Annotated in this window: 55 protein-coding genes (1 of these 55 running past the window's edge); 30 read left to right on the top strand and 25 right to left on the bottom strand. The window is 67.6% G+C overall.

All coding sequences use genetic code 11. From position 1 onward, the window contains the following. On the bottom strand, positions 1 to 833 hold an 833-nt coding region (locus tag VNQ78_RS05830), incomplete at its 3' end, for a sugar-binding protein (protein ID WP_325687551.1). Positions 834 to 1,091: 258 nt separating this feature from the next. Here VNQ78_RS05830 and VNQ78_RS05835 point away from each other — a divergent pair. Continuing rightward, positions 1,092 to 2,045 carry a LysR family transcriptional regulator gene (locus tag VNQ78_RS05835; protein WP_325687553.1) on the top strand — a complete coding sequence of 318 codons (954 nt, stop codon included), beginning with the start codon at positions 1,092 to 1,094 and terminating at the stop codon, positions 2,043 to 2,045. On the opposite strand, the gene VNQ78_RS05840 is transcribed toward VNQ78_RS05835, so the two are convergent. Together VNQ78_RS05840 and efp are read right to left on the bottom strand one after the other, a co-directional pair. Next, a complete protein-coding gene (locus VNQ78_RS05840) occupies positions 2,046 to 2,354 on the bottom strand; it encodes a GNAT family N-acetyltransferase (protein ID WP_325687555.1) in 309 nt (102 codons plus the stop codon). Positions 2,355 to 2,487: 133 nt separating this feature from the next. Continuing rightward, positions 2,488 to 3,051: an elongation factor P gene (efp, locus tag VNQ78_RS05845; protein ID WP_325687557.1), complete on the bottom strand. Its 564-nt coding sequence runs from the start codon at positions 3,049 to 3,051 to the stop codon at positions 2,488 to 2,490. A gap of 346 nt (positions 3,052 to 3,397) precedes the next feature. On the opposite strand from efp, the gene VNQ78_RS05850 reads away from it, so the two are divergent. After that, the gene (locus VNQ78_RS05850; protein ID WP_024842734.1) at positions 3,398 to 3,718 is read left to right on the top strand and encodes a DUF6280 family protein; all 321 of its coding nucleotides are present in this window, start codon (positions 3,398 to 3,400) and stop codon (positions 3,716 to 3,718) included. Positions 3,719 to 3,770: 52 nt separating this feature from the next. On the opposite strand, the gene VNQ78_RS05855 is transcribed toward VNQ78_RS05850, so the two are convergent. Continuing rightward, positions 3,771 to 4,487: an LrgB family protein gene (locus VNQ78_RS05855; protein ID WP_325687559.1), complete on the bottom strand. Its 717-nt coding sequence runs from the start codon at positions 4,485 to 4,487 to the stop codon at positions 3,771 to 3,773. Then, entirely contained in the window at positions 4,484 to 4,837 is a 354-nt protein-coding gene (locus VNQ78_RS05860; RefSeq protein ID WP_325687561.1) for a CidA/LrgA family protein, read from the bottom strand. Before VNQ78_RS05860 ends, VNQ78_RS05855 begins: the two co-directional genes overlap by 4 nt. A gap of 126 nt (positions 4,838 to 4,963) precedes the next feature. Here VNQ78_RS05860 and VNQ78_RS05865 point away from each other — a divergent pair, with 126 nt between their 5' ends. The 7 genes from VNQ78_RS05865 (at position 4,964) to VNQ78_RS05895 (ending at position 12,831) form a co-directional block, all read left to right on the top strand. Continuing rightward, entirely contained in the window at positions 4,964 to 8,410 is a 3,447-nt protein-coding gene (locus VNQ78_RS05865) for a chromosome segregation SMC family protein (protein WP_325687563.1), read from the top strand. Between the two features lie 47 nt (positions 8,411 to 8,457). Continuing rightward, on the top strand, positions 8,458 to 8,913 hold the full coding sequence (locus VNQ78_RS05870) for a YbjN domain-containing protein (RefSeq protein ID WP_325687565.1): 456 nt from the start codon (positions 8,458 to 8,460) through the stop codon (positions 8,911 to 8,913). A gap of 8 nt (positions 8,914 to 8,921) precedes the next feature. Continuing rightward, positions 8,922 to 9,362, top strand: coding sequence for a RidA family protein (locus VNQ78_RS05875; RefSeq protein ID WP_325687567.1), 441 nt, complete (start codon positions 8,922 to 8,924; stop codon positions 9,360 to 9,362). Further along, a complete protein-coding gene (locus VNQ78_RS05880; protein ID WP_325687569.1) occupies positions 9,362 to 10,117 on the top strand; it encodes a glycerophosphodiester phosphodiesterase family protein in 756 nt (251 codons plus the stop codon). Before VNQ78_RS05875 ends, VNQ78_RS05880 begins: the two co-directional genes overlap by 1 nt. Further along, positions 10,114 to 10,860: an SDR family oxidoreductase gene (locus tag VNQ78_RS05885; protein ID WP_325687571.1), complete on the top strand. Its 747-nt coding sequence runs from the start codon at positions 10,114 to 10,116 to the stop codon at positions 10,858 to 10,860. Before VNQ78_RS05880 ends, VNQ78_RS05885 begins: the two co-directional genes overlap by 4 nt. A 31-nt stretch (positions 10,861 to 10,891) precedes the next feature. After that, positions 10,892 to 12,046, top strand: a complete 1,155-nt coding sequence (locus VNQ78_RS05890) for a GNAT family N-acetyltransferase (protein ID WP_325687573.1) — start codon at positions 10,892 to 10,894, stop codon at positions 12,044 to 12,046. A gap of 80 nt (positions 12,047 to 12,126) precedes the next feature. Further along, positions 12,127 to 12,831, top strand: a complete 705-nt coding sequence (locus VNQ78_RS05895; RefSeq protein ID WP_325687575.1) for a hypothetical protein — start codon at positions 12,127 to 12,129, stop codon at positions 12,829 to 12,831. Between the two features lie 2 nt (positions 12,832 to 12,833). Here VNQ78_RS05895 and VNQ78_RS05900 read toward each other — a convergent pair whose 3' ends face one another. Beyond that, positions 12,834 to 13,628 (bottom strand): TIGR02186 family protein, encoded by a 795-nt coding sequence (locus tag VNQ78_RS05900; RefSeq protein WP_325687577.1) that lies wholly within the window; start codon positions 13,626 to 13,628, stop codon positions 12,834 to 12,836. Further along, positions 13,628 to 14,551, bottom strand: coding sequence for a sulfite exporter TauE/SafE family protein (locus VNQ78_RS05905; RefSeq protein WP_325687579.1), 924 nt, complete (start codon positions 14,549 to 14,551; stop codon positions 13,628 to 13,630). Before VNQ78_RS05905 ends, VNQ78_RS05900 begins: the two co-directional genes overlap by 1 nt. A gap of 213 nt (positions 14,552 to 14,764) precedes the next feature. Here VNQ78_RS05905 and surE point away from each other — a divergent pair, with 213 nt between their 5' ends. The 3 genes from surE to VNQ78_RS05920 are packed head-to-tail and all read left to right on the top strand — an operon-like array spanning position 14,765 to position 17,414. After that, positions 14,765 to 15,556, top strand: coding sequence for a 5'/3'-nucleotidase SurE (gene surE / locus VNQ78_RS05910; protein ID WP_325687581.1), 792 nt, complete (start codon positions 14,765 to 14,767; stop codon positions 15,554 to 15,556). Positions 15,557 to 15,563: 7 nt separating this feature from the next. Next, the gene (locus VNQ78_RS05915; protein WP_325687583.1) at positions 15,564 to 16,220 is read left to right on the top strand and encodes a protein-L-isoaspartate(D-aspartate) O-methyltransferase; all 657 of its coding nucleotides are present in this window, start codon (positions 15,564 to 15,566) and stop codon (positions 16,218 to 16,220) included. Positions 16,221 to 16,250: 30 nt separating this feature from the next. Beyond that, complete coding sequence (locus VNQ78_RS05920) at positions 16,251 to 17,414, top strand: LysM peptidoglycan-binding domain-containing protein (protein WP_325687585.1); 1,164 nt, start codon at positions 16,251 to 16,253, stop codon at positions 17,412 to 17,414. 45 nt (positions 17,415 to 17,459) lie between these two features. Here the strand turns inward: VNQ78_RS05920 and VNQ78_RS05925 are convergent, their stop codons facing one another. The 4 genes from VNQ78_RS05925 to VNQ78_RS05940 all read right to left on the bottom strand — a co-directional run bounded on the left by VNQ78_RS05925 (position 17,460) and on the right by VNQ78_RS05940 (position 20,600). After that, entirely contained in the window at positions 17,460 to 17,942 is a 483-nt protein-coding gene (locus tag VNQ78_RS05925) for a hypothetical protein (protein WP_325687587.1), read from the bottom strand. A 32-nt stretch (positions 17,943 to 17,974) separates the two neighbouring features. Continuing rightward, positions 17,975 to 19,372 carry a TolC family outer membrane protein gene (locus VNQ78_RS05930; RefSeq protein ID WP_325687589.1) on the bottom strand — a complete coding sequence of 466 codons (1,398 nt, stop codon included), beginning with the start codon at positions 19,370 to 19,372 and terminating at the stop codon, positions 17,975 to 17,977. A gap of 25 nt (positions 19,373 to 19,397) precedes the next feature. Beyond that, positions 19,398 to 20,051, bottom strand: a complete 654-nt coding sequence (locus tag VNQ78_RS05935; protein ID WP_325687591.1) for a protein-L-isoaspartate O-methyltransferase — start codon at positions 20,049 to 20,051, stop codon at positions 19,398 to 19,400. Between the two features lie 108 nt (positions 20,052 to 20,159). After that, positions 20,160 to 20,600, bottom strand: coding sequence for a PaaI family thioesterase (locus VNQ78_RS05940; RefSeq protein WP_325687593.1), 441 nt, complete (start codon positions 20,598 to 20,600; stop codon positions 20,160 to 20,162). 236 nt (positions 20,601 to 20,836) lie between these two features. Here VNQ78_RS05940 and VNQ78_RS05945 point away from each other — a divergent pair, with 236 nt between their 5' ends. Then, positions 20,837 to 21,670 (top strand): aldo/keto reductase, encoded by an 834-nt coding sequence (locus VNQ78_RS05945; protein WP_325687595.1) that lies wholly within the window; start codon positions 20,837 to 20,839, stop codon positions 21,668 to 21,670. A gap of 90 nt (positions 21,671 to 21,760) precedes the next feature. Continuing rightward, complete coding sequence (locus VNQ78_RS05950; protein WP_325687597.1) at positions 21,761 to 22,204, top strand: RbsD/FucU family protein; 444 nt, start codon at positions 21,761 to 21,763, stop codon at positions 22,202 to 22,204. A 10-nt stretch (positions 22,205 to 22,214) separates the two neighbouring features. Here the strand turns inward: VNQ78_RS05950 and VNQ78_RS05955 are convergent, their stop codons facing one another. The 5 genes from VNQ78_RS05955 to VNQ78_RS05975 all read right to left on the bottom strand — a co-directional run bounded on the left by VNQ78_RS05955 (position 22,215) and on the right by VNQ78_RS05975 (position 28,368). Next, positions 22,215 to 22,631 carry a hypothetical protein gene (locus tag VNQ78_RS05955; RefSeq protein WP_325687599.1) on the bottom strand — a complete coding sequence of 139 codons (417 nt, stop codon included), beginning with the start codon at positions 22,629 to 22,631 and terminating at the stop codon, positions 22,215 to 22,217. Between the two features lie 68 nt (positions 22,632 to 22,699). Next, positions 22,700 to 23,743 (bottom strand): selenide, water dikinase SelD, encoded by a 1,044-nt coding sequence (gene selD / locus VNQ78_RS05960; RefSeq protein ID WP_325687601.1) that lies wholly within the window; start codon positions 23,741 to 23,743, stop codon positions 22,700 to 22,702. Between the two features lies 1 nt (position 23,744). Further along, the gene (locus tag VNQ78_RS05965; protein ID WP_325687603.1) at positions 23,745 to 26,849 is read right to left on the bottom strand and encodes an efflux RND transporter permease subunit; all 3,105 of its coding nucleotides are present in this window, start codon (positions 26,847 to 26,849) and stop codon (positions 23,745 to 23,747) included. After that, positions 26,849 to 28,072, bottom strand: a complete 1,224-nt coding sequence (locus tag VNQ78_RS05970; protein ID WP_325687605.1) for an efflux RND transporter periplasmic adaptor subunit — start codon at positions 28,070 to 28,072, stop codon at positions 26,849 to 26,851. Before VNQ78_RS05970 ends, VNQ78_RS05965 begins: the two co-directional genes overlap by 1 nt. Positions 28,073 to 28,194: 122 nt before the next feature. Further along, positions 28,195 to 28,368 (bottom strand): DUF1674 domain-containing protein, encoded by a 174-nt coding sequence (locus VNQ78_RS05975; protein WP_325687607.1) that lies wholly within the window; start codon positions 28,366 to 28,368, stop codon positions 28,195 to 28,197. 102 nt (positions 28,369 to 28,470) lie between these two features. On the opposite strand from VNQ78_RS05975, the gene VNQ78_RS05980 reads away from it, so the two are divergent. The 9 genes from VNQ78_RS05980 to VNQ78_RS06020 all read left to right on the top strand — a co-directional run bounded on the left by VNQ78_RS05980 (position 28,471) and on the right by VNQ78_RS06020 (position 39,473). After that, on the top strand, positions 28,471 to 29,724 hold the full coding sequence (locus tag VNQ78_RS05980; RefSeq protein ID WP_325687676.1) for an RsmB/NOP family class I SAM-dependent RNA methyltransferase: 1,254 nt from the start codon (positions 28,471 to 28,473) through the stop codon (positions 29,722 to 29,724). A gap of 30 nt (positions 29,725 to 29,754) precedes the next feature. Then, positions 29,755 to 31,401 carry a heparinase II/III family protein gene (locus VNQ78_RS05985; protein ID WP_325687610.1) on the top strand — a complete coding sequence of 549 codons (1,647 nt, stop codon included), beginning with the start codon at positions 29,755 to 29,757 and terminating at the stop codon, positions 31,399 to 31,401. A gap of 37 nt (positions 31,402 to 31,438) precedes the next feature. Beyond that, the gene (purH, locus tag VNQ78_RS05990; protein ID WP_325687612.1) at positions 31,439 to 33,028 is read left to right on the top strand and encodes a bifunctional phosphoribosylaminoimidazolecarboxamide formyltransferase/IMP cyclohydrolase; all 1,590 of its coding nucleotides are present in this window, start codon (positions 31,439 to 31,441) and stop codon (positions 33,026 to 33,028) included. Then, positions 33,028 to 33,795: a signal peptidase II gene (lspA, locus tag VNQ78_RS05995; protein WP_325687614.1), complete on the top strand. Its 768-nt coding sequence runs from the start codon at positions 33,028 to 33,030 to the stop codon at positions 33,793 to 33,795. The genes purH and lspA overlap by 1 nt, the downstream gene beginning before the upstream one ends. A gap of 32 nt (positions 33,796 to 33,827) precedes the next feature. Beyond that, positions 33,828 to 34,400 carry a DUF3035 domain-containing protein gene (locus VNQ78_RS06000; RefSeq protein WP_325687678.1) on the top strand — a complete coding sequence of 191 codons (573 nt, stop codon included), beginning with the start codon at positions 33,828 to 33,830 and terminating at the stop codon, positions 34,398 to 34,400. A 99-nt stretch (positions 34,401 to 34,499) separates the two neighbouring features. Then, positions 34,500 to 35,894, top strand: coding sequence for a pitrilysin family protein (locus tag VNQ78_RS06005; RefSeq protein WP_325687616.1), 1,395 nt, complete (start codon positions 34,500 to 34,502; stop codon positions 35,892 to 35,894). Next, positions 35,891 to 37,204 (top strand): pitrilysin family protein, encoded by a 1,314-nt coding sequence (locus tag VNQ78_RS06010; RefSeq protein ID WP_325687618.1) that lies wholly within the window; start codon positions 35,891 to 35,893, stop codon positions 37,202 to 37,204. The genes VNQ78_RS06005 and VNQ78_RS06010 overlap by 4 nt, the downstream gene beginning before the upstream one ends. Positions 37,205 to 37,247: 43 nt before the next feature. After that, a complete protein-coding gene (gene mutL, locus VNQ78_RS06015) occupies positions 37,248 to 39,053 on the top strand; it encodes a DNA mismatch repair endonuclease MutL (protein ID WP_325687620.1) in 1,806 nt (601 codons plus the stop codon). 48 nt (positions 39,054 to 39,101) lie between these two features. Next, positions 39,102 to 39,473, top strand: coding sequence for a DUF3775 domain-containing protein (locus VNQ78_RS06020; RefSeq protein ID WP_325687622.1), 372 nt, complete (start codon positions 39,102 to 39,104; stop codon positions 39,471 to 39,473). Here the strand turns inward: VNQ78_RS06020 and VNQ78_RS06025 are convergent, their stop codons facing one another. The 5 genes from VNQ78_RS06025 to VNQ78_RS06045 form a co-directional block, all read right to left on the bottom strand. After that, positions 39,474 to 40,649, bottom strand: coding sequence for a PQQ-dependent sugar dehydrogenase (locus tag VNQ78_RS06025; RefSeq protein ID WP_325687624.1), 1,176 nt, complete (start codon positions 40,647 to 40,649; stop codon positions 39,474 to 39,476). A 90-nt stretch (positions 40,650 to 40,739) separates the two neighbouring features. Further along, positions 40,740 to 41,795: a saccharopine dehydrogenase gene (locus tag VNQ78_RS06030; protein WP_325687626.1), complete on the bottom strand. Its 1,056-nt coding sequence runs from the start codon at positions 41,793 to 41,795 to the stop codon at positions 40,740 to 40,742. Positions 41,796 to 41,818: 23 nt separating this feature from the next. Then, entirely contained in the window at positions 41,819 to 42,679 is an 861-nt protein-coding gene (locus tag VNQ78_RS06035) for a C40 family peptidase (protein ID WP_325687628.1), read from the bottom strand. Continuing rightward, entirely contained in the window at positions 42,676 to 44,085 is a 1,410-nt protein-coding gene (locus VNQ78_RS06040) for a leucyl aminopeptidase family protein (protein WP_325687630.1), read from the bottom strand. Before VNQ78_RS06040 ends, VNQ78_RS06035 begins: the two co-directional genes overlap by 4 nt. Before the next feature lie 78 nt (positions 44,086 to 44,163). Next, positions 44,164 to 44,547, bottom strand: coding sequence for a hypothetical protein (locus VNQ78_RS06045; protein WP_325687632.1), 384 nt, complete (start codon positions 44,545 to 44,547; stop codon positions 44,164 to 44,166). Between the two features lie 139 nt (positions 44,548 to 44,686). On the opposite strand from VNQ78_RS06045, the gene VNQ78_RS06050 reads away from it, so the two are divergent. Then, on the top strand, positions 44,687 to 45,337 hold the full coding sequence (locus VNQ78_RS06050) for a carbonic anhydrase (RefSeq protein WP_325687634.1): 651 nt from the start codon (positions 44,687 to 44,689) through the stop codon (positions 45,335 to 45,337). Positions 45,338 to 45,409: 72 nt separating this feature from the next. Continuing rightward, positions 45,410 to 46,657: a kynureninase gene (kynU, locus tag VNQ78_RS06055; RefSeq protein WP_325687636.1), complete on the top strand. Its 1,248-nt coding sequence runs from the start codon at positions 45,410 to 45,412 to the stop codon at positions 46,655 to 46,657. A gap of 12 nt (positions 46,658 to 46,669) precedes the next feature. Here the strand turns inward: kynU and VNQ78_RS06060 are convergent, their stop codons facing one another. The 3 genes from VNQ78_RS06060 to VNQ78_RS06070 are packed head-to-tail and all read right to left on the bottom strand — an operon-like array spanning position 46,670 to position 48,537. Beyond that, on the bottom strand, positions 46,670 to 47,221 hold the full coding sequence (locus VNQ78_RS06060; RefSeq protein ID WP_325687638.1) for a biotin transporter BioY: 552 nt from the start codon (positions 47,219 to 47,221) through the stop codon (positions 46,670 to 46,672). 1 nt (position 47,222) lies between these two features. After that, a complete protein-coding gene (locus VNQ78_RS06065) occupies positions 47,223 to 47,837 on the bottom strand; it encodes an energy-coupling factor transporter transmembrane component T (RefSeq protein ID WP_325687640.1) in 615 nt (204 codons plus the stop codon). Further along, on the bottom strand, positions 47,812 to 48,537 hold the full coding sequence (locus VNQ78_RS06070) for an ABC transporter ATP-binding protein (RefSeq protein WP_325687642.1): 726 nt from the start codon (positions 48,535 to 48,537) through the stop codon (positions 47,812 to 47,814). Before VNQ78_RS06070 ends, VNQ78_RS06065 begins: the two co-directional genes overlap by 26 nt. 90 nt (positions 48,538 to 48,627) lie before the next feature. On the opposite strand from VNQ78_RS06070, the gene VNQ78_RS06075 reads away from it, so the two are divergent. After that, the gene (locus tag VNQ78_RS06075; protein ID WP_325687644.1) at positions 48,628 to 49,560 is read left to right on the top strand and encodes a pirin family protein; all 933 of its coding nucleotides are present in this window, start codon (positions 48,628 to 48,630) and stop codon (positions 49,558 to 49,560) included. Between the two features lie 226 nt (positions 49,561 to 49,786). Here the strand turns inward: VNQ78_RS06075 and VNQ78_RS06080 are convergent, their stop codons facing one another. Beyond that, positions 49,787 to 50,563, bottom strand: coding sequence for a DeoR/GlpR family DNA-binding transcription regulator (locus VNQ78_RS06080; protein WP_325687646.1), 777 nt, complete (start codon positions 50,561 to 50,563; stop codon positions 49,787 to 49,789). Positions 50,564 to 50,764: 201 nt separating this feature from the next. Between VNQ78_RS06080 and glpD the strand changes: the two genes are divergently transcribed. The 4 genes in view from glpD to VNQ78_RS06100 are tightly spaced (at most 14 nt apart) and all read left to right on the top strand, a layout consistent with a single transcriptional unit that may run on beyond the window. Beyond that, the gene (glpD, locus tag VNQ78_RS06085) at positions 50,765 to 52,336 is read left to right on the top strand and encodes a glycerol-3-phosphate dehydrogenase (protein WP_325687648.1); all 1,572 of its coding nucleotides are present in this window, start codon (positions 50,765 to 50,767) and stop codon (positions 52,334 to 52,336) included. A gap of 10 nt (positions 52,337 to 52,346) precedes the next feature. Beyond that, on the top strand, positions 52,347 to 53,432 hold the full coding sequence (locus VNQ78_RS06090) for an ABC transporter ATP-binding protein (RefSeq protein WP_325687650.1): 1,086 nt from the start codon (positions 52,347 to 52,349) through the stop codon (positions 53,430 to 53,432). Between the two features lie 14 nt (positions 53,433 to 53,446). Further along, complete coding sequence (locus tag VNQ78_RS06095) at positions 53,447 to 54,538, top strand: ABC transporter ATP-binding protein (RefSeq protein ID WP_325687652.1); 1,092 nt, start codon at positions 53,447 to 53,449, stop codon at positions 54,536 to 54,538. Then, a protein-coding gene (locus VNQ78_RS06100; protein ID WP_325687680.1) for a sugar ABC transporter permease crosses the window boundary here: on the top strand, positions 54,538 to 55,004 show its 5' portion. 409 nt of this gene lie beyond the right edge of the window; only the first 467 of its 876 coding nucleotides appear in the window; the start codon lies at positions 54,538 to 54,540; its stop codon lies beyond the right edge, outside the window. Before VNQ78_RS06095 ends, VNQ78_RS06100 begins: the two co-directional genes overlap by 1 nt.

Here is a 55,004-nt window from a genome sequence, read left to right on the forward strand (position 1 = left end):
CCCGCCTGAATCGACTTGACCGATTGCAGTTCCGCGTCCTGACCCGAGACGATCGGCATCTTCAGGTCGCCCGAGCCGTAGCCCACGCCTTTCAGCGACGACAGGATCCCGATCGACAGCCCGTCATAGGGCGACAGCACGCCGTTCACCTGCTTGTCGGTGTAGTTGGCCGACAGGATGTTATCCATGCGCGACTGGGCGGTCGCCGGATCCCAGCGCAGCGTGCCGACTTTGTCCATGCCCATCTGGCCCGACGGAATCACGACCGAGCCGTCGTCGATCAGCGGCTGCAGGACCGACATGGCGCCGTCATAGAAGAAGAAAGCGTTGTTGTCGTCCGGGCTGCCGCCGAACAGTTCGACATTCCACGGCTTCACGTCGGGGAAGCGCTCTTTCAGGCCGGCGACGAGGGTATTCGCCTGCTCGACACCCACCTTGAAGTTGTCGAAAGTGGCGTAATAGTCGATGTCTGGCGTGTCGCGGATCAGGCGGTCATAGGCGATGACCTTGATGTCGGCGGCCTTGGCATTGGCCAGCGCGTTCGACAGCGTCGTGCCGTCGATGGCGGCGATCACCAGCACGTTCACGCCCTTGGTGATCATGTTCTCGATCTGCGAGAGCTGGTTCGGAATATCGTCATCGGCATATTGCAGGTCGGTCTGATAGCCGGCTTCCTGGAACTGCTTGACCATGTTGTCGCCGTCGGCGATCCAGCGCGCCGAGGTCTTGGTGGGCATCGAGATGCCGACAAGACCCTCGGCCAGGGCGAAGCCCGGTGCCGAGAGTGCCGCGACCGAAGCGGCGGCGAGTGCAAATTTCCTGAGAATTGACATAGTGCCTCCCGTTGATTGCACGGCAGAAGACGGCGCTCATCGGCGCCTTTTCGGGTCTTCCGGTGCTTCCCCCCGTCAACGCGGATCGTCTGGGCCGATCCCAGCAGCGATCCCCGCAGCAGCGGCGTCAGGCCGCCTGCCTGATCGCAGGCTAGCTTGGCAGGGTCGCGGGCGTCAATTTCGGTTTCTGCGGAATGATATATCCATTATGGTATATCTTAGCGCTAACATTTGGATGAAGTGGCAGCCGGAATGCGCATGGGCAGGGATGCGGGGGACGAGCTCGTCGCGCGCGGGATCAAGCTGAGGCAGCTTGCGCTGCTCGTGGCGATCGACAGAAGCGGGCAGCTCAGCCTTGCGGCGGGGATGATGAACATCACCCAGCCCGCCGCCTCGCGCATGCTTGCCGATCTCGAGCGGATCGTCGGCGTGCAGCTGACGCAGCGTCACAGCCGGGGCGTCAACCTGACCCTCGCGGGCGAGCGGCTTGCCGAGCGGGCGCGGGCGATGCTGCGCGACCTCGACATCGCCGGGCGCGAGGTGCGCGACATCGACCGCGGGCGGGTCGGATCGGTGCATCTGGGTTCGGTCTCCGGGCCGTCGCTGGATCTGGTGGTTCCGATCGTCCGCGGCCTCGAACGGTCCGAGCCGCATCTGCGGGTCCGCGTCGATGTCGCGCCCAGCGACCGGCTGGCCGCTGAACTGCTCTCGGGGCGGCTCGACCTCTATCTCGGCCGGGTGCCGGAGGGGATGGACGCGACCCCTTTCGAGCTGAGCCCGATCGGGCCGGAGCCGCTGTCGCTGATCGTCGGGCCTGATCATCCCCTGGCGGCGGACGGTGTGCGCGACCTGCGCGATTGCCTCGGTTATGACTGGGTGATGCAGCCGAGCGGCAGCATGTTGCGCGGGGCGGTCGAGCGTTACCTGATCGACCGCGGCCTGTCGCTGCCGCCGACGGTGATCTCGACCAGTTCGCTGATGCTGACGCTGGCCTTTGTCCTGCGCTCGCAGGCGGTCGGGGTGATGTCGACCTCTGCCGCACTGCTCTTTGCCGAGGAGGCTCGTGGCGCGCCGGTCGTCCGGCTCGATCTGGCCGGCGACCTCTCGGTCGCGCCCTATTCCATCGTGACCCTGCGCGATCACCAGCCGACCCCGGCGGCCCGGATCTTCCTGAAGATCCTGCGCGACGAATTGCGCCAACGGCGCGGCTAGTCAGATATCGCCGGCGCGCAGGTCGGCCCATTCGGGATGCCGCTCGAACTGCGCGCGGACATAGCTGCAGGCCGGCACGATCAGCAGGCCCTGCTTGCGCGCATCGTCGATCAGCCGCTGGACCAGCGCCGTCGCAGCGCCCGAACCGCGCATGGTGTCGGGCGCATAGGTGTGATCCGCGACGATGATGCCGGGGCCGCCCGACCTCCAGGTCAGCTCGGCCTCGCCCTCCATCCCCGGCAGCGTGGCGACATAGCGCCCGGAGCTGCCATAATTCTCATGTGCAACGCGTATTGTGGTCTGAGACATCTCGTGCTCCGCCTGTTTCCGGTCTGAACGCAGGGAAACGCCATTTCGGTCCATGCGAAATGCGCCGGGGGCGAAGCTGTTCGAATTGTGATGTCGGGGCGTGACGGAACGTCACCCGCCACGCCCGGAGGGATCAGGCCCGCTCGGAATACTCGAAAAGCTCGGTATTGACGACGATCGCCTCGTCCGTGCCGACGAAGGGCGGGATCATGATGCGGATGCCGTTCTCGAGAATCGCCGGCTTGAAGCTTTTCGAGGCGGTCTGGCCGTTCAGCACCGGCTCGGTCTCGACCACCTTGCAGACGACCTTCTGAGGGATGCGGACGGAAAGCGCCTCGTCTCCGTAATATTCGACCGTCGCGGTCATGCCGTCCTGCAGGAAGGGGCGGCGGTCGCCCAGCAGATCAGCGTCAAGCTCGGTCTGCTCGAAGGTCTCGCTGTCCATGAAGACCAGCTTGCCGTCGGATTCATACAGGAATTGCTGGTCCTTGTTGTCCAGCCGGACCTGCTCGACCTTGTCCTCGCTGCGGAAACGCTCGTTCAGCTTGCGGCCGTCGCGCAGGTTCTTCAGCTCGACCTGAGCGAAGGCGCCGCCCTTGCCGGGCTTGACATGGTTGACCTTGACGGCGGCCCAGAGGCCCCCGTCATGCTCCAGCACGAAGCCGGGCTTGATTTCATTGCCGTTGATCTTGGGCATTCCGTGGCCTCGATACGTTGCGGAACTCTGTGATCGCGGTGCTTGAACCGCGCATGGCGGTCCCTATATCCACTGCCATGTTCCGCCGCAATCGGATCGCCATTCCGGCGTTGTCAAGAGTAGGCGGGGTTTTCCGGGTGTCGTGAAAGCTTCAGAAAGCGCAAGCTATGTTTGCATCTGCTTGGGTTTGCACGGAGCGCATGGCTGTCATGTAGGTAAGGGCATACCGAATCAGCAGCGGGATCGGCTAAGCCCGCCTAGCTTCGCCGTTCGCCGGGCGAAGGGTCGATTGGGCAGGGGCCCAGTCGCTTTGATGCGGTACTGCAAGAAAAACAGGATGAAGTAGATGCGCGATTTCGTGGATGGTTCGGCTTTCAATTTCGAACAAGGGCAACGTGCCCGCAAGCTCTTTGCTGCCGTGGTTCTGGCTGCGCTTGATGATGCGATCGCGGATGACAAGAAATATGGCAACGGGCCCGATCAGATTGCACGTTGGGCACGCTCGCGCGACGGGCGCGAGGTTCTGTCCTGCGCCGGGATCGACCCGAACGAGCGTGTGGTGAAGGGCCTGATGGAATTTGTGGCCAAGGGTGTGCGCACCTCGGTCGCGCTGTCGCGCGAGGAGAGCGAGCGCCGCCACGCCGCCGAAGAGGCCGACGCAGCCTGATCCCCGGCGCTGCGGAATGATTTTGGGGCCGCCTTCGGGCGGCCCATTTTTGTTACTGGAAAAGGTGCAGGATCACCGGGGCGATGATCGCGGTCAGCACTGCGTTGAGGCCCATGCCGATCCCGGCGAAGGCGCCAGCCGTCTCGTTCACCTGAAAGGCCCGCGCGGTTCCGATGCCATGCGCCGCGACGCCCAGCGAAAAGCCCCGCGCCCGCCAGTCCCGCACCCCCAGTAGGTTGAGGAGCGGCGTCGCGATGATCGCGCCGAAAATCCCGGTCAGCAGGACAAGGACGGCGGTGATCGTTGGCTCGCCCCCCATGCCTTCGGCGATGCCGATGGCGACCGGGGCCGTCGTCGATTTCGGCGCAAGGCTTGCCAGCATGACCGGGGAAAGCCCGAAGCCCTTCGCGATCAGCAGGACCGACAGGATCGCGGTCAGCGACCCTGCGAACAGCGCGGCAAGCAGCGGCAGGAACGCGCGGCGCAGCCGGTGCAGGTTCTCGTAAAGCGGCATGCCAAGCGCGACGGTCGCCGGGCCCAGCATGAAATGGACGAATTGCGCACCCTCGAAATAGGTGCGGTAGTCGGTTCCCGTCAGCCACAGCAGCCCCGCCAGCAGGATCACCGCGATCAGGACCGGATTGGCCCAGCTTTGCCGCCCCGCCGCGCGAAACAGGCTGTCGCCCAGCCAATAGGCCACCAGCGTCGCAGTCAGCCATAGCAGCGGCGCCCGCGACAGATAGGACCAGATCAGCGCGGCATCATTCATGGCTCGCGCTGTCCCAGCAGCCGGACGATCCCGGTAAAGACCAGCGCCCCGACCGCGATGGCGAGTGCGGTCGACACCATCAGCGCGATTGCGATGGCGAGGCCGTCGCTCTGGAACTCGGCCATATGCGCGACGACGCCGACACCGGCCGGGACGAAGAACAGCGACAGGTTCCCCAGAAGGCCGCGAACCACGGGTTGCAGCATCTCGGCCAGGCGCGGGCGCAGGCCGCAGCAGATCACCAGCAGGACCAGTCCGATCACCGGACCCGGCACCGGCAGGCCGAAGCCGCGTGCGGCGACCTCTCCTGCAAGCTGGAACCCAAGAAGCAGCGCGAGCGCGGGAATCATGGCAGAGACCTCAAAGCTTTGTGGATGCTTTCGCCAAGTTGTCCACATCTTGTGAGCGAGATTGACTTTTGCAGCGTTTTTCGCCAAGGGTAAAGGAAAAACAAGCAGAAATCAGGAACCTTCCCCTTGCGATTTGACCGGCTGCGCCTCAACGGCTTCAAGAGCTTCGTGGACCCGACCGATCTGGTCATCCATGAGGGGCTTACCGGCGTCGTCGGGCCGAATGGCTGCGGCAAGTCGAACCTTCTCGAGGCGCTGCGCTGGGTCATGGGCGAGAACCGTCCCACCGCCATGCGGGGCGAGGGGATGGAGGACGTGATCTTTGCCGGCACCGCGCGCCGCACCGCCCGCGCCCATGCCGAGGTCACGCTGACCATCGACAACAAGGAACGGCTGGCGCCCGCGGGGATGAACGACCACGACGCGCTCGACATCACCCGCCGCATCACCCGCGACGCGGGTTCGGCCTATCGCATCAACGGCAAGGAGGTGCGGGCGCGGGATGTGCAGATGCTGTTCGCCGATGCCTCGACCGGGGCGCATTCGCCCGCGCTGGTGCGTCAGGGCCAGATCTCCGAACTGATCAACGCCAAGCCCAAGGCGCGCCGCCGCGTGCTTGAGGAAGCGGCGGGGATCTCGGGCCTTTACCAGCGCCGGCACGAGGCGGAGCTGAAGCTGAACGCGGCCGAGGCGAACCTGACCCGCGTTGATGACACGCTGGACCAGCTTTCCACGCAGGCCGCCTCTCTGGCCCGTCAGGCGCGCGCCGCCTCGAAATACCGCGAGATCGGCGCGGCTTTGCGTCAGGCCGAGGGGCTGCTGCTCTATCGCCGCTGGGACGAGGCCGAGCAGGCAAAGCAGCAGACGGCAGGCTTGCTGGCCGAGGCGATCCGCCTTGCCGCCGAGGCCGAGGCGGCTGCGAGGCGCGCCATTGCCGCGCGCGAGGAGGCCGAGGCGAGCCTTCCTTCGCTGCGCGAGGAGGAGCAGGTCGCCGCCGCCATCCTGTCCCGCGCCACCGTCGAACGCGAGGCGCTGGACGAGGCCGAGGCCCGCGCGACGCAGGCCATCCGCACCCTTCTGGCCCGCATTGCCCAGCTTGACCGCGATATCGAGCGCGAGGCCGCGCTGAACCACGACGCGGGTGAGGTGATCGCGCGGCTGGAATGGGAACGGCGCGAGCTTGAGAAGCTGGGACAGGGCCAAGAGGAGCGGCTTTTGGTCGCCGCCGGTGTCGCCGAGGAAGCCGCCGAAGCCCTGCACGAGGTCGAGGCCAAGCTGGCCGAGTTGACCGATCACAGCGCAAGGCTGGCCGCGCGCCATCAATCGGCCGAACGGCTGGCCCATGACCTGCGCCAGATGCTCGACCGCGCGTCCGGCGCTGCCGCCAAGGCCGAGGCAGCCGCCGGGGAAGCCGCCGAGGCAGGCATCGTCGCCGAGGCCGCCCGCGATGCCGCCGAGGCGGCGCAGGATGCCGCGCATGAGCGGGTGGAGATTTCCGAGGAAGCCCTTGCGCTGGCCGAGGAGGCGCGCGGGGCGCTCGAGGCCGAGGAGGCGGAGGCCCGCGCCGCCCGCGCCGAGGCCGAGGGCGAGCTTTCCGCCCTGACCGCCGAGATCGCGGCGCTGAAGCGTCTGGTCGAGCGCGGCTCGGGCGGGGGCAGGTCGATCCTCGATCTGGTCCGGGTCGCCAAGGGGAACGAGGCGGCCTTTGGCGCTGCGCTGGGCGATGATCTGGCCGCAGGCATCGCCGAGGGCGGCTCGGGCTGGCACGCCTTGCCGGAATATGAGCCGAGCCAGCCATTGCCGCCCGGTGCCGAGCCGCTGGCCCCGCATGTCGAAGCCCCCGAACTTCTGGCCCGCCGTCTGTCGCAGGTCGGGCTGGTCGCCGACGCGGCGCAGGGCGCGGCGCTTCAGTCCGCGCTGGCCCCCGGCCAACGGCTGGTGACGCCGGCGGGCGATCTGTTCCGCTGGGACGGGATGCGGGTGATGGCGCGGGACGCCACCTCGACCGCCGGCTTGCATCTGCAAAAGGTCAACCAGCTTGCCGAACTGACCGCGCAGGCGGAAACCGTGCGCTCGCGCGCGAGCCTTGCCGCCGAGTCGCATCAGGCCCTGCGCGCGCGTCACGCAGCCGCGACCGAGGCTGAAAAGACCGCCCGCGATGCGCGACGCGAGGCCGAGCGCGGCCTTTCCGAAGCGGCCCGCGCCGTCACCCGCGCGGAATCCGAGCTTTCGGGCACGCGTGGCCGTGCCGAGGCTGCGCGTTCGGAACTGGCCCGCCACCTCGCCGATGCCGAGGATGCGGGCGGCAGGCTGGCCGAGGCCGAGCGCGCCTTGGCCGAGCTTCCCGACCGGGGCGTCGCGGCGGGGCAGCTCGAACATGCCCGCACCGGGGTCGAGGCGGCGCGGATCGCGACCCTCAGCCGTCGCGGGGCGCTGGACGAGATGAAGCGCGAGGCTCAGGCCCGCCTGAAGCGCCTGCAGGAGATCGCCAAGGAGGAATCCGGCTGGCGGCTGCGGCTTGAGCAGGCCGATACCCGCGCGGCCGAACTTGCCGCGCGTCGGGGCCAGAGTGCCGATGAGCTGGAGATGGCCGAGGCACAGCCCGCGGTCCTGGCGGAGCGGCGCGAGACCCTGACCGAGGCCGAGGCCAAGGCCGCGGCCCGGCTTGCACGCGCCCGCGCCACCCTGTCGGCGGCGGATCAAGGCCTGCGCGTCGCGACCGAAGCCGAGCGGGAGGCCGAGCGTGCCGCCTCGGATGCCCGCGCGAGCCGGGCCGCGCGCGAGGCCCGCGCCGAAGCCGCCGTCACCGCCGAAGCGGCCGCCCGGACCCGCATCGTGGAAGAAGCCGAGACCAGCCCCGAGGAACTGCGCGAGGCTCTGGGCGATGTCGGCGAGGTCTCGCCCGACGCGCTCGAGGACCGGATCCAGCGCTTGCGCCAGAGCCGGGATTCGCTTGGCGCGGTCAACCTGCGCGCGGACGAGGACAAGCAGGTTCTCGAGACCGAGCGCGACCGGCTGAACGGCGAAAAGGAAGACCTGACCGAGGCGATCCGCAAGCTTCGGCAGGGCATCGGCAGCCTGAACCGCGAGGGGCGCGAGCGGCTGCTGGCGGCCTTCGACACGGTGAACCAGAATTTCACCAATTTGTTCACGCACCTCTTCGGTGGCGGCGAGGCGCGGCTGGTTCTGGTCGAATCCGACGATCCGCTGGAGGCGGGGCTCGAAATCATGTGCCAGCCGCCGGGCAAGAAGCTCTCGACCCTCAGTCTGCTTTCGGGGGGAGAGCAGACGCTGACCGCGCTTGCCCTGATCTTCGCGGTGTTCCTTGCCAATCCGGCGCCGATCTGTGTTCTGGACGAAGTGGACGCGCCGCTGGACGATGCGAACGTCACCCGTTTCTGCGATCTGATGGACGAAATGACCCGGCGGACGGATACGCGATTCCTTGTGATCACACACCATGCGGTGACGATGGCGCGGATGGATCGGCTGTTCGGCGTCACCATGGTCGAGCAGGGCGTGAGCCAGCTTGTCAGCGTCGATCTGAAGCGCGCGGAAGCACTGGTAGCCTGATCGGCAAAACGCTAATAGGCCTGCCATTCCTCCCGCGGAGCCAATTCATGCGTGCGCCAAGCGCCCTTCTGTCACTTGCCCTTCTTGCCCCTGCGCCCATCATGGCCGCGCAGGTGACGGGGGATCCCGAAATCATCAGCAAGATCATGCGGGAACAGGGGATGAAGGTCGTCGTCGGCCGCGATGTCGAGGGGCTGCCGATGCTGGAAAGCGAAGTCGACGAGACGCTGTTCAACGTCTATTTCTACGAATGCGCGCCCAGCTGCCGCCGGATGCAGTTCGTGACCAGCTTCAGCCTCGACCAGCCGATGACCGCCGAGGACGCGAACCAGTGGAATCGCGACAACCCGGTGGGCAAGATTTTTGTCGCGGATTCGGGCGATCCTTTCCTCGAGATGGATATCGGGCTTGCGGCCGACGGTCTGGGACGCGAGAATTTCGAGGACGCGCTGGCGACCTGGCGCTCGGTCCTGGGCGAATTTCGCGCCTCCATCACAGACTGAGGGATAAGATGAGCATCGAGACGAGACTGGCCGAACTGGGGATCACCCTGCCCGACGCGCCCGCACCCGCGGCGAATTACGTCCCCTTCGTGATCTCGGGCAACCTGCTGTTCGTGTCCGGCCAGATCAGCACCCGCAAGGGCCGCCTTGGCGATGACCTCGCCGTCGAGGCCGGGGCCGAGGCGGCGCGGACCTGCGGCCTTGCGCTGCTGGCGCAGGCGCGGGCGGCGCTTGGGTCGCTCGACCGGGTGAAGCGGGTGGTGAAGCTGGGCGGTTTCGTGAACTCGACCCCCGAATTCACCGACCAGCCCGAGGTGGTGAATGGCTGCTCGAACCTGATGGTCGAGGTCTTTGGCGACCGGGGGCGCCATGCCCGCGCCGCCGTATCCGCCCCGGCGCTGCCGCGCGGCGTAGCGGTCGAGGTCGAAGCGATCTTCGAGATCGAGTGATGGCGCTTCATCCCGATTTCCTGAGCCTCCCGATCGCGCATCGGGGGCTGCATTCGGCCGGGGTGCCGGAAAACAGCATGGCGGCATTCCGCGCCGCCATCGCTGCCGGATACGGGATCGAATGCGACATTCAGGCCACCGCCGACGGCACGCCGGTCGTGTTCCATGACGACGACCTGCCGCGCCTGACCGGGGCCGAGGGGTTGGTTCGGGCCATGGGCATCGACGCCTTGTCGATGCTGCGCCTGATGGGAACGGGGGAGGGGATCCCTACCCTCGCGGATCTGCTGGCCGAGGTCCGGGGCCGCGTTCCCCTGCTGATCGAGATCAAGGACCAGAGCCTCCGCTCGACCGGGGAGGTCGGCGGCCTTTCGGACCGGGTGGCGGAACTCGTCGCGGCCTATCAGGGGCCGGTCGCGGTCATGTCCTTCAACCCCCACAGCATCGCCGCCTTCCACAAGGCCGCGCCGGGGGTGACGGTGGGGCTGACTACCTGCGGATATGAGGAAGCGGACTGGCCGATGCTCGACGCGGCGACGCGCGCACATCTGGCGGCGATCGCGGATTTCGCGCCGGTCGGCGCGAGCTTCATCTCGCATGACTGCAATGATCTGGAAAATCCGGCCGTCACGGCGCTGAAGGCGCGGGGGGTTCCGGTCCTCTGTTGGACCATCCGCTCGCCCGCGCAGGAAATGGCCGCGCGCCGGGTGGCCGACAATATCACATTCGAGGACTATCTTCCGGGGGGAGCATGAGCGGAACAATGGTGGTTACCGGCGGGTCGCGCGGCATCGGGCGCGCGGTCGCCCTGCTCGCGGCCGAGCGCGGCTGGGACGTCGCGATCAGCTGGCGCAACGATGCGGAGGCCGGGCAGGAGGTGCTGGACCGCATCCGCGCCATGGGTCGCCGCGCCATCGGCGTTCAGGCCGATGTCGCGCATGAGGCGGGGGTGATCGCGCTTTTCGACGCGGCGGAGGCGGAGTTCGGCAGGATCGATTCCGTGATCGTCAATGCCGGAATGCTGGCGCAGGCCATGCCGCTGGCCGATATGTCGCTGGAGCGGATGCAGCGCGTCATCGACGTCAACGTGATCGGTGCGCTTCTGACCGCGCGCGAGGCGGCGCGGCGGCTGAAACGGCCGAAGGACCAACCCTCGGCTTCGATCGTGCTGCTGAGTTCGGCGGCGGCCAAGCTGGGCGGGCCGGGCGAATATGTCGACTATGCGGCCAGCAAGGGCGCGATAGACAGCCTGAACATCGGCCTCGCCAAGGAGTTGGCGCCGCAAAACATCCGTGTCAACGCCGTCCGTCCCGGCCTGATCGAGACCGAGATCCACGCCTCGGGCGGGAACCCGGACCGGGCACAGCAGCTTGCCCCCGGCGTTCCCCTGGGTCGTCCCGGCACCGCCGAGGAGGTGGCCGAGGCCATTCTGTGGCTGGCGAGCGAGCAGGCGAGCTATGTCACCGGCACAAACCTGGAAGTGACCGGCGGGCGCTGACAAAGCGGCGCGCGGCGGCTATCTTCGCGCCATGAGCGAACTCAGCGTCTCCGTCCTGCCCGCCATCACGGGCATCGACGCCGCCCTTTGGGATGGTTGCGGTGCGGGGGCGAATCCCTTTACCAGCCACCGTTTCCTTGCCGCGCTGGAGGCATCCGGCTCGGTCGGTGAGGGCACGGGCTGGCATCCGAGCCACCTGATCGCCCGGCTGGATGGCCGGGTGGCCGGGGTCGCGCCCTGCTATCTCAAGACTCACAGCCAGGGCGAATACGTCTTTGACCATGCTTGGGCGCAGGCCTATGAGCGCGCGGGCGGCGATTATTACCCCAAGCTGCAATGCGCGGTGCCGTTTACGCCCGTGACGGGGCCGCGCCTGATCGCGCCTGACCGCGCGGTGCAGGGTGCCCTGCTGCAGGCGATGGCGCAGGTGGCGAAGCAATCCGGCCTCTCGGGCGTCCATGTCACCTTCTGCACCGAGGCCGAGGTGGAGCTGGGCGAGGCCGTCGGCTATCTTTCCCGCGCCAGCGAGCAGTTCCACTGGCTCAATCGCGGCTATGGCAGCTATGACGAGTTTCTGGCCGAGCTTTCCTCGCGCAAACGCAAGGCGCTGCGAAAGGAGCGCGAGCGGGCGCAGGCTTTCGGCGGCACCATCCGCAGCCTGACCGGAGACGAGATCCGCCCCGAGCATTGGGACGCCTTCTGGCGCTTCTATCAGGACACCGGCAGCCGGAAATGGGGCCGCCCCTATCTGACCCGCGCCTTTTTCGAGCATCTGCACGACACCATGCGCGACGACTGCATGCTGGTCCTTGCCGAGCGTGAGGGGCGGCCGATCGCCGGCGCGCTGAACCTGCTTGGCCCCGACACGATCTATGGCCGCTATTGGGGCTGCATCGAGGACCACCCCTTCCTGCATTTCGAACTGTGCTATCACCGCGCGATCGACTGGGCGATCGAGCATCGCCTCGCGCGGGTCGAGGCCGGGGCACAGGGCGAACACAAGCTGGCGCGGGGCTATCTGCCGACCCAGACCCATTCGCTGCACTGGCTGGCCGATCAGGGCCTGCACAATGCGATCGAGGACTATCTGCAGCGCGAACGCCGCGCCGTCACGCAGGAAATGGCGATCCTGACCGAGATGGGGCCGTTCCGCCGCTCGGACCGGGTTGGATCGAGCGGCGAGTAAAGCGGCCCTCCGCGGTTTTCGCGACGAATCGTCCGCTCCGTGGTAATTTTCGGGCATTACGGTGCATGGGGGCTGGTGCGATGTCGGGAAACCCGCTTGGCTGGCAGGAAACCGTTCAGGGCAATGTCAAACTGACCGGCCGTCCGCTGTCTCTCTTCACCAGCGCGAGGCAGTATCACAGGTCGCTTGTGGTCCCGAAGATCAGCGCGGCCATCGTCGACGCGCGGCAGATGGTTCAGGACGTGCAGACGCTGCTCACGCGCTCGGTCATCTCGGCCGCCGAGATGCATGTGGGGTCCGGCCCGCACGGCGCGGTCACGCCCCTCCCCAAATATGTGACGGAGGCGGCGCGTATCCATTTTCGGCTGGCCCGGATAGACGAGGATACGGCCAAGGACTACGGCGATCTCTTCGCCTTCCTCGGTCCGCAATACATGCAGATCGGGGCTGGCCTAAACGGCAGGTTCGAGATCGTGGACAATAACAATGAGCGCGCATTGCGCGGTGAACCGGCCGGCACCGACCCGCGCTCGATAGGCGGATATGTCGGCGTGAATCCCGGCAGCCGGATTCATCTGAACTTCGCCGCGCTTCAGCAGAAGCCGGTCGAGGAGGTCGCGCGCCTTCTCGTCCACGAGGCGTCGCACAAGTTCATCAACACGGATGACAAGGCCTATTGCGGCAGCGTGAACTACGCGCTGATGGGGCCGGCTGATGCGCGGGTGAATGCCGACAGTTTCGCGTGGTTCGCCCTCGCGACCTGGAAGAACGGCATCCATGCCTGAACTCAGCGGTTCTGGAAGCGCCTGAATGCCGCAGAGGCTGCCCAGCCCGCGAAGACCGCCAGAAACAGCGACATCAGCCCGTAGAGAAACGGCTTGTCCAGCGCGAGGCGATAGAGCCAGCGTTCCAGCCCGACCTTGCGCACCTCGATCGGGGCGCGGAACGTGTCCTGCACCTTGCCGTCGCGCAAAAGGAAGATGCGCGTGGCGTAAAGCCCCTCCATCAGGTTGGCGGGCAGCCGGACATCGGCGCGGAACAACGTCTGTTCGGCCAGCCTGACCGCGCCTTCGTCGAGGCGGTAAAGGTCGTGTTCCTCGCGCAGGCGGATCAGCGCCTCGGTATAGGGCACCACGTCCTCGACCTTCGCGGCGCCGGCGAAGGCGCGCATGGCCAGCGGGACCGAGATGCGGAAGCGGTTATCCTCGGCCGGGTCGAGGATCTTGTCCAGCGGCCGGGTCGTCGTCACGACATAGAAATTCGGCGCGGATGCGACCGCGACCCGGCCGGCATTCACCCAGATGCCGAACCGCCGTTCCTTGTGGCGGATGGTGACGGGCAGGGCCGGCCCCTCGACCGTGACGATCACGTCGAGCGAGGGGGCGTCGGGGATCGGCGTCTCGCGCTTGATGGCGCCATAGATGATGATGTCGGACCCGTCGAAGCTGGTCGTAATCTCGACATCATCGCGCGAGAGGTCGGCGACGATGGTTTCGGGCGGATGCGCCAGCACGTAACCCGCGATCCCCTGTGCCGAGAGGGGCAGCGCGCTTGCGACCAGAAATGCGATAGCCCTCAGCATCACCCGATCACCCCCGGCGTCAGCGAATAGTAATCGTCGGGGGTAAGGACGAGATCCAGCGCCAGCTTGCCGCAGACCAGAAGCACCAGCAGCGCCAGCAGGATGCGAAGCTGCTCGGCCCGGAGGCGGGTGCCGAGCGTCGTGCCGATTTGCGCCCCGATCACGCCGCCGACGATCAGCAGGACCGCCAGCATGATGTCGACGGTGTTCGAATAGACGGCGTGCATCAGCGTCGTATAGGCCGAGAGGAAGGTGATCTGGAAAAGCGAGGTGCCGATCACGACCTTGGTGGGCATCCCCAGCAGATAGATCATCGCCGGAACCATGATGAAGCCGCCGCCGACCCCCATCAGCGCGCCAAGGACGCCGACCGCTGCGCCCACCAGCAGGACGGGAATCGCGCTGATATAAAGGCCCGAGGCGCGGAACTTGACCTTCATCGGCCAGCGATGCACCCAGCCGTGCTGGTTGCGCCGCATCGGCTTGACCGGTCCGCTGCGCCGCGCGCGCCGCAGGGCGCGCAGGCTTTCCTGCAGCATCATCGCTCCGATCAGGCCAAGGAAGACGACATAGCAAAGCTGCACCACCAGATCGATCTGGCCCAGCCGCGACAGGATGTTGAAGAACACCACCCCGACCGACGAGCCGACCAGACCGCCCGCCAGCAGCACCCAGCCCATGCGGAAGTCGACCGATTTGCGCTTCACATGCGCAAGCACCCCCGAGAAGGACGAGGCAACGACCTGATTGGCCCCGGTCGCGACCGCAATCGCCGGCGGAATGCCGATGAAGAACAGGAGCGGCGTGATCAGGAAGCCGCCGCCGACGCCGAACAGCCCCGACATCAGGCCGACGATACCGCCAAGCCCGATAAGGGTGAAGGCGTTCACCACCACCTCGGCAATCGGAAGATAGATCTGCATGTTCTGCCCGGCCTTCTGCTTGGGTTTGATCCTGCCCTTACCCTAGGCGCGCGTCAAACGCTGCAGTTGCAGGTGCTGCGGGTTGTCGCAGGACCGTGGCGCGGATAATCATGCGGTTAACGAGGATTTGAAGACGAATTTCTGGGCATCCGGGGGAATGGGGCGGAAATCCCGATCCAGATCGGCCTGCCCGCGGCATGACATGGGGGCGGAATGCGGATCCTGATTACCAATGACGACGGAATCAACGCGCCGGGATTGGTCGCGCTGGCCGAGATCGCGGCCGAGATCGCCGGACCGGAGGGCGAGGTCTGGACCGTCGCCCCGGCCTTCGAGCAGTCGGGTGTGGCCCATTGCATCAGCTATGTGCATCCGACGCTGATTGCCGAGCTGGGTCCGCGCCGTTTCGCGGCCGAAGGCTCGCCGGCCGATTGCGTGCTGGCTGCGCTCGGCGATGTGATGCACGACAGTCCCCCGGACCTCGTCCTCTCGGGGGTGAACCGGGGCAATAACTCGGGCGAGAACGTGATGTATTCGGGCACCATCGGCGGCGCGATGGAAGCGGCGCTGCAGGGCCTGCCCGCCATCGCCCTCTCGCAATATATGGGCATCGCGACAGCAGGCCTCGACGATCCGTTCGAGGCCGCGCGCCGGCACGGCCCCCGGCTGATCCGCCAGCTTCTGGAACATGGTGACTGGACCTCGAGCGCGGATTTCCGGCTGTTCTACAACATCAACTTCCCGGCCTGCGACGCGGCCTCGGTCCGGGGCGTGCGGGTCGCGCCGCAGGGCCGGCGCTCGGGCGTGCGGTTCCAGGCCGAACCCTATCACGCACCGAGCGGCCGCCGGTTCCTGTGGATCCTCGGCGGCTCGCAGACGGCCGAGGCCAGCCCCGGCAGCGATGTCGACGCGAACCTGCGGAACTATATCTCGTTGACGCCGATGCGCCCTGACCTGACCTGTCATGCCAGCCTCGACGCGCTGCGCGTCCTTGAAGAGGGATGAGCCGCCGATGAGCGACGAACCTGAACCCGATGCCGCCGAGCGGAAGATGCGCTTCCTCTTCGCGCTGCGACAGCGCGGGGTGACGGATCCCCGGGTTCTGGAGGCGATGGAGAGGATCGACCGGGGCGAGTTCGTGCGCGGCCATTTCGAGGATCGCGCCTATGAGGATACGCCGCTGCCGATTCCCTGCGGCCAGACCATCAGCCAGCCCTCGGTCGTGGGCCTGATGACCCAGGCGCTGGATGTCGGGCCGCGCGACAAGGTGCTCGAGGTCGGGACCGGCTCGGGCTATCAGGCGGCGATCCTGTCGCTGCTCTGCCGCAGGGTCTATACGCTGGACCGCCATCGCCGGCTGGTCAGCGAGGCGGAGGCGATCTTTCGCCATTTCGGCCTGACGAACATCACCGCGATGGTTGCCGACGGCTCGCGCGGGCTGGCCGAGCAGGCGCCCTTTGATCGCATCATGGTGACCGCCGCCGCCGAGGACCCGCCGGGGTCGCTCTTGGCGCAACTGAAGATCGGCGGTATCATGGTCCTGCCGGTCGGGCAGTCGGATGCGGTGCAGACGCTGATCCGGGTCCGACGGACCGAAACCGGTTTTGACTATGATGAATTGCGGCAGGTGCGCTTCGTGCCGCTGGTCGAGGGGTTGGGCCAGACATGACCCCCGGCCGAAGGAATGGGGATAGGGCAGATGGGAAAATTCACGCGGCTCGCTTGTGCCTCCGGTATGGTGGCGGCACTTGTCGGGTGCAGTCCGCAAGGGGGCCTGACGCTTGACCCGGATCTGAGGGGCTGGGGTGGCGGGGGGCTCGATACCGCCGCCGCCGCGGCCGCTGCCGCCCCGCGCCCCGCCCCGGACAGCCGGGGGATCATCAGCTATCCCGCCTATCAGGTGGCGATCGCCCGGCCGGGCGATACCGTTACAACGATCGCCGCGCGGGTCGGGCTGAGCGCGGGCGAGCTTGCCAGCTACAATTCGATCGCGGCGACGGCGCCGCTGGACCCCGGCGCGGTCGTCGCCTTGCCGCGCCGTGTCGCGGCGGGGGCGCCGGTAGCGGCGACGGGGACGCGGATCACCTCGACCACCGGGCAGGTCAGCGATCCCTTTGCCGGGCAAGGCGTGAAGCAGCCGAACGTCCCGCCGCCCGCAGGCGCGGCAGTCGCCGCAGTCCAGCCCGCCGCGACCCAGCCGAAGCAGCATGTGGTGACGCAGGGCGAGACGGCCTGGTCCATTGCACGGAAATATGGCGTCTCGGTCAATGACCTTGCGTCATGGAACGGGCTTCCCGCCAGCATGGCGGTGCGGAACGGCCAGCGCCTGCTGATCCCGGTGGCGGGCAAGGCGCCGCAAGCCTTGGCGACCCTGACCGCCCCCGGCACCGGCAGTCCGACGCCGCGCCCGCCCTCGGCCTCCGAACCGCTTCCGAATGAAAAGACCCAGCCCTCGAACGCGCCGGTGAATGCGCCGACCAGCCCCAATCTGGGCAAGACGCGCACCGCGGCTTCGGGCAATGGCAAGTTCCGCATGCCCGCGGATGGGGCGATCGTCCGCGCCTATCAGAAGGGCAAGAACGAGGGCATCGACATCTCTGCCGCGCCGGGCACCACCATCTCGGCCGCGGGGGCGGGGACGGTCGCGGCGATCACCCGCGACGTGGATCAGGTGCCGATCATCGTGATCCGCCATCCCGACAACCTGATGACGGTCTATGCCGGGCTGGACAATGTCGCGGTCAGCAAGGGGCAGAGCGTCAGCGCGGGAACCGCGCTTGGCAAAGCGCGTAGTCAGGGCGTCATGCATTTCGAGGTGCGCAACGGCTTCGACAGCGTCGATCCCGAGAAATACCTGAACTGACAAAGTTTCGGGGCAGGGGCCGCAGAACGGTCCTTGCCCTTTTTCCTAGCGGCTGGCGGACAGCCCGCGAATGGCCGCCTCCACCTCCTGGCGGATCAGGCTTTGCAGGTTGCGGCTGAAGTTTGCGCCCATCTCGCCTTCCAGCTCATGACGCAGGGCGGTGCGGACAAGCGTTCGAAGCTCCATCTGCGCCGTGTCGCCGGATGCGAGGAACAGGTTCGTCCCGGCCATGTCCCCTTCATCCGCGGGGTCAGGCGCCTCGGGTTCCGCCGCGCGCGCGGGGGCCAGCATCCGGGCAAGGGCGGCCTCGGCTTCGGCGAACTCGGCCTCCTCCTCGGCGGAGAGGTCTGCCTCCTCCACGGATGGCTCCGCCTCGGTCCCTGCCGGCGCGATCTGCTGGCTTTGGGACAGGATCAGCGGGGTGTCGCCGGGCAGGGCGCAGCTGTCCCCGCCCTCAAGCGCGATCATGCGCCGGATCGAGGCCAGAACATCGCCGGCATTGCCGGGTGCGGAAAGCTCAGCCTGCATGGCGTGCCCCCGTTCCGGGGCCGGGTCGGGCGTTATTTCTTGCCGATCGAGCGCAGCACCCGGTCGAGGCTTTCGCCCTGCCGGCTGGTGAAGGGCGCGTCCTGCACCGCGTTGTAATAGGCCATTGGATCATAGGTCGGGATCCCCAGTTTCAGGTTTTCTACCGTCAACAGACCCATAGCGGACAAAAGTTGATAATGCGCTAATTGCAGATTGGCTTCGGCGGTGATCTTGTTCGCCATCGCCTCCAGCACGACTTGTTCGGCGTCCAGAACGTCCAGCGTGGTGCGTGCGCCCAGAAGCGATTCCTCGCGCACGCCGTTATAGGCCTGACGCGCCGCCACGATCTGCTCGTCGATCGCCGAGATCTGGGCGCGGGCCACGTCGATCCCCGCCCAGGACGTGCCGACCGCCTGGTCCACCTGCCGCGCCGTATGGAGAAGCGAGGCCCGCGTCGCGTCGCGCTGCGCCATCGCCTTGCGATGCGCCGACGGCAGGCGGCCGCCGGAATAGATCGTCTGCGACATACTGAGCGACACCGACCCGATATCGGTGGTGGTGGAAACCCCGCCACCGCTCAGCGTTTTGGCGCGCTGGGTCTGGATCCCGGCCGAGCCGGTCAGTTCGGGATTGCGCTCGGCATTGGCGGCGGCGACACCCAGTTCCGAGGCGGCGGTCTCGCGCTTGGCCTGCTGGATCAGCGGATGCGAGCGCTGGCCGATCGCCCGCGCCTCGACGAGGCTGGCGGGCAGCTTGGGCGTCGGCGGCGGCGGAGAGAGGTCGCCGGGGAAATGCCCGGTCATCGCCCGGTAATTCTCGCGCGCGGTCTGCAGATCACCCTGCGCGGTGGCAAGCTCGGCCCGGGCCTCGGCCAGCGAGGCATCGGCCTGCGACACGTCGGTCTGCGTGATCTCGCCGACCTCGAAACGGTCGCTTGCCGCCTGTTGTTCCTGTCCGATCACGCGGACCGAGTTCGCCTGCAGCTCGACCTGCTCGGTGGCGCTGCGGACGTCCAGATAGGCCTGCACCGCACCCAGCAGCACATCCTGTTCCACGCCGACCAGCGCGGCGCGCGTCGCAAGGACGGATTCCTTGGCAATGTCGATCGCGATGGCGCTACGCCCCCAGTCATAAAGCGTCATCTGCGCCTGCAGCGAGAGGCTGGCCGAATTGGCGTCAAACCCCTCGATGTTCTGATAGCTGTAATCCGCGACCCATTGCACGATCGGGCGCAAGGCGGCGATGGCGGCGGCCGCATCCTCGTCTGCGGCGCGCAGGACGGCGCGGTTCTGCTCTAGCAGGGCCGAGTGGCGATAGGCGGCCACCATCGTGTCCGCCAGCGTCTCGGCCTTGGCGGGAAGGGCAGCGGCACCAGCCAGCAAGGCCGCGATCAGCGGCTTGCGCAATTTTTCCAGCTTCCTGCCAAACATGCCCCTGCCCCTTTTTTCGTTGTTTCTACAAGACGAAACCCTGAACCTTGCGGAAGCCCGGCAGAACCGGAGCCTCGGCATGGAATGCAAAGCGCCAGTTGATGCGCCCGTCAACCTTGCGGCCGATCGAGACGGTGCCGAGATTGCCCTCGCGGAAAAGCGCGATGACGCGGCCTCCGTCGCGAAGCTGGTCGGCCAGCGCGGCGGGAAACTCCTCGACCGCGCCCTCGATCAAGATTGCGTCATAAGGCGCCTGGCTCGGATAGCCCTCGCTCAGCGGGCCGGTCACGACCACGGCGTTGAAGATGTCCTGATCGGCCAGCCGCGCCTGCGCCTCGGCGGCCATGGTGGCATCCTCCTCGACCGCGACGACGGCCTGGGCGATGCGCGCGATCAGCGCGGCGGTATAGCCGTAGCCGCCGGCGATGTTCAGGACGAGGTCGCCGGACTGGAGGTCCAGCACTTCCATCATCTTGCCCAGCGTGCGCGGCTCGAACAGCACGCGGCCCGCGCCCAGTTCGATGTTATGGCCCGCATAGGCCACGTCACGGAGGGTTTCCGGCACGAACTGCTCGCGCGGGACGTTGAGCATCGCCTCGATGACGGGATAGCTGGTCACATCGTTCGGACGGACCTGGGTGTCGACCATCATGGTGCGGCGTTGCGCGAAATCGGTCATTCTGCGAACCCTGCTTTCGGTTGCTTTCGCGCCCTATTGCCACGAAAAAACCGCCTCGGCAACGTCACCCTCGCGCTGAGGGGCATCATGGCCGTGATCCTGCGGCGTTCATGCCCCGGTCGCGGCGCGCTCGCGCCACTCCATCACCATCTGGGTCTGGGTGACGATCGCCGCGACCTTGCCATCGCCCCGGGTGATCGTGCTTTGCCAGATCATCGTGGTGCGGCCCTTGTGCAGCGCGACGCAGCGGCCGCGCGCCACATCGCCGATGCGGATCGGGCGCAGGAAATTCGTCTTGCTTTCCATGGTGGTGGTGGCCTGACCCGGCCCCAGATTGATCGTCGCCGCTGTGCCGCCCAGATTGTCGGCAAAGCCGAGGATCGCGCCGCCATGCAGAACGCCATTGCGGTTCGAAAGCTCGGCCGTCGCCTCCATCACGGCCATGACCTCGTCAGGATTGGCCGAAATCAGCCGGAAGCCAAGGAAATGGGCGAAGGCGGGCTGCGCAGCAGCGGCGCTTTGCTGCCGGTCGAGGTCATGCATGGTCATCTCGCTTTTTCGCCATGCTGGACCGTGGGCGCAAGGGCGTCAAGCGATGGCCGGGCCTGCGGCGGCGCCGCGCATGGACATCGGCTGTTCCGAAAACGGGCAGATCGGAGCGGAGGCGGGCAGCCGAGGCGCGGCGCGGGAACTATCCGTTGTTTTCCGTCGGGTCTCTGCGCAACATCCCCTTGTTGGTTCGCGCCGCATCCGGGTCGGTCGCGGCCGCATGACAGGATGAGGGAATGATCCCACGCACCAGGCTGCCCGATGGAGAGACGGTTCCCGCGCTGGGGCAGGGAACATGGATGATGGCCGAGGAGCTTGACGACCGCGAGGCCGAGCTGGCGGCGCTCCGCCGGGGCCTCGACCTCGGCATGACGCTGATCGACACGGCCGAGATGTATGGCGAGGGCGCGGCCGAGGAGCTTGTCGCCGAGGCCATCGCCGACCGCCGGGACGAGGTCTTTCTGGTCAGCAAGGCCTATCCCTGGCATGGTTCCGCCCGCGAATTGCCGCTGGCCTGCGCGCGCAGCCTCAAGCGGCTGGGAACCGACCGGATCGACCTTTACCTGCTGCATTGGCGGGGCAAGGTGCCGCTGGCGGAGACCATCGCCGCGATGGAGAAGCTGCGCGATCAGGGCCATATCCGGCATTGGGGCGTCAGCAATTTCTCGATCGCGGACATGGAGGAGCTGATGCAGGCCGGCGGCTGGCGCTGCGCGGCGAATCAGATCCTCTACAACATGACCCGGCGCGGCCCGGAATGGGATCTGCTGCCCTGGCTTGACCGCGGCGGGATCCCCGCCATGGCCTATAGTCCGGTCGAGCAAGGGCGGCTGGCGTCGCATCCGCAACTGGTCCGCATGGGGGCGGAGCTGGGCCTCAGCGCCGCGCAGCTTGCTTTGGCATGGGTGCTGAACCGGCCGGGGATGATCGCGATTCCCAAGGCAGGTCGGGTCGAACATGTCGAGCAGAACCAGCGCGCCGTCGCCCTTGGCCTGCCGCGCGACGTGGTGCTTGAGCTTGACGACCTTTTCGCGCTTCCTCCCGGCCCCCGCCCGCTCGAGATGATCTGAACCGGGCGGCATTGACGGCGGCGGTCCGAGGGCTTCTTTTGGGGCAGCCCCGTTCGGACGAAGGGGGCCAACAAGACTGGAGGCTTTCCTATGCTCAAGGGCATTGATCCGCGCATTTCACCCGAACTGCTCTATGTGCTGGCGCAGATGGGACATGGCGACGATCTGGCAATCGTGGACCAGAATTTTCCCGCGACCAGCATCGCCCGCGGCCTGCCCCATAACCGGGTGTTGACGATCGGGTCGCGCCTGAACGTCGCGGTGACGCTGGTGACGAACCTGATGCCGCTCGATCCCTTCGTGCCCGCGGCTGCGACGACGATGCAGGTGGTCGACGACCCCGAGGCGGTGCCCGAGGCGATCGCCGAAACCATCCCGATCATCGAACGCGCGGGTTCCTCGCTGCAATCGATCGACCGCTTCGGCTTCTATGACTACGCGCGGGCGAGCTTTGCGATCCTGCAATGCGTGGACACCCGGCTTTACGCCAACATCATCCTCAAGAAGGGCGTCCTGCCCCTGATTGCCCGCTGAGGCGGGGATTCTAGCAGGCGGGCGCCGGCTCGGGCCGTCCCATCAGGTCGAGGCCGCGCGCAGTCGGGGCATTCCAGGTCCTGGTGTGCCGCGTCGCGCCCGAGGGGTTCGTCCCGATCATCGAGCCGCCCGTGCCCCCTGTCCATCCGGTCGAGCCGGAATTCGAGGGTGCCGTGCCATCGCTGGTCGCGGCCTCGGGCGTCGCCGGCTCGGCCTTGGCGGCGGCGGGCGGGCAGTTCCCGGGTTCCGCGGCGGCGGTCCTTGTTGCCCCTTCGGCCGGAGCAGGCGTGGCGGGTGCTTCGGTCCCCGCCGGCGCCGTGACGGGCGCGGGTGGCGGGGTCGGCGCGGTCTGGGCCGAAACCGGCGCGGCGGCTGACGCGGCCAGAAGGCCGATGACAAGCAGGCGGGGCAGGAAATGGCTGTGCATGGGCTGTTCCCTCCGTGATGGCAGGGGAACGCGCGGTGCCGGCGACGGTTCCCCCACCTGCCGGGGGATCAGGCCACGGTGATACCCGGCGCCCCCGCTTCGGTCCTGCCGATGATCGCGGCCAGCGGAAAGCCCGCGGCGCGGATCTGGCTCAGCAGATCCTCGGCCGCCTCCGGCGCGCAGGAGACGAGAAGCCCGCCCGAGGTCTGGGGATCGGTCAGCAAGGCGCGCCGCCAGTCGGGCAGACCGGCGGGCAGCGTCACCTCGGCGCCATAGGCGGCCCAGTTCCGGGTCGAGGCGCCGGTGAAGAACCCCGCCTCGGCCAGTTCCGCCGCGCGGCTCAAAAGTGGCAGGCGGTCAAGGTCCAGCCGCAGGCGCAGGCCTGCACCGCGCGCCAGTTCCAGCCCGTGACCGAGGATGCCGAAGCCGGTCACATCGGTGATCGCGTGGACATCCGCCCGCTTCGCCAGATCGCTGCCGATCCGGTTCAACGTGGTCGCGCTCGCCACCATCTCGTTGATGCCGGCCTCGTCCAGCGCGCCCTTCTTGATCGCGGCGGAATAAATGCCGACGCCGAGGCCCTTGGTCAGGATCAGCGCGTCACCGGGTTTCGCATCGGCATTGCGGCGCAATTCGGACGGGTGGCAGAGGCCGATCACGGCAAGGCCGTAGATCGGCTCGGGCGCGTCGATGGAATGGCCGCCGGCGACGGGGATCCCGGCCTCGGCGCAGATCTCGCGCCCGCCTTCGAGGATCTCGCGGATCTGGGCCGGGGCCAGCTTGTCGATGGGCATGCCAAGGATCGCCAGCGCCATGATCGGCCGCCCGCCCATGGCATAGATGTCCGAGATCGCGTTCGTCGCGGCGATGCGGCCGAAGTCGCGCGGATCGTCCACCATCGGCATGAAGAAATCGGTCGTGGCGATGACGCAGGTATTGTCATCGACCTGCCAGACCGCCGCGTCATCCGCCGTCTCGGTCCCGACCAGAAGCTGCGGAAAGACCTGCGTGACGGGCTGATCCGCCAGCAGTTCCCGTAGGACCGAGGGGGCCAGCTTGCAGCCGCAGCCGCCGCCATGGGCCAGCGATGTCAGGCGGGGGTGTTCGTTCATCTCATTGCTCCTTCTTGGCGCGCGGGTCGGTCAGTTGGCGCACCGTAACGTAGAAGCCCGGCACCAAGAAGATGCCAAGGAAGGTCGCGGCGATCATGCCGCCCATCACCCCGATCCCGATCGAGTTCTGCGCCCCCGCGCCCGCGCCCCGGGCGACCGCCAGCGGCAGCACGCCAAGGATGAAGGCCAGCGAGGTCATCAGGATCGGGCGAAGCCGCTGGCGTGCGGCCTCGATCGCGGCCTCGACCGCCGTGCGCCCGCTGTCCTGCAACTCGCGCGCGAACTCGACGATCAGGATGGCGTTCTTCGCCGCAAGTCCGATGGTGGTGAGGATGCCGACCTTGAAATAGACGTCATTCGCCTGACCGAAGCTCAGGGCCGCGATCACCGCGCCGAGGACGCCCACCGGCACCGCCAGCATGACCGAGAAGGGGATCGACCAGCTTTCGTAAAGCGCCGCCAGCGACAGGAACACCACAAGGGCGGACAGCGCGAACAGATAGGGGGCCTGATTGCCCGCCTGCCGCTCCTGATAGGAGAGGTCGGTCCAGGCAAGGCCGTAGCCACCCGGAAGCGCCGCGACCATCTCTTCCATCGCGTCCATTGCCGTGCCGGAGCTGACGCCAGGACCGGGCTGCCCCTCGATCGAGATGGCGTCGATCCCGTCGATGCGGGCAAGGCGCGGCTCGACCGGTTCCCAGCGGATGGTCATGAAGGCCTTGAAGGGCACCATCTCGCCATCCGAGTTGCGGGCATACCAGCTGTCCACGTCCTCGGGCTGCATCCGGTTCTCGGCCCGGCCCTGCACCACGACCGGCCGCAACTGCGCGCCAAGTGCGAAATCGTTGACCTCGGTTCCCGAGAAGATCGTCGACAGCATCGAGTTCACCGCCGGGACCGAGACGCCGAAGCTTTCCGCCTTCTGCTGGTCGATGTCGATCCTGAGCGCGGCCTCGTCCTCCGAGGCGCCGCTTTCGGTATTCTGGACGCGGCTGTCCTGCCCGGCATTCTGCTCCAGCAGATCGGCGGCGGCGGTCAGTTCCTCGATCCCGCCGCCGGACTGGTCGAGCAGGTAGAAGGTGAAGCCCGACGAATTGCCCAGACGCGGGATCGCGGGCGGCTGCAGGAAGGTGATCCGCCCGGCGCGATGGCCCGCGAAATGCGCATTCGCCCGCTGCGCCACGGCCGAGGCCGAAAGCGTGCTGTCGCTGCGCTGGTCGAAATCATGCAGCTTGACGAAGATCATGGCCTGGTTCTGCGCCGTGCCGGAGTAGCCGAAGCCCATGGCGACAAAGACCGATTCCACGGCGGCCTTCTCGTCGTTCAGCATATAGGCCTCGATCTCCTGCACCACGGCGGCGGTCTGCTGCGCGGTCGAGCCTTCGGTCAGGGTGATCCGCGATTGCAGCACACCCTGATCCTCGGTCGGGATGAAGGTCGTGGTCAGCCGCCCGAACATGTCCAATGCGGCAAAGCTGATCAGGGCCAGCACGATCATCACCAGGAAGGGGCGACGGAGGGTCCGGCGCACGGTCGCGGTATAGCCGCGCGTCACCCGGTCGAAGCCGTGGTTGAACCAGCGCGCCGGGGCAAAGCGTATCTCGCCATGCGCGGGCCGCAGCAGGCTTGCGCACATCGCGGGCGTCAGGATCAGCGCGACCAGCAGCGAAAGCGTCATGGCCGTGATGATCGTGACCGAGAATTGCCGGTAGATCACCCCGGTCGAGCCGGCCATGAAGCCCATCGGCAGGAACACGGCCGACAGGACCAGCGCGATCCCGACCAGCGCGCCGCTGATCTGGCCCATGCTCTTTTCGGTGGCCTCGACGGGGCCGAGGCCGTCCTCGGCCATGACGCGCTCGACATTCTCGACCACGACGATGGCGTCATCGACCAGAAGGCCGATGGCGAGGACCATGGCGAACATGGTCAGCGTGTTCACCGAATATCCCAGCGCGGCCAGCATTCCGAAAGTGCCGAGCAGCACCACCGGGATCGCGACGATCGGGATCAGCGTCGCGCGCCAGTTCTGCAGGAACAGCAGGATGACGAGGAAGACCAGCACGATGGCTTCCAGCAGCGTGTGATAGACCTTCTCGATCGAGAGTTCGACGAAGGGCGCGGTGTCATAGGCGATATGGATCTCGACGCCCTCGGGCAGGGCGTTCTTCAGCCCCTCCAGCGTGGCGCGCACGCCCTCGGCCGTCTCGACCGCGTTCGCCCCGGTGGCGAGGTTCACCCCGAAGCCCGAGGCGTTCATGCCGTTGAAGCGGGAATCGCGGCCATAGCTGGTCTGGCCGATCTCGACCTCAGCCACGTCGCCAAGGCGCACGGCGGCGCCGTCCGATCCGGTTTTCAGCAGGATGTTCTGGAAATCGTCGACCGAGGTGAGCTGGCTTTGGGCAGTGATCGTCGCGGTGAATTGCTGGCCCCGGACGACCGGCTGGCTGCCCAGATCCCCGACCGAGACGGTGCTGTTCTGCTGCGCGACGGCGGTGGTGATGTCGGTGGGCGTCAGCTGGAACTGTGCGAGGCGCAGCGGGTCCATCCAGATCCGCATGGCATAGCCCGAACCGAAGACATTGACGCCGCCGACCCCTTCGGCGCGCTTCACCGGCCCCTCGACCACCTGCTCCAGCAGGTTCCCGAGTTCGATGGTCGAATGCGTGCCGGTGGTCGAGACCAGCGCGCCCACCATCAGGATCGACGAGGAGGACCGGGTGACGTTGACGCCGTCATTCTGGACCGGCGTGGGCAACCGCCCCTCGACCGAGCGGACTTTGGATTGCACCTCGTTCAGGGCATCGACCGGATCGACGCTGTCGTCGAAGGTCATGGTGATCGTCGCGCGCCCCTGCGAGGAGTTCGAGACGGTATAGAGCAACCCGTCAAGCCCGGTCAGCGCGTCCTCGATCGGGGTCGTGACCGAGTTCTGGACCGCCCGCGCCGTGGCCCCGGAATAGTTCGCGGTAATGCGGATCGTGGTCGGCGCGATGTCGGGATATTGCGAGACGGGCAGGCCCAGCAGCGACCAGCCGCCAATCAGCATGGTCACGATGGCCAGAACCCAGGCGAAAACCGGGCGGTGGATGAAGAAGCGGGCCATCAGTTGCCGCCCGCGGCTTTTTCCGGCGCATCCGGCGCATCAGCCGGGGCGGGTTCCGTTCCTTCGGCCTCGACCTCGCGGACCACGCCTTCCTCGTCGATGCGGACGGGGACGGTCGTGACCTTGGCGCCGACGCGCAGGTTGTCGAGCCCGTCCAGCACCAGCTGCTCGCCCGGACTGATGCCTTGGTTGACGACCCAGCTGTTGCGATAGGTGGTCTGCGCGCTCAGCGTGACCTGCTGTGTCTCGCCGTCGCGCACGACAAAGGCGGTCAATGTTCCGTCCGAGGCGCGGCGCGTCGCGCGCTGCGGCACCAGCACGGCGCGGGTCGATCCCAGCGTCATCTCGACCCGAAGGAACTGGCCGGGCAGGATCAGCCGGTCGGGATTGTCGAATTGCAGCCGGATCGGCACGGTCCCGGTCGTCGGCGAAACCGCGATGCCGGGGCTGACGATGCGGCCCGCGCCCTTGTATTCCTCGCCGGTTTCCAGCGTCAGCTGCGCCTGAACCTCGCCGGTGCGGGTCAGGCGGCCACGGTCGATCTGGGCGCGGTTGCGCAGGATGCTGGCGCTCGATTCCGAGACGTCGACATAGATCGGGTCAAGCTGGGTGATCGTCGTCAGCGCCTCGGACTGGCTCGCGGTCACGAGATCGCCCACCGACACTTCGGCCACGTCGGCCATGCCGTCGATCGGGCTGGTGATCCGGGTGCGGTCCAGCGAAAGCTGGGCCGAATCGCGCGCGGCCTCGGCGGCTTTCAACGCGGCCTCGGCCTGTTTCAGCGCGACTTCGGCGGCGGCGCGGTCGACGGCCGAGACGCCCGACCCTTCCAGCCGGCGATAGCGCGTCACGGTATTCTCGGCCTCGGTCAGGCTGGCCTCGGCCCCCGCCACCGCCGCATCGGCCGCGGCCAGCGCGGCGGCCAGCGTCTCGGGGTCGATGCGGAACAGCAGATCGCCCGCCTTGACCGGGCGGGCGGGATCATAGCTGATTTCGAGGATCTCTCCGCCGACCTGTGGACGGATCCCGGTCTGTTGATAGGCGATGGCTCGGCCGGGCAGGGTGATGGTATAGGGCACATCCTCTTCCGAGGTGATCATGACCCCGACCTCGCGGGGGCCTTGCTGGCCGCCCTGACGGTGCTGGGCCAGTGCCGGTGTCGCTGCCAATACCGGAACGAGCAGCAGCGCCGCCCATTTCGACATCGTTTGGCCAAAAGTCATCTGCCGATCCTTGCGGTTGGGTGTGAGCGACTCTCTAGCCGCTGAACCCCAATGGCAAGTAAATGGCAGCGGCGCCGGTCATCACGGATTCGCCATCGGCCGTGAAGGGCGCGCGGGCCGCGTCAGAAATCGACGCAGATGCCCTTCTTTTCATAGTCGCCGAAGCGCACGGGTTCGGGACCGTCGCGCCCGCCAAGCTCGGTCGGCAGGTCGAGGGGCGGGGCATTGCGGCGACGCTCCTCTGCCTCGGCGAGGGCGCGCGCTGCCGCGGGCGGCAGTTCCTTGCGGTCGGTCATGGCGGTTTTCCCTGCATCACGCTAAACCCGGCTAATCTAGGCAAGGTGAAGCATTTGAACAAGACGCGCAGGACGGCACATGCCGCAGGGTCCGGCAAACGCATGGAAAGCGGCGATCCCGCACGGCAGGGGGCGCTGCGACTGCTTCAGGCGGTCGAGGAGGGCGCGACGCTTGATGAGGCGTCCGGCCTGACCGAGGCGCTGCCGCCCTCCGCCCGCGCCCGCGCCCGCCGCCTCGCGCTGGAGGTGCTGCGGCGGGGCGACCGCGCCGATGCGCTGCTGGCCCCGATGCTGGCCCGCAAGCCCCGCCCCGATATCCGCCGCATTCTGCGCCTTGCCACGGTCGAGATGCTGGCTTTGGGCGAGGCGCCGCATGGCGCGGTCAACGCCGCCGTGACGCTGTGCCGGGGCCTTGGCGGCAAGGGGCAGGCCGCGGCGGGCATGGTCAATGCGGTGCTGCGCAAGGTCGCGGCTGCCGGCGATGACTGGGCCGCGTTGCAACCCCGCCGCCTGCCCGACTGGCTGCGCGGTCCGGTGGCCGGTCAATGGGGCGAGGCGGTCGCCATGGCGATCGAGGCCGCGCATGAGGCGGGCGCCCCCCTCGACCTCACGCCGAAATCCGGCGAGGCGCCCGGCGAGGCGCTGCCGACCGGCTCCTTCCGTCAGCCTGCGGGCACGCAGGTCAGCGCCCTGCCGGGCTATGAGGCCGGCGAATGGTGGGTGCAGGATGCGGCGGCGGCACTGGCGGTGCGGGTGCTGGACCCGCAACCGGGCGAGCGTATCGCCGATCTTTGCGCCGCGCCGGGCGGCAAGACCATGCAGCTTGCCGCCGCCGGGGCCGAGGTCGTGGCGCTGGATATTTCCGAATCCCGGCTGGCGCGGGTGGCCGAGAACCTCGACCGCAGCCAGCTTTCGGCGCAGCTCGTCGCGGCGGATGCGCTGGAATGGCGGCCGGACGTGGCCCTTGATGCGATCCTGCTCGATGCGCCCTGTTCGGCGACCGGCACCATCCGCCGCCATCCCGAATTGCCGCTGATCCGCGACGGCAGCGCCCTTCCCGGTCTTGTCGAATTGCAGGCCCGGCTGATCGACCACGCGCTGGAGATCCTGCGGCCCGGCGGGCGGCTGGTTTACGCCACCTGCTCGCTGCTGCCGGCCGAGGGCGAGGACCAGATCGCTGCCGCTCTTGCCCGCCACCCCGAGGTCGAGATCGAACCGGCGGAAACGCCCGGCATCGACCCGGCATGGCTGACGCCTGAAGGTGCGTTGCGGCTGCGCCCGGACCTGTGGCCGGATCGCGGCGGCATGGACGGCTTCTTCATTGCGCGCTTGCGGAAAAGGCTTGCAAAGTCCTAAACTTGCCGCGTCCCAGCGAGTGCGGCAGAGATGAATGACACGCCCTCCCCCCGCGGCTTCCTGCGCCGGCCCGAGCCGAAGGCGATCGGCCATGCCGGCCGGGGCGAGCAGATCATCGCGGGCGGGATCCATCTGGGCGGCATGACGCTGAGCGGCGATTTCTTCGCCGCCAGTGTGACGCCGACCATCGCGGCGGAATTGCATGGCTTCGGCTGGCTCGACGATCTGGCGGCGGTCGGCTCGCCCAAGGCGCGCTCGGTCGCGCAGGGCCATGTCTTGCGCTGGCTGCGCGGCCATCGCGTGCCGCATGGCGATGCGCCGGAATGGCAGGCCGATGTGGCGGGGCGGCGGCTGCTGCGCTGGATCTTCCATGCGGGCATGATCCTGCCCGGTCTGGATCGCGACGGGGCCGAGCCTTATTTCCGCTCGCTCGACCAGCACCTGACCCATCTCAGGGGCAGCTGGTATGACTGCCCCGACGGCCTGCCCCGGCTGGAGGCGCTGGCGGGTCTTGCCGTCGGCGCCATGTCCTTGCGCGACCGCCACGCCATCGCCGGTCCCGCCCTGATCGCGCTGGCCGAGGAAGCGGATGCGATGGGCGTGGGCACGCTCTCGCAATCCCGCGCGCCAGAAGTGCTGCTGGACGCCATGGCGCTGCTGGTCTGGGCGCAGGAGATTGCCGACGAGGCGGGGATGGATTCGCCCGCGGAGCTGCGCACCATCATCGCCGAGATCGCGCCGATGCTGCGCGCGCTGCGCCATGCCGATGGCTCGCTGCCCCGGTTTCACGGCGGCGGCAGGGGCGCGGCGGGCCGGCTTGACCGCTGCCTGCGCGCGGCCGAGGGAGCGGCGCTGCCCGCGCATGGCCTCGCCATGGGCTTCGCCCGCATGGCGCGGGGCAGGACGACGCTGATCCTCGACGCCGCGCCGCCGCCGGGCGGGCCGGCGGCGATCCGCGCCCATGCCTCGACCCTTGCCATCGAGCTGACCGTGGCGCGCCAGCCCTTGATCGTGAGTTGCGGGCCGGGCGATGGGTTCGGCCCGCTCTGGGCAAGGGCCAGCCGCGCGACCCCCTGCCATTCCGCGCTCTGCCTCGAGGGGCTGTCCTCGTCCCGCCTGAACCCGGCGAGGCAGGAGGGCGAGCCCGATATCCTGACCGAGCGTCCGGGCCTCGTCTGGGCCGGGGATTGCGATGCGCTGGGGAACCTGACCGCCCCCGATTGCGGACCCGCCCATTCGCAGGAGCCGGCGCATCTGCTGGCGGGCCATGACGGCTGGCTGGACAGCCACGGCCTGACCCATCTGCGCGAGCTTTGGCTGTCCCCCGAGGGCGCGAGGCTTCAGGGCGAGGATTCGCTCGCGGCTTTGGACGCGACGGCGCAATCGCGCCTCGACCGGACGCGGCCGCAAGGCGGGCTGGCCTTTGACATCCGCTTTCACCTCGACCCCGAGATCGAGGTCTGGCAGGAGGGGGAGGAGGTGGTGCTGACCCTCCCGACCGGCGACATCTGGCGTTTCAGCCATGACGGGGTCGGCAAGGTCGCGGTCGAGGACAGTTGCCTTCTGGATCGCAGCGTCGCCAAGCCGCGTCCGACGCGCCAGATCGTGCTTTCCGCGCATTTGCAGGGCCGCGCGATCCAGATCGGCTGGACCTTCGCGCGTTCCGGCGCTAGGTGACGGGCAAATCCGCGATCCAATACGGGGCCCCCGACCGATGACCGACCGCATTCCGCTGAAGCGCGCGTTGATTTCCGTTTCCGACAAGACGGGACTGATCGACTTCGCCCGCGCCCTCGCCGCGCGTGGCGTCGAACTCCTCTCGACCGGCGGCACCGCCAAGGCGCTGCGCGAGGCCGGGCTGGCCGTGATCGACGTGGCGCAAGTCACCGGCTTCCCTGAGATGATGGATGGCCGGGTCAAGACGCTGCACCCGGTCGTGCATGGCGGCCTGCTGGCGCTTCGCGACAATGCCGAGCATATGGCCGCAGCCAATTCGCATGGCATCGGCATGATCGACCTGCTGGTCGTGAACCTCTACCCGTTCGAGGAGACGGTCGCGAAGGGCGCCGATTACGACGATTGCATCGAGAATATCGACATCGGCGGCCCGGCGATGATCCGCGCGGCCTCCAAGAACCATGCCTTCGTCAGCGTCATCGTCGATGTTCAGGACTATCCGGCGCTGCTGGCGGAACTGGACGCGAATGACGACACGACCTCCTATGCGTTCCGCCAGCGGCAGGCCCAGATCGCCTATGCGCGGACGGCCGCCTATGACACGGCCGTGTCGAGCTGGATGGCCGCCGCCATCGGCGAGGAAAACCCGCGCCGCCGCAGCTTCTCGGGCGAGCTGGCGCAAACGCTGCGCTATGGCGAGAACCCGCACCAGTCCGCCGCCTTCTACAAGGACGGCTCGAACCGTCCGGGCGTCGCCACCGCGAAGCAGTGGCAGGGCAAGGAACTCAGCTACAACAACATCAACGACACCGACGCGGCTTTCGAGCTGGTGGCCGAGTTCGACCCGGTCGAAGGCCCGGCCGTCGCGATCATCAAGCACGCCAATCCCTGCGGCGTCGCGCGCGGAACCACCGCCGTCGAGGCTTACCGTCGCGCCTATGACTGCGACCGCACCTCGGCCTTTGGCGGTATCGTCGCGCTGAACTGCACGCTGGACGCCGAGACCGCCCGAGCCATCACCGAGATCTTCACCGAGGTCGTCATCGCCCCCGACGCGACCGACGAGGCGCGAGAGATCTTTGCGGCCAAGAAGAACCTGCGCCTTCTGACCACCGGCGGCCTGCCGGACCCGGCTGCGGCCGGCACCTCCTTCCGTCAGGTCGCGGGCGGCTTCCTTGTGCAGGGGCGCGACAATGGCCGCGTTCTGCGCGACGACCTGAAGGTCGTGACCAAGCGCCAGCCGACCGAGGCGGAACTGAGCGACCTTCTGTTCGCATGGACGGTCGCCAAGCACGTCAAGTCGAACGCCATCGTCTATGTGAAGGGCGAGGCGACCGTGGGCGTCGGTGCGGGCCAGATGAGCCGCGTCGATTCCACCCGCATCGGCCGGCGCAAGTCCGAGGACATGGCCGAGGCGCTGGGTCTGACCGAGGCGACGACCGTGGGTTCGGTCGTCTCCTCCGACGCGTTTTTCCCCTTTGCCGACGGGATCGAGGCGCTGGCGGCTGCGGGCGCCAAGGCCGTCATCCAGCCCGGCGGTTCGATGCGTGACGCCGAGGTGATCGAGGCCGCCGACCGTCTGGGTCTGGCCATGGTCTTTACCGGCCAACGGCACTTCCGGCACTGATGAGCCCGGCCCCCGCGACATCGAAGCCGCGGAAGTCTCCGGCGGCGACGCGCAAGGGAGGCGCCTCCAAAAAGGCGCCCGGTCCCTCGGTCTGGCGCAAGGTGGCGCTGACCGCGCTGGCGGTCTTTGTCCTTGATCAGGTGTTGAAATATCTGGTCGTGCATGTCCTGAAGCTTGACCGCGTGCGCGAGATCGACGTCCTCGATCCCTGGCTGAACCTGCGCATGGCCTGGAATCAGGGCATGAATTTCGGCCTTTTCTCCAGCGATGTCGATGTGATGCGCTGGGTGCTGATCGGCATTGCGGTCGCTGTCTGCCTCTGGGTCGGGATCTGGGTCGGCCGCACGAAACCAAGGACTTTCGCGCTGATTTCCGCCGGGATGCTGATCGGTGGCGCGCTGGGGAATGTCGTCGACCGGCTGCTTTACGGCGCGGTTGCCGATTTCCTGAACATGTCGCTGCCGGGCTGGCGCAATCCCTACAGCTTCAACGTGGCCGATATCGCGATTTTCCTTGGCGCGATGGGCCTTGTGCTGCAACCGCCGGAAAAGCAGGCTCCGGCCAAGGCCCGCCGCCAGCCGACGAAGCCGCGCGAGCCGAAGCCGCGCCCCGCTGCCCCGCCCGAACCGCCGGCCCCAACCCCGGCGCCGCGGCCTGCTTCTCCCGCCCGAACGGCACCTGTCGACGGCAAGGGTCAGGGCGAACTCATGCTGGAGGAGCCGCCCCGCGACGACAAGCCCCGTGACGAGCCGGGCAATTCACGCTAAGAACGGCGCAAGACGAAGATGAGGGACGGATGATGCGGGCAATTGCGCTGACCATGACCATGCTGCTGCTGGCCGCGTGCAGCAGTGATCCGCAGCTGATGAACCTCAGCACCGGGCGATCCGGCCCGGACGAATTCGCGATCCTGCCGACGAAACCGCTCTCGATGCCGCCGGACCTGAACGCGCTGCCCTCGCCGACGCCGGGCGGCTCGAACATCACCGATCCGACGCCCGAGGCCGATGCCGTGGCCGCGCTTGGCGGCAATCCCGGCCAGCTTTCCGCGCAGGGGATCGGCGCGGCGGACGCGGCGCTCGTGGCCTATGCTTCGCGCCTTGGCTCGGATCCGGGGATCAGGGCCAGGACCGCTCAGGAAGATCTTGCATGGCGCAGCAGCCATTCCCGCCGCGCGCTTGAGGTCGTGGCCCGCACGGATGTCTATTACCGCGCCTATGATGACATGACGCTGGACAGCTGGAGCGAGCTCAAGCGCTGGCAACCGACCGGTGCGCGGATTCCGGCGGCTCCGCCGAACGATGGCGAAACGGACCGCCAGAAGCAGATGAGGCAGATCGGCGGGCAGGCGCCCCAGCTTGCCGGGGACTGATTTTCGCGCGACAATCACGCCGAGATGACGGGTTGCTGACTTGCGCGACCCTCGGTCAAGGGGCAGGGTCGGGCAGCGACCCGGAACCGGAGCCTGCCCATGACTATACTGACGCGCCTCTCGCCCTTCGTGCTGGCGCTGGCCGCGACACCCGCGCTGGCCGAGATGCCCAAGGGCATCAGCCATTTCACCCTCGATAACGGCCTCGAGGCCGTGGTGATCGAGGATCACCGTGCCCCGGTCGTCGTCCAGATGGTCTGGTACAAGATCGGCTCGGCCGATGAGCAGCCGGGCAAGTCCGGCATTGCGCATTACCTTGAACACCTGATGTTCAAGGGGACCGACAAGCTGGGTCCGGGCGAGTTGTCCAAGACCGTGACCGCCAATGGCGGCATGGACAATGCCTTTACCAGCTATGATTACACCGCCTATTTCCAGCGCATCGCCTCGGACCGCCTGCCGCTGGTGATGGAGATGGAATCCGACCGGATGCAGAACCTGCGTATCGGCGAGGATGACTGGCAGGCCGAGCGTCAGGTCGTGCTGGAGGAGCGTTCGCAGCGCACCGACAGCGATCCCGGCGCGCAATTCTCGGAGGAGCGCAGCGCCGTCCAGTTCTATAACCATCCCTATGGTCGCCCGGTGATCGGCTGGCGGCAGGAGATGGAGGGGCTGACCCGCGATGATGCGATCGCGTGGTATGACGCGCATTACGCGCCGAACGATGCCGTCCTGATCATCGCAGGCGACGTCACTGCGGAACAGGCGAAGGAACTGGCCGAGAAATATTACGGCCCCGTGCCTTCCAAGCCCGACGCCACCCGCAAGGCCCGCCCGCAAGAGCCCGAGCAGCGCGCCGACCGCCGGATCGAGCGCAGCGACCCTCGCGTCGCCCAGCCCGTGCTGGTCCGCACTACGCTCGCGCCCGAGCGTAATGCCGGCGACCAGAAGCAGGCCGCGGCGCTGAGCGTGCTGGCCGAATTGCTGGCCGGATCGCCCCAGACCTCGGTTCTGGCCCGCGACCTCGTGCTGACCGGCAAGGCGCTTTACGTCGATGCTGCCTATGACGGGCTGACCGTCGATCCGACGACCTTCGGCCTGTCGCTGGTCCCCGGTCCCGGCGTCAGCAACGAGGATGCCGAGGCTGCGCTGGACGCCGCCTTGCAGAAGTTCCTTGAGGACGGCCCGGACACCCAGCAGCTTGAGCGGGTCAAGACCCAGATCCGCGCCTCGCGCATCTATGCCCAGGATTCGGCGCATGGCCGGGCCTATGACTATGGCCAGGGCCTGTCGATCGGGCTGGGAATCGAGGATGTGAACGACTGGCCCGACATTCTTGGCGCGGTCACGGCGGATGAGGTTCGCGCCGCCGCGAAGCTCGTCCTCGACAATCCGGCCAGCGTCACCGGCTGGTTGCTGCCCGAAGCGGGTGCGGCCAGCGCCGATGCCGCCACGACCATTCCCGCCGCCGCCACGACCGAGGAAGTCCAATGATCCGCGCGCTTGCCACATTCGTCTTTGTCGCGCTGGCCTCGCTTCCGGCGCGCGCCATCGAGATTCAGCAGATCACCTCGCCCGGCGGCATCAAGGCATGGCTGGTCGAGGATCATTCGATCCCCTTCACCGCGCTCTCGCTGATGTTCAAAGGCGGGGCGAGCCTCGATGCGCCCGAAAAGCGCGGGGCAATCAGCATGATGACGGCGCTGCTCGAGGAAGGCTCGGGCGAGATGAACTCGGTCCAATATGCCGAAGCCGTCGAGGGGCTGGGCGCGATCACCCGCTTTGACGCTGGCGATGACGCGCTGACCGTCAATGCCCGCGCCCTGACCGAGAACCGGGACCAGGCCGCCGACCTCTTGCGGCAGGCTTTGACCGAGCCGCGCTTCGATCCCGACGCGGTCGAGCGGATCCGCGCGCAGATCCAGTCGGTGATCCGCAGCGAGGCGACCGACCCGAATGCCATCGCGAACAAGGAACTGGCGCGGCAGGCATGGGGCGATCATCCCTATGCCACCTCGGTCAACGGGACGGCGGAAAGCATTGCCGCGATCACCCGCGATGACCTGCTCGACGCGAAGAACCGCATCCTCGCCCGCGACCGGGTGGTGGTGGCCGCTGCCGGCGACATTGATGCCGCGGAGCTGGGCAAGCTGATCGACCGCATCCTTGGCGGGTTGCCCGAGGCCGGGTCGGTGCCGCTGCCCGAACCTGCCAAGCTGCAACTGACCGGCGGCGTCACCGTGATCGACTGGGACAGCCCGCAAACCGTGGTCAGCTTTGCCCAACCCGGCCTGCCAATGTCGGACCCGGATTACTTCGCGGCTTTCGTCGCCGACCATATCCTTGGCGGCGGCGGCTTCTCGTCGCGGCTGATGGACCAGATCCGTGAAAAGCGCGGGTTGACCTATGGCGTCGCGACCGGCCTCTCGAACGGGGTCTATGGCGAGACGTGGATGGGCGGCATGGCCAGCGCGAACCAGAAGGTCGCGGAAGCCATCGGCCTGATCCGGCAGGAATGGGACCGCTTCGGCGAGGCCCCGGTCTCCGAGAAGGAGTTGAACGACGCCAAGACCTATCTGACCGGCGAATATCCCCTGCGCTTCAACGGGAATGGCCAGATCGCCAGCATTCTGGCCGGGATGCAGTTGATCGGCCTGCCGGCGGATTACGTCAACACCCGCAACTCGAAGATCGAGGCGGTGACGGCCGAGGATGTGCAGCGGGTCGCCAAGCGTCTCCTCCATTCCGACCAGATCCGCTTCGTGCTGGTCGGTCGCCCCGAGGGGATCGAGGCCACGAACTGACGAATCCTTTCCCCCGCGCCGGGGAGATGCTAGATCTGGGGGCATGAATACCCATGCCCCCAATATGCGCCCTGTCATCCGGCAGCTGGACGAAGCCGCCGCCAACCGGATCGCGGCGGGCGAGGTGGTGGAGCGCCCGGCCTCGGCCGTCAAGGAACTGGTCGAGAACGCGATCGACGCCGGCGCCCGCCGGGTCGAGGTCGCCATCGCCAAGGGGGGCAAGGCGCTGATCCGGGTCAGCGACGACGGCTGCGGCATGACCGCCGACGACCTGCCGCTGGCGCTGTCGCGGCACGCGACCTCCAAGATCGACGGCAGCGACCTTCTGGACATTCGCAGCTTCGGCTTTCGCGGCGAGGCGCTGCCAAGCCTTGGCGCGGTGGGGCGACTGACCATCACCAGCCGGGCCGAGGGTTTTGACGCGGCCCAGATCGGCGTCGCGGGCGGGCGTATCTCTCCGGTCAGGCCAGCGGCGGGCAATCGCGGCACGGTGGTCGAATTGCGCGACCTGTTCTTCGCCACCCCGGCCCGGCTGAAATTCCTGCGCACCGAGCGGGCCGAGACGCAGGCCGTGGCCGATGTCCTCCGCCGTCTCGCCATGGCCGAGCCATTCGTCGGCTTCACCCTGACCGACGAGGACGAAGGCCGCGTCCTTTTCCGCGCCGATGCCGAACAGGGCGAGCTGTTCGACGCGCTCCAGACCCGGCTGGGCCGGGTCATGGGTCGCGATTTCATCGAGAACGCCATCCCGATCGACGCGACCCGCGACGGGATCACGCTGACCGGCTTTGCGGCGCTGCCGACCTATTCGCGCGGCGCGGCGGTCGCCCAGCATCTTTTCGTTAATGGTCGCCCGGTGCGGGACAAGCTGCTGACCGGCGCGCTGCGGGCCGGCTACATGGACGTGCTGCCATCCGGGCGGCATCCGGCCGCCGTCCTCTTCATCACCTGCGAGCCCCATGCGGTCGATGTGAACGTGCATCCGGCCAAGGCCGAGGTCCGCTTCCGCGAGCCTGACATCGCGCGCGGCCTTGTGGTCAGCGCGCTGCGCCATACGCTTGCCGGGGCGGGGCACCGCTCCTCGACCACGGTGGCGACGGCGGCCCTTGGCGCGGCGCGGGCCGAGCCGCCGCGCGTCTATCAGGGGGCCTATAATCCGCCCCCGCGCCCCTCGGCTGCGGCGGTCGCGGCGAGCTTTGCCTTTCAGGCGCCCGGCTTTGCCGAAAGCCCGACTGCACGGGTCGAGCCTGCGCCCGAGGCCCCGCCGGTCGAGGCCCCGCTTGGCGCAGCGCGCGCGCAGCTTCACGAGAACTGGATCATCGCCCAGACCGCCGAGGGCATCGTCATCGTCGATCAGCACGCCGCGCATGAGCGTCTGGTCTATGAGCGGCTGAAGGCGCAGGCCGAGGCCAATGGCATCGCCAGCCAGTCGCTGCTGATCCCCGAGATCGTCGAGCTTTCCGAACCGGAGGCGCAGCGCCTGCTGTCGATCGCGGGCGAGCTGGCCGAACTGGGGCTGGTGATCGAACCCTTTGGCGGCGGCGCGGTGGCCGTGCGCGAGGTTCCGGCGCTGATCCGGGGCATCGACGCGCCGGCGCTGATCCGCGACATTCTGGACGATCTGGCCGAGCAGGGCGCCTCGGACCGGCTGAAGGCGCGGGTCGATGCGGTGCTGTCCTCGATGGCCTGCCACGGCTCGGTCCGGTCCGGGCGGCGCATGAACGCGGAGGAGATGAACGCCCTTCTGCGCGAGATGGAGCGGACGCCCCGCTCGGGCCAGTGCAACCATGGCCGCCCGACCTGGATCGAATTGAAGCTTGCGGATATCGAGCGGCTGTTCGGTCGATAGTTGACCTTCGACCCGACTGGCGCGAGACTTCCGGCAAGGAGATCAGCCATGCTGGAAATCAGTCCCGAGAAGATCGCGTATGTGATTATCCGCGCCCGCGAATATGACAGCGGCGTCAATGCCTGGGCGCATAGCGGCCAGCGCACCGGCCACGGGACCGAGACCGAGCTTTCGGAGTTCATCGGCAGCCTCAACATGGACGAACAGGCGAGTCTGGTCGCGGTCATGTGGATCGGGCGGGATACATTCACCGCCGAGGATCTGGCCGAGGCGATCCAGACCGCCAAGAGCGAGCGCCGCGCCCCGACCGAGAATTACCTGATGGGAGAGCCGCAGCTCGCCGATTATCTGGAGGCCGGGATGGAGGCGCTTGGCATCTCGCCCGAGGAGGCCGAGGACGACGTGCACCACCCCGTCTGATCAGCGCGAGAGCCGGATCAGCGCCCCATCATCGGCATCGGTCAGGATCATCAGCGCCCCGTCCGGTGCGACCGCCACATCGCGGACCCGGCCAATGCCCTGCGCCAGATGCGCCTCGCCCACGACGCGCCCGTCCTTGATTTTCAGCCGGACGACGGATTTCGACACGAGGCCGCCGATCAGCGCGTCGCCCTGCATCTCGGGGAACATGTCGCCCGCGTAAAAGACCATGCCGCTCGGGCCGATCACCGGATCCCAGTAATAGACCGGCTGCTCCATGCCGTCCTGCTGGGTGATCCCCTTTCCGATGGGGCGGCCGCTGTAATCCTCGCCATAGGTGATGATCGGCCAGCCGTAATTCAGGCCCGCCTGCGGCATGTTCAGCTCGTCCCCGCCCTTCGGGCCGTGTTCCACGGTCCAGAGCCGGCCCTCGCCATCCAGCGCGGCGGCCTGAAGGTTGCGATGGCCCCATGACCAGATCTCGGGCTGGCCGCCGCCATTGGCAAAGGGGTTGCCCGGAACGCCCTTGCCGGTCATCGGGTCAATGCGCAGCACCTTGCCCAGATGTGTGTTCACATCCTGCGCCAGTTGCCGCGGCTCGGGCAGCGAGCGTTCGCCGGTGGTGACAAACAGCATCCCCTCGCGGTCAAAGACCAGACGCGAGCCGTAATGCATGGTCGAATCCCATGCCGGTTCCTGCCGGAAGATCACTCGCACATCCTCAAGCGCGGTGTTGTCGTCCGAAAGCCGCCCGGTCGCCACCGAGGTCGAGGTGAGGCCACCTTCGCGCGGCTCGGCAAAGCTCCACCACACCTGCCGCGTCTGGGCGAAATCGTCGCGAATGGCGACGTCCAGCAATCCGCCCTGCTTGCGGGCATCGACCTCGGGCAGGCCGCGCAGCGGCTCGGAGAGCTTGCCGCCCTGAAAAAGCCGCATCCGGCCGGGGCGTTCGGTGATCAGCTGGCCGCCATCGGGCAGGAAAGCCATGCCCCAGGGATGCTCAAGGCCCGAGATGACGACATCCTGTTTCACGTGAACCGCATCCTCGATCCCCGCTGCGCGGGTCTGTCCCTCGAAGGCGGGGCGCTGGTCGGGGGCGTTGGGCGGCGCGGTCTGGGCAAGGGCTGGCGCGGCGGCAAGTCCGGCGCAAAGGGCGAAGGTGCCAAGGCTTTTCATGGTCCGGCTCCGTCATGGTTGCGGCAAGGGGATGACCCTCAACCCACGGCACTGCCCGCCGTTCCCTGACATTTTCGTCAGCGCGCCGCTTCAGAGCCTTGCGACATGTTCGTCGTAAAGCGCCCCGGCCCGGCCCCATGCGCCCGCGTCCATGTGGTCGAGGGTGCGCAGAACCGGCAACAACTGATCCGCGAAATCCTGCGAGCTTTCCAGCGGCAGCAGCGAGGGCAGGTTGTCGATCGCCATGACATCCAGCGGCGGATGCTCCGCGACCCGGATCACAGGCGCCTGCCAATCCGTCACGCGGTCATAGACCTGCACCGGGTTGAAGTCGCTGGTCGGATCGCAGGCCACATCGCCGATGACGCTGAGCAGCCTGCCCGGATCGACCGCATCGGGGCGGATGAGAACCGGGGTCTCCGGTCCAGCGAGGATGCAGTTGATGAACAGGTCATGCATCAGGATCTGCGGGAAGGGACCGCCGCCCGCCGTTTCGGCCATGTCCCATTTCGTGACCGCGGCCCCCATCTGGGTCAGCAGGTCGGATGCCCCGCTGCCGACCCGGCCAAGCGCGCCGATGACGATGGCATGGGGGCGCGGCAACCCGGTCGCGTCCAGATCGGCCCGCAAGGCCTCGATCATCAGGCTGCGCGAGGGGCAGGCGGCGACGGCTTCGCAGATGCCGCCCCGTTTCTGCGCGGCCCATGCCCTGAGCGAGACCGCCGCCCCTGCGAAACCGGCCCAATAGCCGAAGGCGGCCAGCCGCCGCCCGTCCGCGCCGGTCAGATATTCCAGATCATAGAGCCTGCCCCCGCCCGCCGCGAAGCGCCGCAGCAGGGCAAGCCCCGCCGGCTGGCCCTTATAGGCATGGCCGAACATGATGTGGCGATGGTGCAGGGGGGCATTACCCTCGGGCAGTTCCTTGATGCCGAAGATGATCGCATCAGCGGGGGCGGCGGGCCAATGACCCTCTGCCGCGCGCTCGGCCCCGGCTTCCAGATAGGGCGCGAGGGGCAGGATGCGATGCGGGCTTTCCTCGACCGTGACGCGGAACCCCGCAGCGACCAGCGCCCGCACGCCCTCGGGCATGATGCCGACGCGGCGCTCGTTCGGACGGCTTTCGGCGCGGACCCAGAGATGCACCATGATCGTCCGCCTTCTGTGAGGTTTCAGGGAAAGGTTGCGTCTGGCGTCCGCGCGGGTCGGCGCGCGCCGAGGAACGGCCCCTGTCCCGCCGCGTCGATGCGGGCGATGGCAGCGGCGATGGGCTCGATCACCACGTTCATGGTCGAGGCGTTGGCGTGTATCATCCGCTCGGCGTCGAGGGCGAGGGCGACATGTCCGGGCCAGAACAGCAGGTCGTTGCGGCGGATCTCTCCCCCGGCCTCGGGGAAGGCCGTGCGCTGCATGTCGCTGTCGCCGGGGCAGGGGATGGCGCAGGCGGAAAGCGAGGCCTGCACAAGGCCCGAACAGTCGATCCCCGCCCGGCTGTTCCCGCCCCAGAGATAGGGGGTTCCGATCAGCGTCGCCGCGACCGTAGCCGGATCCTCGGCCGGTTGGTCGGCGATATGCTGACGCGGCACCCAGCCCCCTTGCGCGAGCCGGGCGAAGCCGCCTTCGGTCCCAGTGACAGACAGGCGCGCGCCGATTGAAAGCGTCCCCAGTTCGGGCGTTTTCAGGTCCGGCCCGGAATAGACATGGGTTGCCGGGGCACTGACGCGGTGGGTGATCGGGTCGGTATCCGGACCCAGCACCGCGTCGCGCAGCCAGCCGCAATAGCCGTCGGCCCGCGCCTGAACGAAGGACCAGCCGTCCTGCCGGTCGATGACGGTCAGGTCCGCGCCATGGTTGACCTGCCGGTCGCGCGTTCCGCCGGGGCTGCGGCAGAGGTCGGCCAGCGGCGCGGCAAGGCGCATCGCCGTCCCTTTGGTATAGGCGGGGCGGTCAAGGATGCCGCGCAGGCTTTCCAGCGCGACGCGATCGGTCGCCGGGGTCAGGCGGCGGTCCGGCGTCTGGGCCGGGGCGTTCATTCCAGAGCCTCGGGCAGAGCATTCAGGATGGCGCGCATCGCCTGCCCGGTGCCGCCCTTGGACCGGCCGGGCGCGGCGCTTGGCTGCCAGCCATAGATGTCAAAATGGACATAGCGGGTGGTCTCGGCGGTAAAGCGGCGCAAAAACAGCGCGGCGGTGATCGCGCCCGCGAAGCCGCCCCCCGGCGCATTGTCGAGATCGGCGATCGCAGGCTCGATCATCGCCTCGTAAGGCTCCCAGAAGGGCATCCGCCAGACGGGATCGGCGTGGTCGCGGCCCGCGCGGGAAAGCGCATCGGCAAGCCGGTCGTCGTCGCAGAAGAAGGGCGGCAGATCCGGTCCCAGCGCGACCCGCGCCGCACCCGTCAGCGTCGCCATCGAGATCAGCAGCGCCGGCCCCTCCTCCTCGGCGAAAGCCAGCGCGTCGGCCAGAACCAGGCGGCCTTCGGCATCGGTATTGTTCACCTCGACCGTCAGGCCTTTGCGGCTGGTCAGGATGTCGCCGGGCCGGAAGGCATTGCCGGCAATCGCATTCTCGACCGCCGGGATCAGGACGCGCAGCCGCATGCCCCTGGTCAGGCCAAGCCGGGCCAGCGTCTCGGCCAGACCCAGCACATTCGCGGCCCCGCCCATGTCCTTCTTCATCAGCGCCATGGACGAGGGCGGCTTGATGTCGAGGCCGCCGGTGTCGAAGCAGACCCCCTTGCCGACCAGCGTGAGCATCGGCCCCTCGCCCGGAAAGCGCAGGTCGATCAGCCGGGGCGGCTGGACCCCCGCGCGGCCGACGGCATGGATCATCGGGAAGTTCTGCGACAGCAGGTCATCGCCCCGGATCACCGAGATCTCGGCGCCGTGGCGCGCGGCGAGTTCGCTCGCCGCGTTCTCCAGATCCTCGGGGCCCATGTCCGAGGCCGGGGTGTTGATCAGGTCGCGCGCCAGATACTCGCCCGCCACGAGCGCGAGGATCCGCTCGGCATCGACTCCCGCCGGACAGACGAGGCGCGCGGCCGGGGCCTCGGCCTTCTTGTAGCGGGCAAAGCGGTATTGCGCGAAAAGCCATCCCAACGCCCCCAATGCGGCATCGAAACCCTCGGGCGTATTGGCAAGGTACCAGTCGCCGGCGGGCAATGCCTCAGCCGCCTTGGCCAGCGGATAGCGTTCGCGCGCCGGACGGGCAGAGGTGGAGCGCTCCGCCCCGATCCCGAACAGCGCCCCCGACAATGCGCCATCCGGCCCCGGATAGACGCAGACCTGTCCGGGCTTGCCGGCAAAGCCCTGCGCCCTGGCCCAGGTGCGGGCGGTCGCCGGGATTGCTTCGGGCCAATCCGGGCCGTCCCCGCCCGGCCGGAGAAGCCAGAGCGGCAGGCTGCGGGACGGGTCGGGGGCGAATGCCGGAAGCGGGGTCATGGGGATGCCTTCTTGTGGTCTTGCGGCCAAGGTAGCGCGCGCCCGCCCGTCTGCAAGCCCCGTCTGCAAACGCCCCCGTCAGGCCGGACCGGGGGGCGGGCGCTCCCATATTCCGGTCAGGGAATGGTTGCCGATCCGGCCGAGCCGGGCCGAGGTCGCCCTGAGTCCGCCGCTGTCCCGCCGTTCGGCGCAGGTGCCGACATCCACCGCCACCGCCGCCATCGTCACCAGCCCAAGCTGCCAAGCGAGGCGCGAGATGCGGTCAGCCTCGCAACCGACCCCCACAAGGTCGCCGCGATCGATCGCCGCGGCCAGCCGCGACATGGCGACGGCCAGTTGCTCAAGCGCGGCAGAGATGATGCGCGAGGCCGCGTCCTCGCCCAATGCGGCCACCATGTTGTTCAACCGCTGATGGTCGATCACCATCTGCTCCTCAATCGCAAGCCGCGAAATTCCCGTCATCTTCCACCCATACTCGATACGCCGCGGAGAGCAGGTTTCGCATCGACCTCTCAAGAAATGGTTGAGGCCGGGGCGCTAAACCCCTCGAACTTTATCGGTCGGCGCTGTATCAAGCGCGGGAACGGTAGATGAGGATGTGATGAAACAGGCCCGGCCGCTGCCCCAATATCTTGTCCAGCGCTATCACGGCTGGCGCGCCACCACATATGGCGAGAACCGGAGTTGGTATCGTCGTCTGGCCGAGGGTGGACAGCATCCGCGCGCCATGGTCATCGCCTGCTGCGACTCGCGCGTGCATGTGACCTCGATCTTCGGGGCCGATACGGGCGAGTTCTTCATTCACCGAAATATCGCGAATCTCGTGCCGCCCTATCTGCCGGATGGCCAGCAGCACGGCACCTCGGCGGCGGTGGAATATGCCGTGAACGCCCTCAAGGTCGCGCATCTGGTCGTCGTCGGCCATACCAATTGCGGCGGGGTCGCGGGCTGCCACGCCATGTGCTCGGGCCATGCACCGGAGCTTGAGGAAAAGACCAGCTTCGTCGGCCGCTGGATGGACATCCTCCGTCCCGGATTCGAGCGGGTCAGCGACCTTCCCGAGGCCGAGCAGATCGCCGCGCTTGAGCGGCAGGCGGTGCTGATCTCGCTGGAGAACCTGATGACCTTCCCCTTCATCCGCGAGAATGTCGAGGCGGGCAATCTGTCGCTGCATGGCGTCGTCCACGACATTGGCGAGGGCACGCTGCTGGAATACCACCCCGAGAGCGAAAACTTCGTGGCGCTGGCCTGACGCATTCCGCTGTCGCAAGGCGGCATCGGGGCTGATATGGCTGTTCCTCGCCACCTAACCCAGAGGAACGCCATGGCCGCCCTGCCAACCGAAGACGACATCGCCAGCATGGATGCGGCCGATCCGCTTCTGCCCCTGCGTGAGCAATTCCTGCGGGCCGAGGGCGAGGTTTATCTGGACGGCAACTCGTTGGGGATGGCCAGCGGCGCGGCCCTCGACGCGCTGCGGCTGGCGGCGCGCGAGGAATGGACCCGCGGCCTGATCCGCAGCTGGAACACGGCGGGCTGGTTCGACCTGCCGGTCGAGCTGGGCGACCGGATCGGGCGGCTGATCGGCGCGGCTTCCGGGCAGGTCGTGGTCGCCGACACCACCTCGATCAATATCTACAAGGCGCTTCACGCCGCGATCGGTCTCAGGCCCGGGCGCAATGTCATCGTGGCCGAGGCGGGAAGCTTCCCGACCGACCTTTACATCGCCGAGGGCGTGATCTCGACCCTGCCCGGCGTGACGATGCGGCTCGAGGGTCGCGACGCCGACCGGATCGAGGATCTGCTGGATCAGGACGTGGCGGCGGTCCTCGTCAATCACGTGAACTACAAGACCGGGGCGCTGCGCGACATGGCGGCGCTGACCCGCGCCATCCACGATGCGGGTGCCGTCGCGATCTGGGATCTGTGCCATTCCGCCGGCGCGCTGCCGGTGGCGCTGGATGCGGCGGGGGCCGATTTCGCAGTCGGCTGCACTTATAAATACCTGAACGGCGGCCCCGGCTCACCCGCCTTCATCTATGTCGCGGCGCGGCATCTGGCCGAAGCCCGGCAACCGCTGAGCGGCTGGTGGGGCCATGCCCGGCCCTTCGCTTTCGAGACCGGCTTTGACGGCGATCCGGGCATCCGCCGCTTTCAATGCGGCACGCAGCCGATCCTGTCCCTGCGCGCCCTGCAAGGCGCGCTGGAGATCTGGGACGAGGTCGACATGCACCGCCTGCGCGAGAAAAGCGTGGCCCTGACCGAGCTTTTCATCCGCCTTGTCGAGGGGCTATGCGCCGGTCACGGGCTGGTCCTTGAAAGCCCGCGCGATCCGGCGCTGCGCGGCAGTCAGGTCGCCTTTGCCCATGACCACGCCTATGAGATCATGCAGGCCTTGATCGAGCGCGGGGTGATCGGCGATTTCCGCGCGCCCTCGACCCTGCGGTTCGGTTTCACGCCGCTTTACCTCAGCCATGCCGATGTGGCCCATGCCGCGCGGGTGCTGGCCGATGTGCTGGAGAGCGGCCTCTGGCGCGAGCCGCGCTTTGCGGTGCGCGGGGCAGTGACCTGAAGCCGTGAAGCTTCAGGCGCTCTGGCTCCACGCCACGGATTGCGGGCGTGCCCTTGCCAGCGCGGCGACCAGCATTCCGGTGACGGCAGCCTTCAGCAGGTCGCCGGGCAGGAAGGCCAGGACCAGCTTCACGCATTCCGGGATGGATTTCCCCAGTCCGATCGACATGCCGACGACGCCGAAGGCGTAAAGGACAAGGACGCCGCCCAGCACGGCGCCCAGTCCGGCGCGCAGCCCGATCGGGCGCAGCCGCACATGCTCGACAAAAAGGCCGGTCACGAAGGCGCCGAAGGGAAAAGCGATCAGGAAGCCCGAGGTCGGCGCGACGAAGGCGCCCAGACCGCCTCGCCCGCCCGCCAGCAGCGGCAGGCCGATCGCGACCAGCAGCAGGAAAAGCAGCATCGACAGGAAGCCGCGCCTTGCCCCCAGCACCGCGCCCGCCAGCATCACACCCATGCTTTGCGCGGTGATCGGGATGCCGAAGGCCAGCGTGATCTGCGGGATCGCGCCCAGTGCCGCGATCAACGCGGCGAAAAGCGCGATCTGCGCGACGTTTCTTTCCATGTCAGTCCTCGTCACTCGGGTTCAGGCCACCCCGCGCGCGCAGCGCCTCGGCCAGATGATCGGCATCGTCCAGCGCCAGCAGCGCCATGGGCAGCACGATATTCCAGTTGGCGCGCCGAGGCGAGCGCGCGCGCCATGCCTCGACCAGAAGCCGCCCCTTGGCGATCAGGACCGGGGTGAAACGGATGACCAGCGGAATCCCGGCCTCGACCAGCCGCACCGGCAGGCCGATCCGGCGCAGCGGGGCCAGCAGGCGGTGCAGCAGGTCGGTCAGCTCGCCCAGCGTCGTCGTCATCGTCACCAGATTGGCCAGCGCGACGGTCGAGGTCATGCGCAGCGCGATCGCCACGCCCTGCGCCCAGCCGCCCGAGACGGCGTGCCAGATCAGCAGCAACAGGACGAAGGGCCAGAGCACCCGAAGCTGCCGCAGCCCGTGGCGCAGGAAGTCGCGGCCGGGCAGGGCGTAAAGCGCCAGCACCGCCGCCAGCGCCAAGGCCTGCAAGGCCGGGCCGGAGATCAGGAACAGCGCCGTCGTCGCGACCGCCAGCCCGGCCAGCTTTGGTCCCGCCGGCCAGCCATGCGCCCGCGTCCTAACCGGCGAGGTCAGCGAGATCATTCTCGGCCCCCTCGCGGATCATCTCGGCCTCGAAACGCTCCAGCACCTCGGGCCCGCCGGCCATGCGGATGCGGCCCGCGTCCAGCCAGCAGACATCGCCATATCCCGCAAGGTCGCGCGGGTCATGCGAGATATGAAGAAGCCGCGCGCCACAGCGGTCCAGATGCCGCGCAAGCTGCATCCGCGTCGGGATGTCGAGGCCCGCGAAGGGCTCGTCGAGGATCAGCCAGCGCGGCTGCATCGCCATGACGGCCATCATGCAAAGCAGGTGCTTTTGCCCCTGCGATAGCGCCTCGGTCGTGCGGTCCAGCCAGTCGGAGCGATCGAACCGGGCCAAGGTCGCCTCAACCCCCTCGCGCGCCTCGGCCTTGCTGCGGCCAAGCTGGCGCAGGCCGAAGGTGATCTCTTCGGCCACGGTCGGGAAGATGATCTGATGCTCGGGGTTCTGGAACAGGATGCCGACTGTGGCGATCGCGGCCTTGCGGTCGCGGGCGACATCGACGCCCTCGATCAGCACGCGGCCGCGGGTCGGCTCGATCAGCCCGGCAAGCAGGCGCGCCAGCGTGCTTTTCCCCGAGCCATTGCGCCCGATGATGCCGACGCGCGGCGCATCGAAGCGGATGTCGATCCCTTCGATGATCTGGCGCGGGCCGAGGGCATAGGAGATGCCTTGGACGGCGATGCCCGGACGGGGTTCCATGGTGACGCCTCACGAGACGGTTTTTCTGAATCGCAAACCGCTCTAGCATCTTTGCAGCGGGATGAAACCCGCCCACCCGGAGGAGTTCGCATGAGTTGGAACCCAGCACTTGAGCCAGGCTGCCCCGATCAGGTCGCGCTGGAGAGCATCGAGACCCTGATCATTCCCCGCGCCCGCGACCTCGGCGATTTCGAGGTGAAGCGCGCCTTGCCCGCCCCGAAGCGGCAGATGGTCGGGCCGTTCATCTTCTTCGACCAGGCCGGACCGGCCGAGTTCCTGACCGGGCAGGGGGTCGATATCCGCCCCCATCCCCATATCGGGCTGGGAACCGTGACCTATCTCTATCAGGGCGACTTCCACCATCGCGACAGCACCGGTGCCGATCAGGTCGTGCTGCCGGGCGAGGTAAACTGGATGGTGGCGGGCAAGGGCGTCACCCATTCCGAACGCACCAGCGAGGCGGGCCGCAAGGGGCCTCATTCGCTGTTCGGCATCCAGACATGGATCGCGCTGCCCGAGACGCATGAGGACATGGACCCGACCTTCGAGCATCACGAGAAGAAGACCCTGCCCGAATTCGAGGATAGCGGCATCCACGGCCGCCTGATCCTTGGCCGCGCCTATGGCGAGCGCGCGCCGGTGACGCTTTACTCCGATACCTTCTATCTCGACATCACGCTGGATCCCGGCGCGCTGTTCCCGCTGCCCGACGATCACGAGGACCGGGGGATCTATGTCACCCAGGGCTCGGTCCTGATCTCGGGGCAGGAGTTTCCGGCCGGGCAGATGATGGTGTTCCGGCCGGGCGATCGGATCACGGTCGCGGCCGGGGCGCAGGGCGCACGGATCATGGCGCTGGGCGGCGAGACGCTGAACGGTCCGCGCTATATCTGGTGGAACTTCGTCGCTTCCTCGAAGGAGCGGATCGAACATGCCAAGGAGGCGTGGCAGGCCGCCGATTGGGGGCAGGGCATGTTCAACCTGCCGCGCGGCGACAACCGGGAATTCATCCCGCTTCCGTAGGGAGCGCGGGCGGGCCTTGGGGCGATCACCCGGCGGGCGAAGGGCCTGCCGGTGTCAAAATTTGTTCACCTGCGCGGAAACCCTTCGCCTCCGGCTTTCGTTGAACTGCAACGGGCCCTGTCCCGAGCAATGGGAGATTTTCAAATGAATTCCATCATCTATCTGGTCGGTCTGGTCGTGGTCGTGCTGTTCATCCTGTCGATGCTGGGCCTGCGTTGAAGCCGGATTACTCCCCTTCGACCGCCGGGCAGATCCGCAGCTCGGTCCGCCAATCGGCGCAGCGGGCCGCGAGATCCGCCGGGAGTGGCTGGTCGGTAAAGACCGTGTCGATCTCTGAGAGGCTCGCGATCCTCGCGGGGGCGGTGCGCCCCAGCTTCGAGTGGTCGGTGACAAGGAAGGTCTTGCGCGCAAGCTGAAGGATGGCGCGGCTGACCCTGACCTCGGCCAGATCGAAGTCGAGCATGTCACCGTCATGGTCCAGCGCCGATGTGCCGACGACCGCGTAATCGACCTTGAACTGCTCGAAGAACTGGGTCGTCAGCTCCCCCACCAGCCCACCGTCCGAGCGGCGGAGCGCCCCGCCCGCGACCATGATCTCGCATCCGGGATTCTCCAGCAGGATATTCGCGACATTCATGTTGTTCGTCACCACCGTGATGTTCGAATGGTGGATCAGCGCGCGGGCCACCGCCTCGGTCGTGGTGCCGAGGTTCAGAATCAGGCTGCAATTGTCGGGGATTTCGGCCGCGCAGGCGGCGGCGATCGCGGCCTTGGCGTCCGCGTTCATCCGCCGGCGCGCCTCATAGCCAAGGTTCACCGTCCCGGCCCGCGGCATCGCACCGCCATGCACGCGGTCCAGCAGTCCGGCCTCGGCCATCTCTCCCAGATCGCGGCGGATGGTCTGCAGCGTCACCTCGAAACGCTGGGCCAGTTCCTCGACCAGCACGCGGCCCTCGCTGCGGGCCAGTTCAAGGATCTCGCCTTGCCGGATGCTCAATGCCATGCCTCTCCCTCGGTCGTCGAACCGTATTCGCGAATGCGCGCGATTGTCTTGACGTGAAGTCATACAACCGCATTCTTCCAATGAGAATGTTCGTTTCTGTTTCATTTGCAAGATAAACGAAAATATTTGTTGACGAAACTGTGAGCCGGGGTGCAGCCTTTCCCGGCGGGGTTGGGAGGCTTCGTGGAGGAATCAGTGACAATGCAGGTGGAACCCGTCCGCGACCTTTTCGTCTTGGGCGGCGGCATCAACGGCTGCGGGATTGCGCGGGACGCGGCAGGCCGCGGGCTGTCGGTGACGCTGGCCGAGATGGGCGATCTGGCGCAGGCCACGTCCTCGGCCTCGACCAAGCTGTTTCATGGTGGCTTGCGTTACCTCGAGTTTTTCGAGTTCCGGCTGGTCCGCGAGGCGCTGGAGGAGCGCGAGACCTTGCTTGTCGCCATGCCCCATATCAGTTGGCCGATGCGCTTCGTCCTGCCCTATTCTCCCACCATGCGGTTCGAGAGCGATACCCCGACCTCGCGGCTGCTGGGCCTGACGATGCCATGGATGCGCGGTCGCCGGCCGGCATGGCTGATCCGGCTGGGCCTTGGCATCTATGACACGCTTGGCGGGCGCAAGCTGCTGCCGCCGACGCGGCGGCTGGACCTGCGCCACGATCCGGCCGGGCGGGCGCTGAAGCCGGGCTTCAGCCGCGGCTGGGAGTATTCCGACTGCTGGGTGCAGGACGCACGGCTTGTGGTGCTGAACGCCCGCGACGCCGAGGCGCGGGGTGCGCGGATCCTGACCCGCACCCGCGTGACCCGGGCCGAGCGGGTGGGCGATCTTTGGCACGTCACCACCGAGGGGGCCGGGGGCCGGCGCGAGCATTGGGCGCGCGCGCTGGTCAATGCCTCGGGGCCATGGGTGGGCGAGGTGATCAGCGACATCATCCACCTGCCCAGCACCGAGGGCGTGCGTCTGGTACGGGGCAGTCATATCGTGGTGCCGAAGCTCTATGACCACGACCGCTGTTATTTCTTTCAGGGCACGGATGGGCGGATCATCTTCGCCATTCCCTATGAGCAGGACTTCACCCTGATCGGCACCACCGACATGGACCATCACGGCCCGCCCGGCGAGGCGCATTGCACCGAGGAGGAGCGCGACTATCTCTGCGCCTTCGCCAGCCGCTATTTCGCGCTGCCGGTGCGGCCCTCGCAGGTGGTCTGGACCTATTCCGGGGTGCGGCCGCTTTATAATGACGGGGCAAAATCGGCGACCGCGGCGACGCGCGACTATGTGCTGAGCCTGAACGAGGATGGCCCGCCGCTGCTGAATGTCTTTGGCGGCAAGATCACCACCTATCGCCGGCTGGCGGAAAGCGCGCTGGCCCGTCTCGCGCCGTATTTCCCGCAGGCGGGCGCGGCATGGACGGCGCGGGTGCCCTTGCCCGGCGGGGATTTCCCGGTCGACGGGGTCGGGGCGCTGACGGCGCGGATCGCGGCCAGCTATCCTTTCCTCGCGCCTGCCGAAGTGCAGCGCCTCCTGCGCACCCACGGCACCGAGGTGTTCGAGGTGCTGGGCGCGGCCACGACGCGTGCCGAGCTTGGCCGGGATTTCGGCGCCGGGCTGAGCGAGGCCGAGGTGCGCTGGTTCCTCGCCCGCGAATATGCCCGGACGGCCGAGGACATCTTGTGGCGCAGGACCAAGCTGGGGCTGAGGATGACTGAGGAGCAGATCGACGGGTTGCGCGACTGGCTTGGCCGGCTGGCCGCCGACGCTGCCGAGTGAAGGAGACGGAATGACGCTGGAGATGCAGGCTGTGTCGCGGATGGTCGGGGGGCGGGTGCATATCCACCCCACCGACCTGACATTGCGGAACGGCACGATGAACGTCCTGCTGGGTCCGACGCTTTCGGGAAAGACCAGCCTGATGCGGCTGATGGCCGGGCTGGACCAGCCGACGACGGGCCGCATCCTGTGGAACGGGAAGGACGTGACCGGGCAGCGGGTGCAGGACCGGGGCGTCGCCATGGTCTATCAGCAGTTCATCAACTATCCCGGCCTGACGGTCTATGAAAACATCGCCTCGCCCCTGCGCATCCTGCGCCAGCCGAGGGGCGAGATCGACCGCAAGGTACGCGAGACGGCCGAGATGCTGCACCTGACCCCCTTGCTGGGCCGCAAGCCGCTGGAGCTGTCGGGCGGGCAGCAGCAGCGCTGCGCTCTGGCCCGCGCATTGGTCAAGGGCGCGGGTCTGGTGCTGCTGGACGAGCCGCTGGCCAATCTCGACTACAAGCTGCGCGAGGAATTGCGGGTCGAGATCCCGCGCATCTTCGAGGCCTCGGGCGCGATCTTCGTCTATGCCACCACCGAGCCGGAGGAGGCGCTGCTGCTGGGCGGGCATACCGCCACCATGTGGGAGGGGCGGGTGACCCAGTTCGGCCCGACCCCGCGCGTCTATCGCGAGCCGATCGACGCGATCACCGCCCGCGTCTTCAGCGACCCGCCGATGAATTTCGCGCCCTGCATCAAGCGCGGCACCGAACTCTCGATCGGGCCCGGCGTCAGCGCGCCGGCCGAGGGCGCGTTCGCGGTGCCCGATGGCGCGTATCTGGCCGGTTTCCGCGCCAACCACCTCGGCAGGGAGCGCCCGGCGGGCGACGCGCTGGAGTTCCGCTGCCCGGTCATCGTCACCGAGATCACCGGCGTCCAGAGCTTCATCCATGTCGCCCATGGCGAGGAGCGCTGGGTCGGGCTGGTCGAGGGGATCCATGACATCGAGCCGGGGCGCGAGGTCTCGCTCTGGCTCGACCCGCGCCATGTCTACCTGTTCGACGCGGATGGCGTGCTGGTCGCGCCCGCCGCCTATGCATTGGCCGCCTGAGGGGAGGAGGGGAAATGGCACGCATCACGCTTCAGGATCTGGCCCATAGCTACAGCCCGCATCCCCGGTCCGAGGAGGATTATGCGCTGAAGAAGCTCGACCTCGTCTGGCAGGATGGCGGGGCCTATGCGCTGCTCGGTGCCTCTGGCTGCGGCAAGACGACGCTTCTGAACATCATCTCGGGCCTCGTCCGGCCCAGTCAGGGCCGCATCCTGTTTGGCGACCGGGACGTGACCGACGCCCCCACGGCCGAGCGCAATATCGCGCAGGTCTTTCAGTTCCCGGTCGTCTACGACACCATGACCGTGCGCGAGAACCTGGCCTTTCCGCTGCGCAATCGCGGCCGCGACGCCGCCTATATAGCCGAGCGTGTGGCCCGCATCGCCCGCATGATCGGGATGGAGGAGATGCTGTCCCGAAAGGCGCAGGGCCTGACCGCCGATGCCAAGCAGAAGATCAGCCTTGGCCGCGGCATGGTCCGCGAGGATGTGAACGCGATCCTGTTTGATGAGCCGCTGACCGTCATCGACCCGCATATGAAATGGGAGCTGCGCAGCCAGTTGAAGCAGCTTCACCGCCAGTTCAGCCATACGATGATCTACGTCACCCATGACCAGACCGAGGCGCTGACCTTTGCCGACAAGGTCGTGGTGATGCATGACGGGCGGGTCGTCCAGATCGGCACGCCCGAGGAGTTGTTCGAGCGCCCCGCCCACAGCTTCGTCGGCTATTTCATCGGCTCGCCCGGAATGAACTTTCTCGACGCCAAGATCATCGGGCAAAGGGCGCTGCTGCCCGGTGGCGAGGTCGTCGAACTGGGCGCGGATTACGGCGTCCTCGCAGGGGGCTCCCGCATCGGCATCCGCCCGGAACATGTCCATCTGGCAGCCGAGGGCGGCCTGCCCATCGCCATCCGCCGGGTCGAGGATGTCGGTCGCCACCGCATCCTGCGGTCCGAACTGGCGGGCCGCGATTTCAACATCGTCCTGCCGGAAGGCGTGCCCTTGCCTGCCGCCGCGCCGCGCGTGGCCTTCGTGCCGGGCAAGATCAGCGTCTATGTCGATGACTGGCGTATCGCGCCTCCGCTTTCGGAAAGGGCCGCATGATGCAGAAGGTCCAGAACAACAAGGCATGGTTCCTCGTCCTGCCGGTGCTGCTGCTTGTCGCCTTCTCGGCGGTGATCCCGCTGATGACGGTGGTGAACTATGCCTTCAACGACACCTTCGGAAACAACCAGTTCTTCTGGGCCGGCCTCGAATGGTTCGACGAGATGATCCATTCCGAGCGCCTGCACGGCGCCCTTGGCCGGCAGGTGTTGTTCTCGGCCATCGTGCTGGCGATCGAGGTGCCGCTGGGCATCTTCGTCGCGCTGAACATGCCGAAAAAGGGCTTCTGGGCCAGCCTTGTGCTGGTGGTGATGGCGCTGCCGCTGCTCATCCCTTTCAACGTGGTGGGCACGATCTGGCAGATCTTCGGGCGGCAGGATATCGGCCTGCTCGGCCACACGCTCGCCTCGCTGGGGATCGACTACAACTATACCAACGACCCGATCGACGCCTGGATCACGGTGGT

It is taken from the genome of Paracoccus sp. (in: a-proteobacteria) (assembly GCF_035556475.1).
In the GTDB taxonomy this organism is placed as follows: domain Bacteria; phylum Pseudomonadota; class Alphaproteobacteria; order Rhodobacterales; family Rhodobacteraceae; genus Paracoccus.

Bases quoted from the DNA above. Each gene is read 5' to 3' on its own strand.
- VNQ78_RS06040 (WP_325687630.1), bottom strand. From the start codon at position 44,085: ATGACCCCGCTTCCGGCATTCGCCCCCGACCCGTCCCGCAGCCTGCCG.
- VNQ78_RS05905 (WP_325687579.1), bottom strand. From the start codon at position 14,551: ATGCAGATCTATCTTCCGATTGCCGAGGTGGTGGTGAACGCCTTCACC.
- VNQ78_RS06080 (WP_325687646.1), bottom strand. From the start codon at position 50,563: ATGGCATTGAGCATCCGGCAAGGCGAGATCCTTGAACTGGCCCGCAGC.
- glpD (WP_325687648.1), top strand. From the start codon at position 50,765: ATGCAGGTGGAACCCGTCCGCGACCTTTTCGTCTTGGGCGGCGGCATC.
- VNQ78_RS05965 (WP_325687603.1), bottom strand. From the start codon at position 26,849: ATGGCCCGCTTCTTCATCCACCGCCCGGTTTTCGCCTGGGTTCTGGCC.
- lspA (WP_325687614.1), top strand. From the start codon at position 33,028: ATGAGCCCGGCCCCCGCGACATCGAAGCCGCGGAAGTCTCCGGCGGCG.
- VNQ78_RS05920 (WP_325687585.1), top strand. From the start codon at position 16,251: ATGGGAAAATTCACGCGGCTCGCTTGTGCCTCCGGTATGGTGGCGGCA.
- VNQ78_RS05935 (WP_325687591.1), bottom strand. From the start codon at position 20,051: ATGACCGATTTCGCGCAACGCCGCACCATGATGGTCGACACCCAGGTC.
- VNQ78_RS05980 (WP_325687676.1), top strand. From the start codon at position 28,471: ATGGAAAGCGGCGATCCCGCACGGCAGGGGGCGCTGCGACTGCTTCAG.
- VNQ78_RS05970 (WP_325687605.1), bottom strand. From the start codon at position 28,072: ATGACTTTTGGCCAAACGATGTCGAAATGGGCGGCGCTGCTGCTCGTT.
- VNQ78_RS06090 (WP_325687650.1), top strand. From the start codon at position 52,347: ATGACGCTGGAGATGCAGGCTGTGTCGCGGATGGTCGGGGGGCGGGTG.
- VNQ78_RS06010 (WP_325687618.1), top strand. From the start codon at position 35,891: ATGATCCGCGCGCTTGCCACATTCGTCTTTGTCGCGCTGGCCTCGCTT.
- VNQ78_RS06005 (WP_325687616.1), top strand. From the start codon at position 34,500: ATGACTATACTGACGCGCCTCTCGCCCTTCGTGCTGGCGCTGGCCGCG.
- purH (WP_325687612.1), top strand. From the start codon at position 31,439: ATGACCGACCGCATTCCGCTGAAGCGCGCGTTGATTTCCGTTTCCGAC.
- surE (WP_325687581.1), top strand. From the start codon at position 14,765: ATGCGGATCCTGATTACCAATGACGACGGAATCAACGCGCCGGGATTG.
- VNQ78_RS06025 (WP_325687624.1), bottom strand. From the start codon at position 40,649: ATGAAAAGCCTTGGCACCTTCGCCCTTTGCGCCGGACTTGCCGCCGCG.
- VNQ78_RS06060 (WP_325687638.1), bottom strand. From the start codon at position 47,221: ATGGAAAGAAACGTCGCGCAGATCGCGCTTTTCGCCGCGTTGATCGCG.
- VNQ78_RS05855 (WP_325687559.1), bottom strand. From the start codon at position 4,487: ATGAATGATGCCGCGCTGATCTGGTCCTATCTGTCGCGGGCGCCGCTG.
- VNQ78_RS05860 (WP_325687561.1), bottom strand. From the start codon at position 4,837: ATGATTCCCGCGCTCGCGCTGCTTCTTGGGTTCCAGCTTGCAGGAGAG.
- VNQ78_RS06030 (WP_325687626.1), bottom strand. From the start codon at position 41,795: ATGGTGCATCTCTGGGTCCGCGCCGAAAGCCGTCCGAACGAGCGCCGC.
- VNQ78_RS06070 (WP_325687642.1), bottom strand. From the start codon at position 48,537: ATGGAACCCCGTCCGGGCATCGCCGTCCAAGGCATCTCCTATGCCCTC.
- VNQ78_RS05875 (WP_325687567.1), top strand. From the start codon at position 8,922: ATGAGCATCGAGACGAGACTGGCCGAACTGGGGATCACCCTGCCCGAC.
- kynU (WP_325687636.1), top strand. From the start codon at position 45,410: ATGGCCGCCCTGCCAACCGAAGACGACATCGCCAGCATGGATGCGGCC.
- VNQ78_RS05930 (WP_325687589.1), bottom strand. From the start codon at position 19,372: ATGTTTGGCAGGAAGCTGGAAAAATTGCGCAAGCCGCTGATCGCGGCC.
- VNQ78_RS05925 (WP_325687587.1), bottom strand. From the start codon at position 17,942: ATGCAGGCTGAGCTTTCCGCACCCGGCAATGCCGGCGATGTTCTGGCC.
- VNQ78_RS05985 (WP_325687610.1), top strand. From the start codon at position 29,755: ATGAATGACACGCCCTCCCCCCGCGGCTTCCTGCGCCGGCCCGAGCCG.
- VNQ78_RS05895 (WP_325687575.1), top strand. From the start codon at position 12,127: ATGTCGGGAAACCCGCTTGGCTGGCAGGAAACCGTTCAGGGCAATGTC.
- VNQ78_RS05850 (WP_024842734.1), top strand. From the start codon at position 3,398: ATGCGCGATTTCGTGGATGGTTCGGCTTTCAATTTCGAACAAGGGCAA.
- selD (WP_325687601.1), bottom strand. From the start codon at position 23,743: ATGAACGAACACCCCCGCCTGACATCGCTGGCCCATGGCGGCGGCTGC.
- VNQ78_RS06045 (WP_325687632.1), bottom strand. From the start codon at position 44,547: ATGACGGGAATTTCGCGGCTTGCGATTGAGGAGCAGATGGTGATCGAC.
- VNQ78_RS05870 (WP_325687565.1), top strand. From the start codon at position 8,458: ATGCGTGCGCCAAGCGCCCTTCTGTCACTTGCCCTTCTTGCCCCTGCG.
- VNQ78_RS05840 (WP_325687555.1), bottom strand. From the start codon at position 2,354: ATGTCTCAGACCACAATACGCGTTGCACATGAGAATTATGGCAGCTCC.
- VNQ78_RS05835 (WP_325687553.1), top strand. From the start codon at position 1,092: ATGGGCAGGGATGCGGGGGACGAGCTCGTCGCGCGCGGGATCAAGCTG.
- VNQ78_RS06095 (WP_325687652.1), top strand. From the start codon at position 53,447: ATGGCACGCATCACGCTTCAGGATCTGGCCCATAGCTACAGCCCGCAT.
- VNQ78_RS05955 (WP_325687599.1), bottom strand. From the start codon at position 22,631: ATGCACAGCCATTTCCTGCCCCGCCTGCTTGTCATCGGCCTTCTGGCC.
- VNQ78_RS05900 (WP_325687577.1), bottom strand. From the start codon at position 13,628: ATGCTGAGGGCTATCGCATTTCTGGTCGCAAGCGCGCTGCCCCTCTCG.
- efp (WP_325687557.1), bottom strand. From the start codon at position 3,051: ATGCCCAAGATCAACGGCAATGAAATCAAGCCCGGCTTCGTGCTGGAG.
- VNQ78_RS05885 (WP_325687571.1), top strand. From the start codon at position 10,114: ATGAGCGGAACAATGGTGGTTACCGGCGGGTCGCGCGGCATCGGGCGC.
- VNQ78_RS05880 (WP_325687569.1), top strand. From the start codon at position 9,362: ATGGCGCTTCATCCCGATTTCCTGAGCCTCCCGATCGCGCATCGGGGG.
- VNQ78_RS06035 (WP_325687628.1), bottom strand. From the start codon at position 42,679: ATGAACGCCCCGGCCCAGACGCCGGACCGCCGCCTGACCCCGGCGACC.
- VNQ78_RS06065 (WP_325687640.1), bottom strand. From the start codon at position 47,837: ATGATCTCGCTGACCTCGCCGGTTAGGACGCGGGCGCATGGCTGGCCG.
- VNQ78_RS05950 (WP_325687597.1), top strand. From the start codon at position 21,761: ATGCTCAAGGGCATTGATCCGCGCATTTCACCCGAACTGCTCTATGTG.
- VNQ78_RS05940 (WP_325687593.1), bottom strand. From the start codon at position 20,600: ATGACCATGCATGACCTCGACCGGCAGCAAAGCGCCGCTGCTGCGCAG.
- VNQ78_RS05945 (WP_325687595.1), top strand. From the start codon at position 20,837: ATGATCCCACGCACCAGGCTGCCCGATGGAGAGACGGTTCCCGCGCTG.
- mutL (WP_325687620.1), top strand. From the start codon at position 37,248: ATGAATACCCATGCCCCCAATATGCGCCCTGTCATCCGGCAGCTGGAC.
- VNQ78_RS06020 (WP_325687622.1), top strand. From the start codon at position 39,102: ATGCTGGAAATCAGTCCCGAGAAGATCGCGTATGTGATTATCCGCGCC.
- VNQ78_RS05975 (WP_325687607.1), bottom strand. From the start codon at position 28,368: ATGACCGACCGCAAGGAACTGCCGCCCGCGGCAGCGCGCGCCCTCGCC.
- VNQ78_RS06075 (WP_325687644.1), top strand. From the start codon at position 48,628: ATGAGTTGGAACCCAGCACTTGAGCCAGGCTGCCCCGATCAGGTCGCG.
- VNQ78_RS05890 (WP_325687573.1), top strand. From the start codon at position 10,892: ATGAGCGAACTCAGCGTCTCCGTCCTGCCCGCCATCACGGGCATCGAC.
- VNQ78_RS06050 (WP_325687634.1), top strand. From the start codon at position 44,687: ATGAAACAGGCCCGGCCGCTGCCCCAATATCTTGTCCAGCGCTATCAC.
- VNQ78_RS05915 (WP_325687583.1), top strand. From the start codon at position 15,564: ATGAGCGACGAACCTGAACCCGATGCCGCCGAGCGGAAGATGCGCTTC.
- VNQ78_RS06000 (WP_325687678.1), top strand. From the start codon at position 33,828: ATGCGGGCAATTGCGCTGACCATGACCATGCTGCTGCTGGCCGCGTGC.